Genomic DNA, 54574 nt, shown 5'->3' with positions numbered 1-54574 from the left:
CTCGGGCTGCTTCTTGTCTGCCAACTCATCGGAGAGGTGATCGTCCGCGGCATCGGCCTGTCCATCCCGGGCCCGGTCATCGGGCTGACGCTGCTCATTCTCATCCTTCGCCTCAGGCCGGCACTTGCCGAACAGCTACGAGCGACCATCACGGTCATCCTGGCAAACCTGTCGCTGCTATTCGTTCCGGCAGGCGTCGGCGTGATCGGCAATCTGGAGGTCCTGTCGGAGGATTGGTTTGCGCTCCTCGTCGTGCTTGTGCTGTCCACGCTGTTGGCCATGCTGGCGGCTGTCGGCACCTTTATTGGTGTGCGCCGCCTGACCGAAGGGCGCTCGCCATGACGGACGTGGCAAACCTCTGGAGCTATCTGTCCACAAGTCCCCTTCTGTGGCTGACCGCGACCGTTCTGGCGTATCTTGCCGCTGACGGGGTGGCGCGACGGCTGGACAATAATCCATTGGCCAATCCGGTGATCCTCGCGGTCCTGATGATCACGCCGGTGCTCTGGTTCACGCAGACAGAGTATGCGACCTATTTCGAGGGGGCACAGTTCATCCATTTCCTGCTGGGCCCGGCGACGATCGCCCTGGCGCTGCCGCTATGGGACAACCGCGAGACCATCGGCCAGTCCGTCGCGCCGATCCTGCTGGCGCTTCTGGCTGGCTCGGTGACGGCGGCAGGCTCGGCCATTCTGCTGGCGCAGGCGTTCGGTCTTTCGACCGAGGTGATCCTGTCGCTCGCCCCCAAATCCACGACCGCGCCCGTGGCGCTCGGGATATCCGAAGCGGTCGGCGGCCTTCCCGCTCTGACGGCCGTGCTGGTGATCCTGACCGGGATCATCGGAGCAGTGATCGTCACGCCCCTGATGACAGTGCTGCGTATCAAGGACTGGCGCGCGCGTGGGTTCTCCGTCGGGCTGGCATCACACGGCATCGGAACGGCGCGCGCATTCCAGGTGAACCCGACTGCCGGGGCCTATGCCGGCATCGCGATGGCGCTCAATGCCTTGCTCACCAGCATCATCGTGCCCGTGCTCGTGCGGTGGCTGATCTAGCGATTGAATGCTCTGGCGATCAGTGAACTGGCACCTGCATCGTGGTGAGCCTGTGAAACTCAGACCAATGCTCAGCACAACGCCGTGGCTTGTTTGCCGCTTGACAGCAAGAACGGGGGTGATGAGCCGATGACCGCAGAGGCAGTCAAGTCGGCGCAAATCGAACCCGCCTGACCGAACTCGCGGACAAGGACGAAAGGAACAGCAATCACCTAATCTCTCGCCAGGGAGTTGGAGATCGTGACGCTCTCCGACCGCCCTGGAGACGCCACCGGCATCCGGCTGATCGCCGAACATCTGCGAAATCCTCGCCGCCAGCATCAGCGGTCGGATGGCTACCGGGATCGGAGCATGACCGCGCCCCATCGCGACATGGAGATCGACGAGGCCAAAGACGAGGCCGTCGTGCAGGATATCCTGCACGACGTTGGCCTCTTGGAACTACGACTCGGAGACCTGCATCAAGGTCGGGGCGATGCTTTACACTCTGAACTCCGAAATCGTCTATGTATGAACGGTCCGGCCCTTCGAGTCCGGCCCACAGAAAGGCAGAAAAGACATGACAGCTACCATCGAAATTCGCCGCTTCGAGACCCCCGATGACCGGCTCGACATGAAGGAGCGCGGCGGCATCGACATCATCAAGACCGGGCAAGGCTCCACCGGCATGCGCGCCGTGTTCGAGCCCGGCTGGACCTGGGAGGCGGATGAGAAGCCGCTTCTCGGCTCCCCCGACACCTGCCCGATGCATCACACCGGCTACTGCCTCTCGGGTCGGCTTGTAGTGCGGATGCTCGAAAGCGGAGAGGAGACGCTGATCACCAGCGGCGACTTTTTCGAGATCCCGCCAGGTCACGATGCCTATGTCTCGGGTGATGAGCGGGTCGAACTGATCCTGTTCGAAGCGTCGGGCGCCCACGCCTGAGACGGTTGTTCCCCTGGACCCCGCCGGGGTCCAGGGGAACGTGAGCACAAGCCTCTTCCAAGCCGAAATGATCTCCGCCCGCTGCGATAGGCCGACGGCGACAGGCCACTGTGGTGCTCTAATATCCGTCGGAAGAAGGCAGTATCCTCGTGGCCGACAGCCAGCCCGACCCGCTCAATGGACGTCGCGCCGTCCTCGAGCATCTTCCGAGCGGCGGCTGTGGCAGTATATCTGGCTGTATGCAGGCGTGGTCGTCGTGCCGGGCCAGGTGGCCTGGAACATGGCGCTGAAATACGTGCGCGCCTCCGAACTGTCGCTCGCCACCTCCTTCCCGCCGCTGGCCCCACCAATGCCGCCCTTGGCCGCAGCCATTTCCGGCGACATTCCCGAAATGGCCTGGTGCGCGATGGGCAAGTCGCCCGATGCGCCCACCTGATCCGTTCTTCTGCGCCGCAGACGGTGTCCGGGCGCAGCAAGATTGCCGAAGGCGAATTCCTTGAAATTTTCGCCCCGCCGCGACGCTGATTGTCGGTGTTGGAGGACGTTAGCATGAGACTGAAACTGACCTGCCAAGTTGTTGCAGGCAGCGCCTGTTTTGGTCTTCAGGAACGCGCGAGCGCCACCACCCCGGGTCCTATTCCGGTTTGTCGGTCGGTTCGGTGTCTTCAGCGGGCTTCGGCGGGACTGAACCTTCAGATTTCGCACCGGGTTGGAACTGCATTTTGCGGCGCCGTGCGTTACGGGATCTGGCCACACCCACGGGGGCGGGCACCGCGAGGAATTCGGCAAGGTTGAACTGTGGCTTCATGGAAAACATGGTCATCGAGTGATGCCTTTCTTGGGCGGAGACTATCACGCCTGTTCAGTCAATATGGGGACGCGGACCCGATTTTGCGACTTGCGTCTGATCGAGCATGATTGGCCCGGCGCTGCGAGCGTGCGTGAGCCGGGTCGTCAGGTCCGGAAGGTTTACATCGCGCCGAGGATAACACGTTTTCCCGGCAGAATCTGTCAAGTAGCGTGAACTTAAGGTAAATCTTTTCGGCGGGGTCCGGCGAGGGACGGCAGCCCAACCCTTCCTCGCCGCGGTTCGCGCATTCGTCCTCGCTACGCCTTCCGTGCCTCACAGACGCGTCGCAGCAGCTGCACGCACCGCAGGGTCGGCGCGCTCTGAGGCCCGTTCCAGCGCCTCTAGCTCTGCACTGCAAAGTGCACGGGCGATCAAGCCCCCTGCTGTCGGTCGCGCCAATCGGGCGCGGTTTGGGTGGGGATTAGTGCGACGGCGGGGCCGGTGTCAGGCTGCGGCGGTCACACTTGCCAACCCGCCGCTCGGGCTGCCGATAGCTCGTCTGGCGTCGTTGGGCGGTATGAAATGAAGTCACCCTCCGGCAATTCGAGCTGCCGGATAAGCGGCCCGTCATAGGTGCTGGACAAGAGCAGTATGCCCTCAGCCGCCAGCCGGTCCCGTGTTCCACGGCCATCGTCAGATCGGATGCGCCGCATGAAGTCTTTCTGCCGGGCAACACCCTGCACGGTTTCGCGTGATATCGGGACCCCTTGGACTTCTCTAAACAAGGCCATGATGCGGGAATTTCCACTGTTCCCGGCGAATATGCGGTCCACCGCGTCCGGCGCGACCGTTCGCCAGAAGTTCGGCGGGTATGGGTGGTCTGCGAAGATCCACCGGATATGCTGAAAGCCCGCCGCCGAGACACTTCGCTTCGCATCACGGTTAGCACCAGCGGTCAGGTATTCGGGGCGCGCAACTATGAGCCCAAGATAGCAGCGCGACCTGTTCTCGTCAGCCGCCACTAGGATACAGGGGTGCCCTATGGCTTCGCCTGGAATCATCCAGTTGTTGCCCATCGTGTGCTTAATGTCGGTGTCGTGCCCGGCGACGACCGCATCCAGCCGCCCGCGTGGCAGGGAGAGCAGCGCCCGGAGCATGATCTCAACGCGGGTGCCGATGTAGGTCTTTTCGGTCTTTTCCAGCTCGTCATACGACCGCCGCCCCGTCCTGGGCGTCTGGATCACATCGTCAACGACCTCGCGCAGGAGTGCCGGGACCTCTTGGGTCAATCGCCCGGCCCCGCCTGCCCGCTGTTCGAGGTCAGCATAGATCGCTGACGTTACATCGAAGTCAGGGTGTCCCGGGACAACAAGGCTGGCTGGAAGGTTGGTGCGCAAGGGGTCTGATTCTCCACTGAAATTGGTGGAGATTGTTGCACAGGGCTCGCGGCTGGTCGAGGTTACGCGCTGACCGCGTAGACGCGCTTAGCTGTCAGGGCAGCGCGGACGTTCTCCCCTACCGCTCGCGCAACTGGCGGCGGGAAGGCGTTGCCCACCTGTCGGTAGGCAGCGGTTTTGCGTCCCGTAAAGTGCCAATCGTCAGGGAAGCCCTGAACGCGCGCCACCATCGGAACCGTAAGGCGGGGCGTCCCAACAAAGTCTGCCTCGGGCGCATCCTCCGCAACGGTTTTGCCGTTGACCCCGAGCGCGGCCCATGCCGCGCGGGCACGGGTTGGCCCGAGGTCTGGGCCTCCATGTTTCTTTGATCCGCCCACGATGGTCGGGGCAATCTCATCCGCGCGTTTGGCCCACGCGGACGCGCCGCGCCAGCCGTTCGCGGCCATCATGCCCCGGAGGACGGCCCCGACCGTGGGTGGGTTGTGCGGCTGAGGTGTCGGCCAGTCGAAGTGTTCGGCAGAGGAGTGTTCGATGGCGACGATCACAACGCGGGGGCGGAGTTGCGGCACTCCATAGTCGGAGGCGTTGAGCAGCCGCCATTCTGTCTTGTAACCGAGTTTCTCAAGCTGGCGCTTCAAGCCCTCGCGGTAGTCCTGAAACACTGCGTCAAGGAAGCCCCGGACGTTCTCAATCATGACGGCCCGGGGACGGGTTGCCGCGATAATGTCGATTGCGTCAGGGAACAGGTTGCGCTCGTCAGCCGCGCCAAGCTGTTTGCCCGCTACAGAGAAGGGCGGGCAGGGCAGGCCCCCGGCAAGAAGGTCAATCCCCGCGAAGGCGGCGGCGCGCTCCTTGAAGATGCGCAGGTCTTCTTCGACCACGTTCCACTGCGGCCGATTTGCCCGGAGGGTTGCGCAACAATGGGCGTCAATCTCAACGAGGGCGTTGTGGTCGAAGCCCGCTTGCTCAAGGCCAACCGCCTGACCTCCTGCGCCTGCGCAAAGCTCCACCGATGACAACATGTTGGTGTCCTCCTGTCCCACGCCCCCACCGATGGGTGTAGGGCAACAGTGCTGCCTTGTCAGCAGCTTTCTGATGTTCTCATAATGTTCTAAACGATCCGTTGAATTCTGGCAACGGCTGAATCACCCTCTTCGCCGGACCCGCAAGTACTTGTTTTCTTGGGGAGGGTGGTGCTGCTGGAGAGAATCGAACTCTCGACCTCTCCCTTACCAAGGGAGTGCTCTACCTCTGAGCTACAGCAGCGCCGATTTGGCGCGGTGATTAGACGCTTCTCGCCGGGGGCGCAAGGGGTAACTGGACGCTATTTCGCACCTCCTGTAAGAGGGGGGACATGAGCGACAAACCCAAGCCAGAAACCCGCAAAGCCGCGCCGAAAGAGCGCGGGGACAGGCTCAAATCCGCCCTCAAGGCCAATCTCGCACGGCGCAAGGCGCAGATGCGTGCGCGGGCCGCCGGAGAGGCCGGGCACACCGAGGCAGGGCACGGCGAAGAGCAGAAGGACTAGAGCCAAATGGATTCCATCGTCGTCACCGGCAACGGGCCGCTTCACGGACAGATTCCCATTGCCGGGGCCAAGAACGCGTGCCTCACGCTGATGCCCGCCACGCTTCTGAGCGAGGAGCCGCTGACGCTGACCAACGCGCCGCGCCTGTCGGATATCCGCACCATGAGCACGCTGCTGGAATCGCTCGGCGCAGAGGTGGCGCAGATGCAGGGCGGGCAGGTGCTGACGCTGTCGTCGCATAGCATAACCAATCACCGCGCGGATTACGACATCGTGCGCAAGATGCGCGCCTCGATCCTCGTGCTTGGCCCGATGCTGGCGCGCGACGGGCACGCGGTGGTATCGCTGCCCGGCGGCTGTGCCATCGGTGCGCGCCCCGTCGATCTTCACCTCAAGGCGCTAGAGGCGATGGGCGCCGAGCTCGACCTGCGCGACGGCTACGTGCACGCCCGCGCCCCCGGCGGGCTGCGGGGCGGCCGGGTCGCGTTTCCCATGGTCTCGGTCGGGGCCACGGAAAACGCGCTCATGGCCGCGACGCTGGCGCGCGGCACCACGGTGATCGACAACGCCGCGCGCGAGCCCGAGATCGTCGACCTCGCGCAATGCCTGCGCAAGATGGGCGCGCAGATCGAGGGTGAGGGCACGCACACCATCACCATCGAGGGGGTGGACCGGCTCGGTGGCGCCACCCACGCGGTCGTGCCCGACCGCATCGAGCTTGGCACCTACATGCTCGCCCCCGCGATCTGCGGCGGCGAGGTGACCTGCCTTGGCGGGCGGATCGACCTGCTGGCCGCCTTCTGCGAGAAGCTCGACGAGGCGGGCATCGACGTGACCGAGACCGAGGCCGGCCTCACCGTCGCGCGCCGCAACGGCCGCGTGCGCGCCGTCGATGTGGTGACCGCGCCGTTCCCCGGCTTTCCCACCGATCTTCAGGCGCAGATGATGGCGCTCATGTGCACGGCCCAAGGCACCTCGGTGCTCGAGGAACGCATCTTCGAGAACCGCTTCATGCACGCGCCCGAACTCATGCGCATGGGCGCGCAGATCGACGTGCAGGGCGGCACCGCCACCGTCACCGGCGTCGAGACGCTCAAGGGCGCGCCGGTGATGGCCACCGACCTGCGCGCCTCCGTCTCGCTCATCCTCGCGGGGCTCGCGGCCGAGGGCGAGACCATCGTCAATCGCGTCTACCACCTTGACCGCGGCTACGAGAGCGTCGAGGAAAAGCTGCGCGGCGTAGGCGCCAGAATCGAAAGGATTACCGGCCAATGACCGACGATGCCACGTTCGAGGACGGGCGCGAGACGCCGCTCAATCTGGGCGCCTTCGACCCCGACGATCTCAAGGTGATCTCGGCACTGGCGCAGGACGCCGTGTTTCCCATCACCGAAATGCGCTGGCAGGCGCGCCGCCATCGCTTCGCGCTGCTGCTCAACCGCTTCCGTTGGGAGGACGAGGGCCGCGAGCGCCACGGGCCGGAACGCACGCAATCGCTTCTGGTGGTGGAAAACGTGCTCCGCGTGGCCAGCCAGGGTATCGACCGCGACGATCCCGACACCGTGCTGTCGCTGCTGTCGGTGACGTTCGAGCCGGGCGAGGAGGGCACGGGCCACCTGATCCTGACGCTCGCCGGCGACGGCGCGATCCGGCTCGAGATCGAGGCGCTGGAGGTCACGCTCCGCGACGTCACCCGCCCCTACCGTGCCCCCTCGGGCAAGGTGCCCCGCCACGACACCTGATTGCCGCCGGGCGCGACATGGGTATTTGCGCCAAGAAGAAACCCCGGGGCGCGCGCGCGCGACAGCGCCCCCCGCCCGCTACCTGCTCCGCCGGAAAGGACCGCCCATGCCCATCACGCTCGACGCCACCGCGCCCGATTTCGAGACCCGGTTCACCGCCCTGCTCGGCGCCAAGCGAGAGGACAGCGCGGACGTGGACGACACCGTCGCCGCGATCATCGCCGATATCCGCGCGCGCGGCGACGCGGCGCTGATAGAGCTGACCGCGAAATTCGACCGGGTGGCGCTCTCGCCCCAGACCCTCCGATTCTCCAGCGCCGAGATCGACGCGCTGGTGGCCGAGGTGCCCGATGCCGAGCGCGCCGCGCTGGATCTCGCCGCCGAGCGCATCCGCGCCTACCACGCCCGCCAGATGCCGCAGGACGAAAGCTGGACCGACCCCGACGGCGCCACCCTTGGCTGGCGCTGGACGCCGGTCGGCGCGGCGGGGCTCTATGTCCCCGGCGGCCTCGCCTCCTACCCGTCCTCGGTGCTGATGAACGCGATTCCCGCCAAGGTGGCCGGGGTGGCGCGCCTCGCCATCACCGTGCCGATACCCGATGGCCGCGCCAACCCGCTGGTCCTCTTGGCCGCGCACCTCGCCGGGGTGGACGAGATTTACCGCGTCGGCGGCGCGCAGGCCATCGCGGCGCTGGCCTACGGGACACAGAGCATCGCGCCGGTGGACAAGATCACCGGCCCCGGCAACGCCTACGTGGCGGCGGCCAAGCGGCGGGTCTTCGGCCGCGTCGGCATCGACATGATCGCCGGGCCTTCCGAAATCCTCGTCATCGCCGATGCGGGCCAGAACCCCGACTGGATCGCCCTCGACATGCTCAGCCAGGCCGAGCATGACGAGAGCGCACAGGCCATCCTCATCACCGATGACGCAGCCCTCGCCCGCGACGTCGCCGCCGCCGTCGAGGCCCGGCTCGAAACGCTGGAGCGCCGCGCCATCGCGGGGGCGAGCTGGCGCGACTTCGGCGCCATCATCACCGTGCCCGACCTCGCCACCGCCGCAGCCCTCAGCAACCGCATCGCGCCCGAGCACCTGGAGCTTTGCGTCGCCGACCCGGATGCGCTCGCTACGCAGATCACCCATGCCGGCGCGATCTTCCTCGGCGCCTGGACGCCCGAGGCCATCGGCGACTACGTCGGCGGGCCCAACCACGTCCTGCCCACGGCCCGCTCGGCGCGGTTCTCTTCGGGGCTGTCGGTGATGGATTTCCTCAAGCGCACGACGCTGGCCAAGATGACCCCCGAGGCGCTCGCCAGGATCGGCCCCGCCGCCGAGACGCTGGCCAACGCCGAGAGCCTCGAGGCCCACGGATTGTCGGTCCGCGCACGGCTGGATTATTTGAACCGGTAGGGGAGGGGGGCAGCCGACACGCCAGCCCGCCCCACGCCTGCTTCCCTCTCACTGACCGCCCAACCCTCCCCCGCGCGGAATCAAGGCGTGCTTGCACGCCGCCGCGCGAGCGGTCATGCCGAAGGCATGCCCCCGGCATGACCCGCCCGCACGGGCGGGCGCTTTTGCAACGCTGTAAGCAGCGGTAAACTAAGAAGTATCTTGCACCATAAAGCGCGCAGCCCCACCGTCGCAGCGCGCACCCAGCGCCTGCCTCCCTCTCACCGACTGCCCAACCCTCCCCCGCGCGGAATCAAGGCGTGCTTGCACGCCGCCGCGCGAGCGCCCAACCGCCCGCACGGGCGGGCGCTTTTGCAACGCTATAAGCAGCGGCAAACTAAGAAGTATCTTGCAACATAAAGCGCACAGCCTCACCGGCACAGCGCCCACCCACGGTCGGTCGCCCGCGCGGCTCAGCGCACCGTCCCTAAAGTTCGCGAAAGGCCGGAGGTAAACCGCAGGGTGGGGGGAAGTCCACCATTGCCTCGCATCCTACGCTTGCCGCGCGCGCGATGAAGGTCGGGTTTGCGCAGGGAGCGCCATTGGCAACGTCGAGCTGATGTTCCCTATACCGCCATACAGACTTTATCAGCAATACATCGACTAACTGATGTCATTGTCCTAGCATCCAAACTACAAATGGTGGTGAGGGATTGATGGAGAAATTTTCAGGCCAGTGGATCGGCACGCTTTCTGGCACTCAGGATGGTCTAGTGCTTCTTGATCTTGATCACCGCAAGCAATGGCTCGAGGGTAGCATTTACGGTTTCCTAAATGCTGATGATGGACCGAACGTTTATGCACCTCTCATAGCAAACCCAGTTGAAAACAAGCTGGAATTCAAAGTTAGACCAATCGCGCTACACCCAAATCAACCGCGTGTCGCTGCCGCCGGTGAATTCGCAACGGAGAATTTTCCTGCTGAAATATCCATATCGATTGAACTAGCAACAAGTGGAGCCGAAGGTACTTGGAAAGCCGATAATGGCCAAGAAGGCACTTTAAAACTCACCAAGAGTGCGGCAGATCAACCATCGCAACTGGTCGCCGAGCCCGGCATTCACGATTGGGCAAGTTTCCAGCAGGAAGTCGCAAAGAACATCGATCGTCCTTACGCGACGATTTTTAGGGGGCAGTCATCTGCTTGGCGGCTGCGAACAGCTTTTCACCGTACTCGTCGCAAAGACCTAGTAAGGTATTGGGAGGAAGACGTTCCAAGGTTACGAAAAGCGTCTGTAGGGCATTTGGGGAACACGTTTGGTCATATGGATCCCGGCCACAATGGCGCTTTTCTGCATCTTCTTCAACATCATGGCTACCCGACGCCAATGTTAGATTGGACCTATTCGCCATACATCGCAGCTTATTTTGCGTATTCTTCTTTCGCCGATAATTTTCACTCAAATTCAGATACTTCCGGAAAAGTTCGAATTTATATGTTTGATGCCCATAGCTGGAAATTAGACTTCAACCAAATTGTGAATCTCACCCATTGTCGGCCACACTTCTCTCTTATCGAACCCCTAGCGATTGCGAACCCAAGAGCGCTCCCTCAGCAATCAGTTGCATCTATTTCCAATGTTGATGACATCGAAGGTTACATAACCTATCAAGAGAGTTTGACCGCGAACAAGTATCTTAAGGTCTATGATCTTCCTCAGAGTGAGTATGAAGACGTTCTAAGGCAGCTCGGTTATATGGGGATTTCGCCAGGTTCGTTATTTCCGGGGATAGAAGGATTGTGCCGAGAGTACCGGCACCGGCAGTTTGGTTACGACCCATAGCTATGCAATAACTGCGGCATATCTCTTTTAGCCAAGCAGATACTGACCGGTATTGTCGGCGGTCTCTGAAAGCATGTCTGCTTCGGGGCTGCCTCCGGCCATCCACGACCCCCCCCTTCACCGCCCCAACACCCCCCTCTCGAACGCCGCCCGTCGCTCCGCCTCGGCCTGCCGGCTCACGGCATCGCGGCGGCGGGCGAGGGTGTCGAGGCGTTCGCGCATGCGCCATTCGGAATAGACCGCGCTCTCGTGGTCGAGGGTCCACAGCGCCCGCGCCTCCGTCACCGTCACGAGCCCCGCCACCGGGCGGCCGCGGCGCATCACGATCCGCTGTTGCCCGCTCAGCCGCACCTCGTCGAGGCAGGCGCCGAGCGAGCGGCGCAGCGTCTCGATGGTGATCTCGGGAACGGGGGGAAATATCTGCTCGGTCATGGCCGTCCTCGGGATTGGGACGGGCAGCCTCGCGCGGGGCGGTGAACAAATCGTTACCCCCGCGCACGCGAAAGGGCGCGAACCGTGCGGTTCACGCCCCGAACCTGTAGCTTCGTGGCGAGGGACGGGCCGCCGCGGGCCCGGTCTCAGCCCGGTTTCAGCCCTGCCGCGCCTTGAACTTGCGGTGGGTCTTGTTGATGACGTAAACGCGGCCCTTGCGGCGCACGACACGGCAATCGCGGTGCCGGTTCTTCAGAGAACGCAGCGAATTGCGCACCTTCATGGTCGTCTCCTGTCTGTCGCGGCACGCGCCGGCGCACCTGGGGTTGCGGGTGTTACGTGCTTGACACGCAACGATAATTCGATGGTGGGCGATACAAGGTTCGAACTTGTGACCCCTTCGATGTCAACGAAGTGCTCTACCGCTGAGCTAATCGCCCTGACCCGGCCCCCCGCCCCCCGTAACAAAGAGGGGCGCGGAATTCCGCGCCGGTCCGCTGGCGTATAAAAGGAGTCGGGGGAGGGATCAAGGGCTTTTAGCGCTGCGATTTCCGTCTATTATATCCCCCGAGGAGTCCCCGATGCCCAAGGCCGCGTATCATCTCACCCACCCCGAGCGCCGCACCACGTCGGTGGTGTTCGCCTCGCCGCATAGCGGGCGGGACTATTCGTGGTCCTTCCTGCGGCGCACGCGGCTCAACGAACATTCGGTGCGCTCGTCCGAAGATGCCTATGTAGATCAACTGTTTGACAGTGCTCCACGGGTCGGCGCGCCGCTCTTGCGGGCGGGGGCGCCGCGCGCATATGTCGATCTCAACCGAAGCCCGGACGAGCTTGACCCGGCGCTGATCGAGGGGGTCAGCCGGCAGGGCCACAACCCCCGCATCGCCTCGGGCCTCGGCGTCATCCCCCGTGTCGTCGCCAACGGTCGCGCGATCTATTCCGGCAAGATCACCCTCGCCGAGGCCCGCCACCGCATCGACGACTTCTGGCGCCCGTATCACGAGGCGCTGCAGGGCCAGTTGGACCAGGCGCACCTGATGTTCGGGCAGGCGATCCTGATAGATTGCCACTCGATGCCCCACGAGGCGATGGACACGGTCGCAAGCCGCGGCCTCCGCCGCCCCGAGGTCGTGCTGGGCGACCGGTTCGGCGCGGCGGCCGACGGCGAGATCGTGGACCGGATCGAAGCCGCCTTTACCCGCGCCGGGCTGATGGTCACGCGCAACACGCCCTTTGCCGGGGCCTATATCACGCAGGCCTACGGGCGCCCCTCGCGCGGGCGCCACGCCGTTCAGATCGAGATCGACCGCGCGCTCTACATGAACGAGCGACTGATCCGTCCAAACGGAAATTTCGAGGCATTCCGGCGGCTTATGTGCGGTGTTATCCAAGAGATCACCGAGATCGGGCGCGCGCAGGCGATGCCGCTCGCCGCCGAGTGATCGCCTGTCCAGCGACCGTGCCGTGGGCGTCGTGCTGGCGGGCGGCGGTGCGTTCGGAACCGCGCATGTGGGTGCCTTGCGTGCCATGTCAGAGGCCGGCATTCCCGTGGACTACATCGGCGGCACCAGCGTCGGGGCGGCGATGGCGGCGGCCATCGCGCAGGGCTCCCGGCCGAAGAGATCATGCGCCGCTGCAACGAGATATTCGTGACCAGCCGCGCGATGAACCGTCTTAATGTGCCGCTCTACTCGGTGCTCGATCACCGCATATTCGATGCGCAGTTGGCCAAGCACTTCGGCGATGGCCTGATCGAGGATCTGGCGATGCCGTTCTTCGCGGTCTCGTCCAACCTGTCGCGCAACGATATCCATGTCCACCGGTCCGGACCGTTATGGAAAGCCGTGCGAACCTCCGGCTCCATCCCCGCGCTTCTTCCGCCCATCCTGACCGGCGAGGGGGAGGTGCTGATTGATGGCGGGTTGCTGGAGAACGTGCCGTTGGAGACGATGCGACGGGTCAAGTCGGGGCCGAATATCGTCTTTGATTTCAACAATGGCAGCAACTGGCAGGTGCAGGCGGATTACGATGCTCTGCCCGGACGTCTGGGCGCGCTGCGCGGCTTCCTGTTCAAGCGTAGCCGCAAGAACAGGTTCCCGCGCATCCCCTCGATCCTGTCCCGGTCCATGATCATCAACTCCCGACGCGAGACAGGGCGGATGGACATGGGCCGCGACATCCTCGTCAAGTTGCCGACCGCACCGCGCGCCAATTTTCTTGACTGGACCAAGGGCCAGCAGAATTACGAGATTGGCCATCAGACCCTGACGACGGCTCTGGCCGAAACCGATCCCGGGGCCGCGCCCGATGTCAGAATGCGAGACGCCGCGCGTCGAATGGCCGACAGCGATCTCGCGGGCTGATCTACGCGGGTCATCTGCAGTATCGCGCCGCAGGGTTGCAATATAGCTTTACCTGGAGTTCGGAACCGGAGTCCGCTCACGATCGGCATGCCCTACCGCAGCGACCGCCCCTTCACGATCGCGTCCGGGCCGAAACGCGCGCGGATCGCATCGGTGGCGCGCTCCGCTTCGGCGCGGCGCGGGGCTGCGGGGTCGAGAAGATCGCCCGCGCGATCCGCCTCTGCCGCGGCCACGAGATCCGACAGCCCCACCCCGACAAGTCGCCACGCCGCCCCGGCGGTTACATGGTCCATCAACCCGCGCGCCGTGCGATATAGCGTGTCGGCCAGTTGCGTGGGCTCGCGCAGGGCGTGCCTGCGGGTGATGATCCGATGGTCGCTGTGCTTGAGCTTGAGCGTCACGACCCGGCCCGCGAGCGCGCGCGCCTTGGCCCGGTCCGCCACCTTTTCCGACAGCCGCCACAGGTGCCCGTCGAGCAGGTCGGGATCGGCGATATCCTCGCCGAAGGTGGTCTCGTTCGAGATCGACTTGACCGGCGCGTTCGCCGTGACGCGCCTGCGGTCCTGTCCCCGCGCGAGGTGCCACAGCCTGTCCCCCATCGCGCCAAAACGCGCCACGAGATCGGACCGCTCCCATCTCAGCAGGTCGGCAAAGCTGCGGATACCGGCGTCGTGCAGGGCCGCGCGCGTGGCCTGGCCCACCCCCCAAATCAGGCTCACCGGCTGCTCGCGCAGGAAATCGGCGGTCTCGGCGCGCCCGATCACCGAGAACCCCTGCGGCTTGTCGAGGTCCGAGGCGATTTTCGCGAGAAACTTGTTGTGGCTCAGCCCGATGGAGCCTGTGAGCCCAAGCTCGTCGCGCATCCTCCGGACGAGCCGCGCCAAAACCACGGCGGGCGGTGCGCCATGCAGTCGCGCGGTGCCGGTGAGGTCGAGAAACGCCTCGTCGAGCGAGAGCGGCTCCACCGCCGGGGTGAGATCGAGCATCATCGCGCGGATGGCGCGCGACACCTCGGCATAGGTCTCCATCCGTGGCCGGATCACCACCGCGTCGGGGCAAAGCCGCAGCGCCTGGAACATCGGCATGGCCGAGCGCACGCCGCGGATGCGCGCAACATAGCAGGCGGTCGAGACCACACCGCGCCGCCCGCCACCGATGATGACGGGCTTGTGCGCAAGCTCGGGATTGTCGCGCTTTTCCACGCTTGCATAGAAGGCATCGCAGTCCATGTGCGCGATGCTCAACTCCCACAATTCGGGATGCGCCACGATCCGGGGGCTGCCACAGGCGGGGCAGCGCGGGGCGCGCTCGAACGGGTGCAGGCAATCGCGGCAGAGGCTGGGCATGACGCGCACAGTCTAATGCATGTTGCTCAAGAGTGGGACCCGGTTTCGCGCGCCGCGAAGACCCGCCGGTTGGCAGTTTGTCGCGAACCCGGAGGATTGCTCTTACCCTCACCGGCCACGGGGCGGGATACCCAGACCACTCTACTGCGCGCGAAAGCGCCCGGGGTCCCAGGCGGCGAGCACGCCTGAATTGTCGTCGCTGTCGTATTCGTAGAGCGTTTCCTCGGTCACGCCGGGGACCTGCGCGAAATCGTCGGCGGCCTTCTTCGGGAACCACGAGCTGCGCACCCGACCGGGAAACAGCTCTCCGAGAATGCGCGAGGTCGCCAGCGAGCATTGCGCCGAGGGCACCGGGCCGTTGGCTTCGATCAGTCGGATGGCGCGCGCGGCCAGTTCCGGCGACACGTCGAGCTGCTGGATGCGCACGTGATAGGTCTTGCGGGCGTGGTAGCGGGTGTAGACGTCCGCCACCGCCGGGGTGATGCCGTAGAGCACGTCATCGCGTTCAGGCAGCGAGCGAAGGCTGTTGAACGAGCCGGCGGGATCGAAGATCACCCGCTGCGGGCCGTTGATCATCAGCGCGGAATGCGCGCCCGCGCCACTGCGGTTGTTGATCATCGTGTAGAGGGTTAGCCGCGGCGGCCCGTCATGGCGATAGGCGGCGCGGGCCACCTCTTCCATCGGCGACCTGACCGATTCGGCTGCGCAACCGGCCAAAAACAGTGCGGCGCCAAGCGCCAGAAGGATCGACCGCATATTGTCCCCCGGTTCGACTAAGGGTCAGGCGTTGACCATCGCGAGAAAGATCAGGAAGACGGCGATGCCGACGACCGACCAGACGGTCATCTTGATAAAACCCTCGAAGGTCTTTTCCTGAACGGTGGTATCCATTTCGCCATGCTTGTGGTCGGCCATGTCCTGCGGTCCTCTGATCGTTGAAATCCGGGTCGGGAGCGGATTACTGCATTTCCGGCGCGCTGTCACGCGCCAAGACGCGGGCGGCGCTCACTCGGCCTCGATATCCTGCGCGAGACGAAAGCCGATGCGCGTGGGCGGGGCCTCCTCGACCTGCTTGGGCAGCGCGCGCAGCATCACGCTGAGCTGGCTGACATGCTGGACAAGCTGCGTGCGCATCCCCAGCTGGTCCTGACCGTAGAAGGTGACGATATCGGGGTCGAAATAGCCCATCCCCTCGATGTGAATGGTGCCAGCGTCCGACCCGGCAAAGCCCATCGCCACCTCGTGCGCCTCGTCGAGCGTTTCCTCGAAATTGCGGATGTAGAGGATGAGCCGCTCATAGGCCCAGCGGGCGGGGCTCTTGTCCTCTGCCGGGCCGTTCTTGAGCGCTTTCGCCGCTGTCTCGATACAGGGCTGGCCGGGCTTGGAATGCACCTCGTGGGCGCGCGGCATGGCGGCTGCCTCGGCATGTTCGGCGGTGGTCTCGATACGGACGGTCATGGGCACCCCGGCTGTTACTGATCGCGGACCCTCCAGAGCCACGCACCGTCTGCGCGCCGCCAGCGGGTCACCTCTCCAGCGTGCATCAGGTGGTTGAGATGCGCAACGGATTCCACCAGTGCAAGCCCGTAGGTTCCCGCCTCCACCCGCCGCTTGAACAATAGCGGAAAGCAGTCGGCGGCGGTGCGCGGCTCGATCAGGAAATCGCGCAGCCGGTCGAGCGCGGCGTGGTGGTTTCCGGCCAGTTGCCGCATCCTCAGCGGCAGCCCGGTAAAGGGCAGCTTGTGCCCTGGCAACACGAGGTGATCCTCGCGCGCGTGCTCTGCCAGCCGGGCGCAGGCGGCGAGCCAGTCCGACAGCGGGTCGGCCTCGGGCTCGGTGGGGTAGACGCCGATATTGGGGCTGATGCCGGGCAGGATCTGGTCGCCGGCGATCACCAGCGCGTCGTCGCGGGACCAGAGTGTCAGATGGTCGGGCGCGTGCCCGCCGCCGAAATGCACGTCCCAGTCGCGCCCGCCCGCGCGGATCACCGCGCCGTCCCTCACCCGCGTGTAACCCACGGGCAGGGGCGCGCAGGTGTCGGAGAAATTGTAGGGGCGCTGCTGCGCGCGGGCCTCGAATATGTCGGGGTCCATGCCGCCCGCGCGCGAAAATTCCAGCGCCTGCGGCGTGGGCCGCTCCTCGACGTCGAGGATCAGCATCCGCGCCATCAGCCAGCTTGTCCGCGAGGCCCAGAGCGTCGCTCCGAAACGCTCCATCAGCCAGCCCGCCATGCCGACATGGTCGGGGTGATGGTGGGTCAGGATCACCCGGCCCACCGGCTTTCCCTGCAAGGGGCCTGCAAGGATCGTCTCCCACAGTGCCACGGCCCTGCGCGAGTGGATGCCGGTATCGACGATGGTCCAGCTATCGCCCTCGTCGAGCGCGTAGACATTGACATGGTCGAGCACCATCGGCAGCGGCAGGCGGAGCCACAGCACGCCGGGCGCGACCTCGGTGGCGCAGCCCTCCGGTGGGGGGCTGTCCCACGGGTGGCGGATGATCTCTCCCCCGTCCATCAGACCGTGAAATCCCCAGGCGTGAGAGCATAGAGGTCGCCCGCCCCGGCGCAGGCATGGGCGAAATGGCCCGCGTGCTCTGGCAGGAGCCGGGTGACGTAGAACCGTGCGAGCCGCGTGCGAGGGCCGTCCCCACCCTCGGCCTGCGCCGCGCGCAGGTGGAAATGCGCGCCCAGCACCCGGGCAAAGCCGCGCAGGTAGGGCATGGCTCCGGCAAAGCGCTCGGTCATGTCGGATTGTGCGAGCATCCAGTCGGTGGCCTCGCGCAGGCTCTCGGTCGCCTGCCAGACCGGCCCGGCAAGGTCGGGCAGGGCGGCGCGCGCTCCCTCGGCCTGTGCCTCGACCTCGTCGATCAGCGCCAGCACGGCCTCGCCCCCGTCGGCGAGCTTGCGGCCCACGAGATCCATCGCCTGGATGCCGTTGGTGCCCTCGTAGATCGCTGTCACCCGCACGTCGCGCAGGTACTGCGCCGCGCCCGTCTCCTCGATATAGCCCATGCCGCCGTGAAGCTGCACGCCGGTGTTGGCCACGTTGATGCCGGTCTCGGTGCCGCAGACCTTGGCGATAGGCGTGAGCAGCGCGGCGCGCGCGCGCCAGTGATCGGCGCCGGTCGCGGTCTCCATATCGGTGGCCTTGGCGCAGGCCAGCGCGATGGCGCGCGCGGCGAAGGTCTCGGCGCGCATCGAGGCCAGCATCCGGCGCACATTGGCGTGGTCAATGATCGTGCCGCTGCCATCTCCGACCGGGGTGCGACCCTGTCGGCGCTCCTGCGCATAGGCGAGGGCGTGTTGATAGGCCGCCTCGGCCACGCCCACGCCTTGTCCGCCCACGCCGAGGCGGGCGTTGTTCATCATGGTAAACATCGCGCGCATGCCCTGATGTGGCTCGCCCACGAGCCAGCCGGTTGCGCCGTCATACTGCATCACGCAGGTGGGGCTGCCGTTCAGGCCCATCTTGTGTTCGAGGCTGACCACGCTCAGCGCATTGCGGTCGCCGGGATTTCCTTGCGGATCGGGAATGAACTTGGGCACCAGAAACAGGCTGATCCCCTTGGTGCCCGGCACACCGTCGGGCAGCCGCGCGAGCACGAGATGGCAGACGTTTTCCGTGAAATCGTTGTCGCCCCAGGAGATGTAGATCTTCTGACCCGTTATGGCATAGGTGCCGTCACCATTGGGCTCGGCGCGGGTGCGCAGCGCGCCCACGTCCGAGCCTGCCTGCGATTCGGTCAGGTTCATGGTGCCCGACCATTCCCCGCTTACGAGTCTGGGCAGGTAGAGGGCCTTCAACTCGTCGCTCGCGTGATGCTCCAGCGCTTCGATCTGGCCTTGTGTCATCAAGGGGGCGAGTTGCAGCGACAGGCAGGCCGCCGCCATCATCTCGTTGACCGCCGTGGTCAGCACCATAGGCAGCCCCATGCCCCCGTGATCGGGATCGGCGCTGATCGCGATCCAGCCGCCTGTCGCGATCGCGCGGTAGCCGTCGGCGAAACCGGGCGAGGTGCGCACCACGCCATTCTCCATATGCGCGGGGTGCACGTCGCCGGCGCGGTTCAACGGGCTGAGCACTTCCTCGCACATGCGCCCCGCCTCCGTCAGGATCGCGTCGGTCATGTCCGGTGCTGCCTCGGCAAAACGGTCGGTAGCGGCCACCTCGGGCAGGCCGATCACATGCTCGAAGAGAAAGCGGTAATCCTCGACAGGGGCGCGATAGGGCATTGTCACTCATCCTTTCCATCCTGCCGGCGCGGCTTGGCAAGCGGGCCGCGGGGCTGTATTCAACCTCTTCCCGCCGAGGGTAGCCGGTGGCGCCGTGGCGGCAAGCGAAACGCCGCGTCAGGGGTTCTAGATGCCAAATGCAACCGAAACATTGCAAGCGGATGCGCAAGGCTTTGCCCGCGCCGCCGCCATCTGGCGCGCGGGCGGGCTCGTGGCCTTTCCCACCGAGACGGTCTATGGCCTCGGCGCCGATGCCGCCAATGACCGCGCGGTGGCCGCGATTTTCGAGGCCAAGGAGCGGCCGCGCTTCAACCCGCTGATCGTGCATGTCGATAGCGCCGAGCGCGCGCGCGACTTCGTGGACTGGTCGGACGCGGCGGAGATCGTGGCAAGCGCGTTCTGGCCGGGGCCGCTGACGCTGGTGTTGCCATTGCGGCAGGGCGCGCGGGTGTCGCCGCTGGTGACGGCGGATCTGCCTACGCTCGCCGTGCGGGTGCCCGCGCACCCGGTGGCGCGGGCGCTGTTGGCCGAGTTCGGCGGGCCGGTTGCTGCCCCTTCGGCCAACCCTTCAGGACGGATCAGCCCCACCGAGGCGACGCATGTGCTGGCCGGACTGGACGGGCGGATCGCGGCGGTGGTGGATGGCGGGGCCTGCCCGGTGGGGGTGGAATCGACCATCCTCGGGCTGGCGGGCGACCCAGAACTGCTGCGCCCCGGCGGCGTGCCGGTGGAGGTGCTGGAGGCGGCGCTAGGTACGCCCGTCGCGCAGCGTGGCGAGGCCGACGCGTTGACCGCACCGGGGCAGATGCGCTCGCATTACGCGCCAGGCGCAAGGGTGCGGCTCAATGCGACGGAGCGGCAGGCGGGCGAGGCGATGCTGGGCTTCGGCGCGGTGGCGGGCGATCTGAGCCTGTCGGAGACGGGTGATCTGGTGGAGGCGGCGGCAAACCTCTTTCACCACCTCCACGCGCTCGATGCGACCGGTGCGGCAGGGATTGCCGTGGCCCCCATTCCGGAGCGGGGCCTTGGACGGGCGATCAACGACCGGTTGCGTCGCGCGGCGGCCCCCCGGGACTAGGGGGCGCTGCCCCGTCGCGCATCCGCGCGACTCCCCCGGAGTATTTTCGGGATTATGTAGCAAACGCACCAGTCGGCGCGCATTCGCCGCCAGCCCGAGGGCTGAGCGATGATTAAGGTGTTGTTGCTATCTGCCATCACTTTTTCTCCCCATGCGCCGCTTCACCTCAAATTGCTCAGCGAGCACCGCGATAGCGGCGGAAGGGAAGTAGCCACCGGCATCTTCAAGGGCGTATCTTTCTCCCGATTTCAGGGGGTCACGAAAACCTCTAGTTCGGTGTGTTTGGGCGAATATTTCGTTGTTGAAAACATCGTAGCCAAACACTTTTCCGATAGCCGTAATTCGAACTGCATCACCGTCCCAGTCGGAAGTTTCGCTTACAGATTGAGCCCTAACTTTTCCCGTCTTCTCAGAATTTGCGGCAATATCGGGAATGGGTATATGGATCACGGCGCTGCCTTGCTTAGCCATAGTGAAGTGAATGACTGCCTCACAGTCGATACAGGGGGACTGACCTGCATTTGCGACGGTTATTTCCACCCCAAGCCCTCGCTCCAAACCTCTCGACACAAACACCGAAACGTCCTTAATGTGCAAATAAGCGCGGACCTGCTTCTCGCCGATATCCCTAGTCGCAGCAACGGCCTCCTCCGCAGCTTCAGCGGACCTTTTCGCCTCAACCAGCATCTTGCCGGTGTCGTCCGCGGCCTTCCTGGTGTATTGCAGAGTTCTGTAGATCAGGAACAATCCGACGACAGTTGCAATGACTCCGCCAATGGTCACCAGTGTCATCCACTTGGCCCATTTAGCCATTTGCTCTTGAGCGTTAAGGTCGCGTTGCTCGTTATCCTCTCTCCTCTTAGCCTCTATCTTGTCTTCCTCGGCTATAAGATCGCGGATCGCGGCCTCGATGCCTTCGAGCGCGGGCGTAAGGTCTATGGTGTCATAATATTCACCTTCGCTACCACCTTGACTGTTGGCAGTTCTTTTTTCCTGTCTTGGCTGATTTTCGGAAGCGGGCTGGCTTCCGATTTCTTGGGCGTACCCTAAACTGACGCTGAATATCAGTCCAAGCGCAGCGATGAACAACCAAGTGCGGTAAGGCATAGCAAAAAGAATCCAGCGGTAAATTTCCCTCTGGCTACTTTATTGCGCAGATTCCGCTCGTTGTCTTCAACCCCATGCTCGGAAAGGCGCTGCGCCAGTTGAGCGTAGGTTACACCATGGCGGGCCATCTCTGCCCGGAGTAGCCCCTTTGCTTTTTCTTCCCAGTCGGTTCGCGTCGGCATTTCATCACCTGTGGTGCTAGTATCATCATTTTTGATGCTATAGCACTTGACGTGATGATGCAATGTCACTATATCTGATGCAACAGCACCGGATATGATGACAATGGCCCAACACTTCCTTCTCTCCGCAGCATCCCGCACCCTCAGCCTGCGCTCGATCTACAAGGCAGGCGAGGAAGCGGCCTACCAGACGTTCTGCGAAATGCGCTGGCCTGAGACGGATGGCGAGGCGGTCTGCCCGCGCTGCGGCCATGAAGAGACCTACAGCATTACCACCCGCCGCAAGTTCAAGTGCAAGGCGTGTGCGCACCAGTTCAGCGTGACGAGCGGCACGATCTTCGCCAGCCGCAAGATGGACTTTGTGGACCTGCTGGCCGCGATCTGCATCATCGTGAACGGGGCCAAGGGTGTTTCCATGATCCAGCTTTCCCGCGATCTGGATTGCCAATACAAGACCGCGTTCGTGCTGGCGCACAAGCTGCGCGAGGCGATGGCGCAAGAGGTCCAGACCGGCGAAGTGCTGGAAGGCCATGTCGAGATTGATGGCGCGTATTTCGGTGTCCATATCCGCCCCGAGAACCGCAAGGAAGATCGCAAGGACCGCCGCTTGAAGGCCCACCAGACCGGCAAGCGCCGCGTCGTGATCGCCATGCGTGAGCGCGTGGGCCGCACCCTGCCTGTCGTCACCATGTCCGAGGGCGAGGGAGTCGCACTGGCAAACGAGAACATCTGCCGCATGGCCACCATGTCAGCCGATGAGGCGAGCCATTGGGATGAGTTGCACATGGGCTGGTCCGTTGACCGCGTGAACCATAGCGAGTGCTACAGCGACCACGGCAAGCACACCAACATGGCGGAAAGCTATTTCTCCCGCCTGCGTCGCATGGTTTCGGGCCAACACCATCACGTCAGCCCGCAGCACCTGCACCAGTATGCGAACCACGCCGCGTGGCTGGAAGACAACCGCCGCTTTGACAACGGCGAACTGGCGCACCGTCTGGTGGCGAACAGCATGGGCGCACCGGTCAGCCGGAACTGGAAGGGGTATTGGCAGCGAGCGGCTTGAAGTGTTGCTGCGGGGACTCTATCTTGTCTGGTGTGACAGTACAGTGCCGCCAGTTCACTTGATGGTAAGCCCGATTTTGTGACATGGTGACGTAAGGTTGCCAGAATCACCTAAATATACTGGGCTAATATGGCACATGTAGTACGAACGGAGCGTAGAAACCACAATGGCACAGCGACTGACAAAGCCGATTTCGGCACAAGAACACACGTTCGCCCCTGAGGCGGACGATGTTTTTGGCGTCGTTGATGAGCGCAAAATAGCCGAAATGCGCGAAAAGTTGAATGCAGAGTACGGCATTGGTCAAGGACGCCTCGTTTCCTTGGATGACTGTAGCAAGGCGGGCTGAGGCGCTTGAATGGCTGAGTGGGAGCGATATCCCCCTCAACTGTACAACATCGTTACCGGCTTCTTTCCAGAGGCCAGCCCAAAGGACAAGTGGGCGGTTAACCCCCGCCCACTTTTAGTGTGTGGGCGCGCACAAGACCCGGAAACGGGCACCTTTTTCTGTCGTATAGCCTATGGAACCTCTCAGCATCTGCACAAGGCCCATGAGGACGATCTGGTCGTTGGGAACTTGAGCATGTTGAATGCTCTGAACCTAAAATGCCCAACTCGTTTTGTGATAAATTCTGGCCAGCAAATGGTCATAATGCCTTGGGTGGAGGCCCATTTTCAGCCATGGACTGGCTTCCCCTCACCTGTTCTGAGCTTGCTGCCTGACTTGATGCAAAAGCACGTTGGTTTCACGTTGTCGCGGCTGGATGATCTGCCGCCTTACTAAGCCACACCCGCCCCTCACGCCTCACCAGCCCTCGCTTCTTGAGATTTGCTAAAGCCTGCCCTGTGCGCTTGTAGGACGCGGTGTATGGCAATTCCGGCCTATTCTGGCAAACATAACTGACGACTTCACGCAGGGTCTTACCGCCCTCTCCCAGCGCCCTCAGAACCAACGCCGTCATGTGACCCCGCCGGGCTACATCCTTACGCTTCGGCGGCATAACGCGCGGAGCATCCACGCCGCGCATCTGTAGCAACGCCTCAACGTGATCCATCCCGCCCAGGTCATCGCGAATGATCTGCTTTCGCAGCGCCAGCAGCGCGTTGTCTATGGTTCGGTCCTGCATGGGCAGGATTATGATTCACTTGTGGAATCAGCGCATGTAGAATGTTGGTGCGCTTGATACATAAGACCGAGTATTTTCACCAAAGAGAAGCCGGGGCCGTCAGCCCAGAAGGGCGAGACCTGCAAAAAGCGTGAGCGCGCCGGCCGAGATGGCGAGGATCACGTTGCGCATGAAATATCCGATGGAGAGGGTGACGAGCGCGGCGGCCATGCGCGGGGCGTCGAGCGTGCCGCCGGTGGCTGCGGGCCAGACAACCAGCGGCGCGACCAGCCCCGGCAGCACCGCCACCGCCGTGTAACGCAGGTGCCGCAGCAGCCAGGCGGGCAACGGGCGGTCGCCTATGAGCCCGAGAAAGACGAAGCGCAGCCCGAACGTTCCGAGGCCGAGCGCGGCGATGAAGAGCCACAGGGCGGGTCCTTCGATCATGTCCGGCCCTCCTTGCGGCGTTCGAGCATGACCTCGGCCTGCGCGCCCGCCATCATGCCCGCGATCCCCGCCAGCAGCAGCCCGAGGTTGTAGGGCAGCCACGCCAGCGCCAGCGCCAGCGTCACCGACACCAGCGCCGCCACCATGTGGGCGGGGGTGCGCAGCATCGGACCGATCATCGCGAGAAAGGTGATGGGCAGCGCGAAATCGAGCGGCAGCCCCGTGGGCACCGCGTTGCCAACCAGTGCGCCGACGAGGGTGAACACGTACCAAAGCGGGCAGATCGGCGTGACAACGCCAAAGAAATAGGCCAGGCGCGCGGGCACCGACCAGTGCGGCTCCTGCTCGAACTTCACCACCGCGCAGGCATAGCTCTGGTCGACGGTGAAATAGGCCGCGATCGCGCGCTGCCACAGCGGCGCCGCCCCGAGCCACGGGGTCAGCGAGGCCGAGTACATCGCCATGCGCAGGTTGACCGCCAGTGCCGAGACGAGCGCGATGAGCGTCGGCGCGTTGTCGGTAAGCAGTTGCAGCGCCGCGAACTGCGCCGCGCCCGCGATCACCAGCACGGAAAACGCCATCGTTTCCGCGATGTGCAGTCCCGCCTCGGTACCGACCACGCCGAACAGCATCGAGAACGGCACGATCACGAGGATGAAGGGCGCGCCATCGCGCACGCCTTGCCAATAGGGCGAATTGGTGCTTTGGCTGGACACTGTCGGGGGCGCTCCGGGATGGTTGCGCCCTTGGCCTATCGGATGCGGGGAGGAGATTCAATTGACCGCTCAAAGCGATATTCCGGACTATCTCATCGCGCCCGATCCCGGTGCGGCGCGGCTCACCCGCGCGGTCGAGGGGGTGGATCACGAGGGAAATCCCGCGCACATCTCGGTGGTCGAGGAACGGCCCCTGACGATCTTTCTCAACGGTCAGGAAATCGTGACGGCGATGACCATCGGGGATTACCCCGAGTATCTCGCGCTCGGCTTCCTGCGCAATCAGGGGATGCTGGCGCCGGATGAGGTGGTGCGCGGTGTAGACTACGATGACGATCTGGAAACGGTGGTGGTGCGAACCGACGGACAGACGTCCTACGAGGAAAAGCTGAAAAAGAAGACCCGCACCAGTGGCTGTGCCGTGGGCACGGTCTTCGGCGACATGATGGAGGGGCTGGAGGAGGTGCGTCTGCCGCAGGTGGAGGTGCGCACATCGGACCTTTACGCGCTGGCCGCCAAGATCAACCGCACCCCGTCGCTCTATCTTGAGGCAGGGGCGATCCACGGCACGGTGCTGTGCCAGGGTTCGCGCCCGCTCGTCTACATGGAGGATGTCGGCCGCCACAACGCGGTGGACAAGATCGCCGGCTGGATGTTCTCCGAAGGCGTGCGCCCGGACGACAAGACGCTCTACACCACCGGGCGACTGACCTCGGAGATGGTGATCAAGACCGCGCTGATGGGCATTCCGGTGCTGGCATCGCGCTCGGGCTTCACCGCCTGGGGGGTGGAAATCGCGCGCGAGGTGGGGCTCACGCTGATTGGCCGGATGCGCGGGCGGCGGTTTGTCTGCCTGAGCGGGGAAGACCGGGTCCTGCGCGACGCCGACCCCGCGAGCGTGGCCGAGGAAAGCCCGAAGCATCGCCGCAAGAGCGCCCAACGATGAGCGCTCCGCCCGGCGTGATCCTCGCGGGCGGGCAGGCCACGCGGATGGGCGGTGGCGACAAGGGACTGCTGCCGCTTGGCGAGGCGACGATTCTCGACCATGTCCTCGACCGGCTTGCACCGCAGGCGGGTGCGCTGGCACTCAACGCCAATGGCGATGCAACACGGTTCGCACGGTTCGGCCTTCCGGTTCTGCCTGACCCGGTCGAGGGTTTTCCCGGGCCGCTTGCGGGGGTGCTTGCCGGGCTCGACTGGGCAGCGGGCAATGGGGCTGAGGCCATCGTGACTGTGGCCGCCGACACGCCGTTCTTTCCCCGTGACCTCGTGGCGCGCTTCCAATCGGCGGCGGAGGGAATGAATCACCCGTTGGTGCTGGCAGCCACGCCGCGCGGCGCGGAAGAGACCAAATCCATGAGCCGCGGCGGGCAGGTGCGCCACCCCACCTTCGGCCTCTGGCCCGTGGCGCTGCGCGACGATCTGCGCGCCGCTCTGGAGGGTGGTCTGCGCAAGGTCGTGCTCTGGACCGACAAGCATGGCGGGCGCGAGGCGCTGTTCGAGGATCCGGACGCCTTTTTCAACGTCAACACGCCCGGGGACCTGGACCTCGCGCAGAGGAGGGCAGGGGCATGAGGCTCTACGGTGTCACCGGCTGGAAAAATGCAGGGAAAACCGGGCTGATGGAGCGGCTGGTGACCGAGATCACCGCGCGGGGCTACTCGGTCTCGACGATCAAGCACGCACATCACAGCTTTGACGTCGATCACCCGGGCAAGGACAGCCACCGCCACCGGGTCGCGGGGGCGACCGAGGTGCTGCTGGCCTCGCGCAACCGCTTTGCGCTGATGCACGAGATGCGCGGTGAGGGCGAGCCCGCGCTGGAGGCGCTGTTGCAAAAGCTGAGCCCCGTCGATCTGGTGCTGATCGAGGGCTACAAGCGCGACCGCCACCCCAAGGTCGAGGCGTTCCGCGCCGAAACGGGCAACGCGATGATCGCCACGGATGATCCGACGATCCGCGCGGTGGCGAGCGACGTGCCTCTCGATCTGGACCGGCCGGTGTTCGATCTGGACGATACGGGGGGTATCGCGGATTTCATTCTCGCAGAGGTGGGGCTTTGACGGGATTCGACACTGTCCTGGTGGTGGATTGGTCGGCGGCGAGCACGCGCGCTCCCGAAAAACCCTCCAAGGATGCCATATGGATGGGGCTCGTTAGGGAGGGTGAGCCGCAGGCGCCGATCTATTGCCGCAGCCGGATCGAGGCGGAGGCCCGCATCGCCGCGATGTTCAGGCAGGAGATGGAGGCCGGACGGCGAGTGCTGGCCGCCTTCGATTTTCCCTTCGGCTATCCGCGCGGCTTTGCGCGGCGGATCACCGGATCGGATGACCCCTTGCTGCTATGGGACTGGCTTGCCGCGCGGATCGAGGATTCCGAGCGAGGCGCGAATAATCGCTTCGAAGTGGCCGAGGAGATGAACGCAGCCTTTGACGGCCCCGGCCCGCTCTGGGGCAAGACGCATTGGGACCGCTGGCCGGGTATTCCCTATGACAAGAAGGGTATCCTTTACGGAGAGGTGCCGGAGAAGCGGACCTGCGACTGCATCGCGCGCACGTCTAGCAGTTGCTTTCAACTCTGCTACAATCCCACCGTTGGCAGTCAGGTGCTGATGGGGGTGCCGATGCTGTCGCGCCTACGGCGGATGGAGGGGGTCGCCGTCTGGCCGTTCGAGGACTGGCGGGATGCGCGCGTCGTGCTGGCTGAAATCTGGCCGGGCATCATCAACGGGGCCGTTAAGCGCGCCGAGGCGGCCGGGGGCATTCGCGACGCCCATCAGGTGCGCTTGCTGTCTCGCGCCCTTTCTCGGTTGCCCGCGTCCCGGCTTGACCGCATGATGACGGACCTGCCGCCCGAGGCTGCAGAGGAAGCGTGGGTGCTGGGAACCGGACATGAAGAGGACCTGATGGCCGCCTGCGACGACCCCCTGAAACCGCCCCCCTTGCGCGACGATTGTTTCGCACTGCCTGCGGGCGTGGACTGGACGCCGGTGGATGACGCCTTGGCGATGCTGCGCGACCGGCTGCGCGCCGTGGTGGGGCAGGAGCGGTTGCCGCTCGGCGACGCGGCGGGGCGGGTGCTGGCGGCCCCGGTGGTGGCGCGGCGCGCCAACCCGCCGGAGGCGAACACGGCGGTGGATGGCTATGGGTTCGCCCATGCGTCGCTCAGCGAGGGCGATCAGGTGTTGCCGCTGGTGGAGGGGCGCGCAGCGGCCGGGATGCCCTATCGGGGCGCCGTGCCGCCAGGTCATGCCGTGCGGGTGCTGACCGGCGCGGCGCTGCCAGAGGGCGTCGATACGGTGGTATTGCAGGAGGACGTGACACTCGGGCAGGGGCGCATCGCCTTTCGCGGGGGGCTAAAGCCGGGCGCGAACACGCGGCGCGCCGGTGAGGATGTCGAGGCGGACGCGACCGTGCTGGAGGCGGGGCGCGTTCTGACCCCTGCCGATCTGGCGCTTTGTGCCGCCGTGGGGCTGGCTGGCCTCCCTGTTTTCAAGCGGTTGCGCGTGGCGGTGATCTCCACCGGGGATGAGCTGGTCGAGCCGGGAGAGGCGGCGCGCGCGGGGCAGATTTACGACGCCAACCGGCCCATGCTGGCAGCACTTGTGCGGCAGGCGGGATACGATCTCGTCGATCTCGGGCGGGTGGCCGACGACCGTGCCGCCCTGCGCGCGGCGATGGACCGGGGCGCGGCGGAGGCGGATGTGATCCTGACCTCGGGCGGCGCGTCCTCGGGTGACGAGGATCACGTCTCGGCGCTGTTGAACGAGGCAGGGGCGATGGCGGAATGGCGGATCGCGCTCAAGCCGGGGCGGCCGCTGGCGCTCGGGATGTGGGCTGGCGTGCCGGTTTTCGGCCTGCCGGGCAACCCGGTTGCGGCGTTGGTGTGCACGCTGGTCTTCGCGCGGCCTGCCATGGCGGTGCTCTCGGGGGCCGGTTGGCGCGCGCCGCAGGGCTTCGACGTGCCCGCTGCGTTCGAGAAGCGCAAGAAACCGGGGCGTCGGGAATACCTGCGCGCCCGCATCCGCGACGGCCGCGCCGAGGTGTTCAAGTCCGAGGGTTCGGGACGCATAAGCGGGTTGAGCTGGGCCGAGGGGCTGGTCGAACTGCCCGACTGCGCGGCGGACATCCACCCCGGCGACCCGGTGCGCTACATCCCGTTCGGCAGTTTTTCAGGCGCATGAAACGCCCCCTCATCCTCGGCGCGCAGCGCCCGAACCTTGCGGTTCAGCGTGCGAATCGTGCGGTTGAGGCAGAGCTTGCCGCCGCGGGGCTGTGCCACTCCATCGGCCGCCCGACCGCCTGATTCAGGTCGCTCTCCGGTCAGCCTGGCCGTCGGCGCGGGCAGGCCGTTCCTCCTGTTCGGAGATGGACGACTCTCGCCGAGTATTTGGACCAAGAAGACGCAGTGGGTCAGTCGCGGGGCGGGCAGACATGGACATGGGTGTCCCATGTTGCGCAGGCCTCGGCGAGGGCAGAAGGCAGCCGCAGGTCGGTGAAGACGTGATCGACATCGCGGATCGAGCCGATGCGCACCGGCGCGCTGCGCTGGAATTTCGAGTGGTCGGCCACGAGCATTACCTCGCGCGAACGTTTCAGAAGGGTCTGGCCGACGAGCACCTCCTGGATGTCGAAATCGAGCATGTCGCCGTCCTCGTCGAGGGCCGAGCAGCCGAGGATCGCGTGGTCGAACTTGAAATTCTCGATGGCGCGCGCGGTGAGGTGGCCCACGAGCCCATTATCGGAGCGTCGCAGCGCGCCGCCGGCGAGCACGATCTCGCAATCGGGGTTGGCGAGCAGGGTTTGCGCCACGTTCATGTTGTTGGTCACCACCATCAGGTTGCGGTGGTCGAGCAGCGCCTGCGCCACCGCCTCTGTGGTGGTGCCGATGTCGAGAAAGAGCGATGTCGCCTCGGGGATGGCCGCCGCGCAAGCGCGCCCGATCGCCGTCTTGGCCGATTCGTTGAGGCGGCGGCGTTCCTCGTAGAGGATGTTGCTGACGCCCGAGGGCAGGATCGCGCCGCCATGCACGCGTTCGAGCTTGCCGGCGTTGGCAAGCTCGGTGAGGTCGCGGCGGATGGTCTGGACGGTGACGTTAAAGCGTTCGGCGAGGTTCTCGACCATCACCTTTCCCTCGGCGCGGGCGATCTCGAGGATATCGGGCTGGCGAAACGATTGCGACATGGCGGACCTCGCTGGCTGAGTGTTCGATTATGTTCGTTTTTTCGCCCACCGCAAGGGCGCGTGTTGCCTGCGTCGTGGTGTCGGTCAATGTAGTGCTCTGCCAAAAGAGAGCAAAAACGAACATTCGTTATTGACTGAAACGCGCGAATGCTGTTTCGTTTACTTTCATGTGATGGAGGGCATGCGCGTGGAGGAGGCTGACGGCGATATTGTTGATCTGTTCGTCATCGGGGGCGGGATCAACGGCTGTGGTATCGCGCGGGATGCTGCCGGGCGCGGGCTTTCGGTCGAGCTCGCGGAGATGCACGACCTGGCGTCGGCCACGTCCTCGGCATCGACCAAGCTGTTCCACGGCGGGCTGCGTTACCTCGAGTATTTCGAGATACGGCTGGTGCGCGAGGCGCTGATAGAGCGCGAGACGCTGCTCCGGGCGATGCCGCATATAAGCTGGCCGATGCGCTTTGTGCTGCCTTGGCATCGCGACATGCGGTTCGAGGGCGAGACGCCGGTCTCGCGCATTCTGAATGTCGTGATGCCGTGGAAGAGGGGCCGGCGTCCGGCATGGCTGATCCGGCTGGGCCTGTTTCTTTACGATCACCTTGGCGGACGCGAGATATTGCCCGGTACGAAAACGCTCGACCTGACGCAGGGGCCCGAGGGACGGCCGCTCAAGGACAAGTTCACCCGCGCGTTCGAGTATTCCGATTGCTGGATCGAGGACAGCCGCCTCGTCGTGCTCAACGCGCGCGATGCCGAGGCGCGGGGCGCGCGTATCCGGGTGCGCACGCGCGTCGCCGGGGCAGAGCGCCGGGGCGGGCTATGGCATGTCCGGCTGGAGGGCGGCAAGCCCTCAACGGTGCGCGCGCGCGCCATTGTCAATGCCGGGGGGCCGTGGGTGAGCGATGTCATCACCGGCACGCTGCGGCTCAATTCCAGCGAAGGCGTGCGGCTGGTGCGCGGCAGCCACATAGTGACGCGCAAGCTCTATGACCACGACAAGTGCTATTTCTTTCAGGGCGAGGACGGGCGGATCATATTCGCCATTCCCTACGAGGGCGATTTCACCCTCATCGGCACCACCGATGTCGAACACGACGACCCCGACACGGCCCCCGAATGCACCCCCGAGGAAGCGGCCTACCTGTGCCGGTTCGCGAGCGAATATTTTGCGCGACCCGTGACCGAGGCGGATATCGTCTGGAGCTATTCCGGCGTTCGCCCGCTCTACGATGACGGGGCGAAATCTGCCACGGCGGCAACGCGCGACTACGTGCTGTCGCTCGACGAAACCGGAGGCGCGCCGCTCCTGAACGTCTTTGGCGGCAAGATCACCACCTACCGGCGGCTGGCGGAATCGGCGATGGCGCGGCTGGCGCCTCATTTCCCGCGTGCGGGCGCTGCGTGGACTGCGGGGGTGCCGCTGCCGGGCGGGGACTTCGCCGTTGACGGGGTTGGGGCGCTGACCGAAAGTCTGGAGTCGCGGTATCCGTTCCTGGAGGCGGGCCATGCGCCGCGGCTGGTGCGTGCCTATGGAACGGAGGCCGCGCATGTGCTGGGTGACGCGCGCGAGGCCGCCGATCTGGGCCGCGATTTCGGCGCGACGCTGACCGAGGCGGAGGTGCGCTGGCAGATGACGCACGAATATGCACGAGAGGCGGCGGACGTGGTCTGGCGGCGCACGCGGCTCGGGCTGAAGATGACCGAGGATCAGATCGCCGCGCTCGATGACTGGATGCGCGCGGCGCGCGCGCCCGGCGCAGCGGCGAAGGGGAGGGCCAAGGCGTGACGCTGACACTTGAGGGCATATCGAAGGTGGTGGGCGGCGAGGTGCATATCCACCCCACCGATCTGAGCCTTGCGCCCGGCACGATGAACGTGCTGCTAGGGCCCACGCTGGCGGGCAAGACCTCGCTCATGCGCCTGATGGCCGGGCTCGATGCGCCCGCCACGGGGCGCATCCTGTGGCAGGGGCAGGACGTCACGGGGATGCGGGTTCAGGACCGCGCGGTGGCGATGGTCTATCAGCAATTCATCAACTACCCGTCGATGAGCGTCTATGACAACATCGCCTCGCCGCTGCGCCTGCAGGGCAAAGCGGCGGACGAGATCGACCGGGGCGTGCGCGAGACCGCCGAGATGCTCAAGCTCACCCCGATGCTCGACCGCAAGCCGCTGGAACTGTCTGGCGGGCAGCAGCAGCGCTGCGCGTTGGCGCGGGCGCTGGTGAAGGGGGCAGGGCTGGTGCTTCTCGACGAGCCGCTGGCCAATCTCGACTACAAGCTGCGCGAGGAATTGCGCCTCGAGATCCCGCGCATCTTCGAGGAATCCGGTGCGATCTTTGTCTATGCCACGACCGAGCCCGAGGAGGCGCTGCTTCTGGGTGGCAACACCGCGACGCTGTGGGAGGGGCGGATCACGCAGTTCGGGCCGACGGCGGAGGTCTATCGCCAACCCGCGGATGCCACCACGGCGCGGGTATTTTCCGACCCGCCGATGAATTTCCTGAACGTGACCAAGACGGGCGACCGGATCGGATTTGGCGATGCGCAGGAGGTGCCTGCGCTGGGCGCGCTGGCGCGGCTCGGGGACGGGGAGTACGTCGTGGGGTTCCGGCCCAACCATCTGGAAATCGAGCGGTACGGCGAGGAGGTGATGGGTTTTGACACGCGGCTCAGCGTGACCGAGATCACCGGGTCGGAGACTTTTGTGCATCTCGACCATCACGGAGAGCGCTGGGTGGGACTTATCCACGGGGTGCGCGATCTGGAGATCGGCGCTGAACTGCGGGTCTGGCTCGATCCCGCGCATGTTTACGTGTTCGGAACCGATGGCGCGCTGGTCGCGCCCGCGTCCTATGCGCAGGCGGCCTGAGGGGGGGAAGACATGGCAAAGATCACGCTCGACAATCTCGCGCACAGCTATCTGCCCGTGCCCAAGGGCGAAGCGGACTGGGCGCTCAAGGAGCTCAACCATGTCTGGGGCGATGGCGAGGCCTATGCGCTGCTGGGCGCGTCGGGCTGCGGCAAGTCCACGCTGCTCAACATCATCTCGGGGCTGCTGCGCCCGTCGCGGGGGCGCATCCTGTTCAACGATATCGATGTCACCGATCAGCCGACCGCCGCACGCAACATCGCGCAGGTGTTCCAGTTTCCGGTGGTGTACGACACCATGACCGTGCGGGAGAACCTTGCCTTTCCTCTCAGGAACCGGGGCGCGGAGGCGGGCTATATCGCCACGCGCGTGCAGGCCATCGCGGACATGATCGGCATGGAAGCCGAGCTTGACCGCAAGGCGCGGGGGCTGACGGCGGATGCCAAGCAGAAGATCAGCCTCGGGCGCGGGATGGTGCGCGAGGATGTCAACGCGCTGCTGTTCGACGAGCCGCTCACGGTGATCGACCCGCACATGAAATGGGAGCTGCGCACGCAACTGAAGGCGCTGCATCACGAGTTCGGGCACACGATGATCTATGTCACCCACGACCAGACCGAGGCGCTGACCTTTGCCGACAAGGTTGTGGTGATGCATGACGGGCGCGTGGTGCAGGTGGGCACGCCGCAGGCGCTATTCGAGCGGCCCGAGCATACTTTCGTGGGGTATTTCATCGGCAGCCCGGGGATGAACCTTCTTGACGCCGAGGTGGCTGGAAAGGTGGCGCGGGTGGGGGGATTCGAGGTGCCGCTTGGGGCCGAGTATGCCCCGCCGGGAGGCCGGGTGCAGATCGGCGTGCGGCCCGAATTCGTGAACCTCGGTGCAGAGGGGCTGCCGGTCACGGTGACCCGCGTCGAGGACGTGGGCCGCCACCGCATCGCGCGCCTCGATTTCGAGGGCACGGCGCTCAACGCGCTGTTGCCCGAGGGTGCGCCGTTGCCCGCCGGGGACGTGCGGGCACGTTTCGCCCCGGAGGCGATCAACGTCTATTCGGACGACTGGCGCGTGGCGCCGGGGTCTCGCAGCGAGGAGGCCGCGTGATGGAAAAGACCGTCAACCAGAAGGCATGGTTCCTGGTGCTGCCGGTGTTGTTGCTGGTGGCGTTCTCGGCGGTCATCCCGCTGATGACGGTGGTCAACTATTCGGTGCAGGACACGTTCGGCAACAACCAGTTCTTCTGGGCGGGGCTCGACTGGTTCCGGCAGATGCTCGAGGACGAGCGCATGTGGAACGCGCTACGCCGGCAGGTGATCTTTTCCGGCGTGATCCTCGCCATAGAGGTGCCGCTGGGCGTGCTCATTGCGCTCAACATGCCCAAGCGCGGCGTCATGGTCTCGGTCTGCCTGGTGCTGATGTCGCTGCCGCTGCTCATCCCGTGGAACGTGGTGGGGACCATCTGGCAGATATTCGGGCGCGTAGATATCGGGCTTCTGGGGCACACGCTGGCGGCGCTGGGGGTCGATTACAACTACACGCAGGACGCGCTTGACGCCTGGGTGACGCTGATCGTGATGGATGTCTGGCACTGGACATCGCTGGTGGCGTTGCTGGCCTATGCCGGGCTCAAGTCGATCCCGGACGCCTATTATCAGGCTGCGCGCATCGACCAGGCGAGCCGCTGGGCGGTGTTCCGCTATATCGAGCTGCCCAAGATGACGGGGGTGCTGACCATCGCGATCCTGTTGCGCTTCATGGACAGCTTCAAGATCTATACCGAGCCTTTCGTGGTCACCGGGGGCGGCCCCGGCAACGCCACCACCTTGCTGTCCATCGACCTCGTCAAGATGGCGCTGGGGCAGTTCGACCTTGGCCCGGCGGCGGCCTTCTCGATCATGTACTTCCTTGTAATCCTCTTGGTGAGCTGGGTGTTCTACACGGTGATGACCAATCTCGACCAGCAGGGGGGCAAGTGATGAATTTCCGTCCGCGCATCAACCTGGTCATGGTGCTCTACCTGCTATTTCTCATGCTGCCGATCTACTGGCTGCTGAACATGAGCCTCAAGACCAATACCGAGATACTCAACGCTTTCACGCTCTGGCCCGAGACCCTGACGCTCGACAATTACCGCACGATCCTGAGTGATCCGGCGTGGTACATGGGCTATGTCAACTCGATCATCTACGTGACCATGAACACGGTGCTGTCGGTGGCGGTGGCGCTGCCAGCGGCCTATGCCTTTTCGCGTTACAGTTTTCTCGGTGACAAGCACCTGTTCTTTTGGCTGCTGACCAACCGGATGGCGCCGCCCGCGGTATTCGCGCTGCCGTTCTTTCAGCTTTATTCCTCGGTGGGGCTTTTCGACACGCATATCGCGGTGGCGCTGGCGCACACGCTGTTCAACGTGCCGCTGGCGGTGTGGATCCTCGAAGGCTTCATGCGCGGGGTGCCCAAGGAGATCGACGAGACCGCGTATATCGACGGCTATTCCTTCGGGCATTTCTTCGTGAAGATATTCATGCCGCTCATAGCCTCCGGCATCGGCGTGGCGGCGTTCTTCTGCTTCATGTTCTCATGGGTGGAGCTGCTTCTGTCGCGCACGCTGACCACCGTGGACGCCAAGCCCATCGCCGCGATCATGACCCGCACGCAGGGCGCGGCGGGCATTGACTGGGGCGTGCTGGCGGCGGCGGGCGTGCTGACCATCGTGCCGGGGGCGCTCGTGATCTATTTCGTGCGCAACTACATCGCCAAGGGCTTTGCCCTGGGGAGGGTGTGATGGAACGCATCGTTAACCATTCTGATGTCATCCTCGGGCTTGACCCGAGGACCTCGTGGAACGAGCGCCTCGCGAGAACCGGGGCCGCCCATGCCGAAGGACATGTTCGTTTACATCGTCACCAACAAGCCGCGTGGAACGCTCTACATCGGGGTGACAAGCGACCTTGCGAAGAGGGCGTATCAACATCGAACCCACGCCATTCGTGGTTTCACGGACTGTTACAACCTCGAGCGCCTCGTATGGTTCGAGCGCCATGCCGAGCCACGCCATGCGATCCAGCGAGAGAAATCGCTGAAGCGCTGGTATCGCGACTGGAAAATCGCGCTGGTGGAGACGGCGAACCCTCAATGGCGGGATTTGTGGCAGAACATGCGCGGAGCATAGATGATGCTGATCGTCCGGTTGCGGGAGGTCCTCGGGTCAAGCCCGAGGATGACGTCCCTTCGCTCCGCGCGCTGCAGGGGAGGCGTTGAATATGGCATGGATGGCATGGACCTGGCCCACGGCGATCTTCTTCATGGTGATCGCGGGGCTTCTGATCACCTTCACAATCATCGGGGTGAAATACCCCGAAACCCCGCGCAGGGGCATCCTGCGCATCGAGACGACGCGGGGCGACCGGCTTTTCATCACGCTTCTGGGCTCGGCCTTCATCAACCTGGCCTGGCTCGGGCTCGTCGGCGCGAACCAACCCTACGCGCTGATCGTCTGCCTGATCTACGCAGCGGCGGTGTTTCGCTGGGTGTGAGACGGCATAATAACCTGACTGAGAGTTCATAAGGGAGGACAACATGAACTTGCGACTGACAACGACAACGGCGATCGTCTCGCTTGGCCTGATGGCCGGGCAGGCCGCCGCCGACATGGAGGCCGCGCAAGCGTTCCTCGATGACGAGATAGCGGGCCTTTCGGTGCTGAGCCGCGCCGATCAGGAGGCCGAGATGAAATGGTTCATCGACGCGGCCCAGCCCTTCGAGGGGATGGAGATCAAGGTCGTCTCGGAGACCATCGCCACGCATGAATACGAGTCCCAGGTGCTGGCACCCGCGTTTACGGCAATCACCGGCATTCAGGTCACCCACGATCTCATCGGTGAGGGCGACGTGGTGGAAAAGCTGCAGACGCAGATGCAGTCGGGCCAGAACATCTATGATGGCTATGTCAACGACTCCGACCTCATCGGCACCCATTGGCGCTATCAGCAGGCGCGTAACCTGACCGACTGGATGGCGGGCGAGGGTGCGGACGTGACCAATCCGGGGCTCGATATCGACGATTTCATCGGCACCTCCTTTACCACCGGGCCGGATGGCAAGCTCTACCAGCTTCCCGACCAGCAATTCGCCAACCTCTACTGGTTCCGCTACGACTGGTTCAACGACGAGAAGAACCAGGCCGATTTCAAGGCCGAATACGGCTATGACCTCGGTGTGCCGGTGAACTGGTCGGCCTATGAGGACATCGCCGAGTTCTTTACCGGGCGCGACCTGAGCCATCTCGGTGTCGAGGGCGAGGTCTTTGGCAACATGGACTATGGCAAGAAGGATCCCAGCCTTGGCTGGCGCTATACCGATGCGTGGATGTCGATGGCCGGCATGGGAGACGTGGGCGAGCCCAACGGCCTGCCGGTCGATGAATGGGGCATCCGCGTGAACGAGCAGAGCCAACCCACCGGCTCTTGCATGGCGCGCGGTGGCGCGACCAACAGCCCCGCCGCTGTCTACGCGGTGGACAAGGCGATCGAGTGGCTGGAGAAATACTCGCCGCCCTCCGCCGCCGGGATGACCTTCTCCGAGGCCGGGCCGATCCCTGCGCAGGGGAACATCGCGCAGCAGATGTTCTGGTACACCGCCTTCACCGCCGCCACGGTCAAGCCTGACCTGCCGGTGATGAACGAGGACGGCACGCCCAAGTGGCGCATGGCCCCCTCGCCCCACGGTGTCTATTGGAAGGAAGGCCAGAAGATCGGCTACCAGGACGCAGGCTCTTGGACGCTGATGAAATCCACGCCCGTGGACCGCGCCAAGGCCGCGTGGCTCTATGCGCAGTTCGTCACGTCGAAGACCGTCGATCTCAAGAAATCGGATGTGGGCCTGACCTTCATCCGCGAGTCGACGATCAATGCCGACCACTTCACCGAGCGCGCACCGCGGCTTGGCGGTCTGATCGAGTTCTACCGCTCGCCCGCGCGTGTGCAGTGGTCGCCCACGGGGACCAACGTGCCAGACTATCCCAAGCTGGCGCAGCTGTGGTGGCAGAATATCGGTGACGCCATGTCGGGCGCCAAGACCCCGAAAGAGGCGCTCGACGCGCTGTGCTCGGACCAGGAGCGCGTGCTCGAGCGGCTCGAACGGGCGGGGGTGCAGGGCGATATCGGCCCCAAGCTGAACGAGGAGCGCGACCCCGAATACTGGCTGAGCCAGCCGGGCGCGCCATACCCTGCGCTGGAGAACGAGGACGAGAAGCCGGTCACCATCGCCTATGACGAGCTGATCAAGTCCTGGCAGTAAGCGCCACGCTTGCTTAAATGCGCGATCGCCCGGCCCGTTCGGGCGATCGCATCACGACAGAAGGGGCGCGCCGCAATGACCCATATCCTCGCCATCGACCAGGGCACCACGTCGAGCCGCGCGATCCTTTTCGACGCAGGCATGAAGCCCATTACCTCCGCGCAGGAGGAATTTCCGCAACATTACCCCGATTCCGGCTGGGTCGAGCACGACGCGGGTGATCTGTGGTCCACCACAGCCGCCACCTGCCGCGCCGCCATCGAGAAGGCGGGGATCACCGGGGCCGAGGTCGCCGCCATCGGCATCACCAACCAGCGCGAAACCACCGTGGTCTGGGACCGGCACACGGGGCGCGCCATCCACCGCGCCATCGTATGGCAGGACCGCCGCACCGCCGATACCTGTGCGCGCCTGCGCGAAGCGGGGCACGAGGAGATGGTGAGCGCGCGAACCGGCCTGCTGCTCGATCCGTATTTCTCGGGGACCAAGCTGGCGTGGATCCTCGACAACGTTGAGGGCGCGCGGGAGCGCGCGCGGGCGGGCGATCTGCTTTTTGGGACGGTGGACAGCTTTCTCATCTGGAAGCTGACCGGGGGACGTGTCCACGCCACCGATGCCACCAACGCCGCGCGCACGCTGCTCTACGATATCCGCAAGGGGCGATGGAGCCGCACGATCTGTGATCTGCTCGACATCCCGATGGAAATGCTGCCGGAGGTGCGCGACAGCGCCGATGACTATGGCACCACCCGCGCCGATCTCTTCGGGCGCGAGATCCCGATCCTCGGGGTGGCGGGCGATCAGCAGGCGGCCACCGTGGGGCAGGCCTGCTTTCAGCCCGGAATGCTAAAATCCACTTATGGCACGGGATGCTTTGCGCTTTTGAACACGGGCGAGACACCCGTTGTGTCGCAGAACCGCCTGCTTACCACGATCGCCTATCAGCTGGATGGCCAGCCCACCTATGCGCTCGAAGGGTCGATCTTTGTCGCAGGGGCGGTGGTGCAGTGGCTGCGCGACGGGCTCGGCCTCATCCGCGAGGCGCGTGAGACGCAGCCGCTGGCAGAGAAAGCCGATCAGCACCAGGAGGTGGTGCTCGTCCCCGCCTTTACCGGCCTCGGCGCGCCCTATTGGCGGCCCGATTGCCGCGGCGCGATATTCGGCCTGACGCGTGGCACCGGGCCTGCCGAGATGGCGCGCGCCGCGCTGGAAAGCGTGGGCTTCCAGACCCGCGACCTGCTGGAGGCGATGCGCGCGGACTGGGCGGCACAGACCACAGGTGACGGCGCGGCGGAGGTGGCGACCCTCCGGGACATTGAAGTAGCGACCCTCCGGGTCGACGGCGGCATGAGCGCCTCCGACTGGACGATGCAGTTTCTCGCCGACATCCTCGATGCGCCGGTGGATAGGCCCGAGGTGCTCGAGACCACGGCGCTGGGCGCTGCGTGGCTGGCGGGGATGCGCGCGGGGCTCTATCCGGGGCAGGAGGAATTCGCCAAGGGCTGGGCATTGGAGCGCCGGTTCGAGCCGCGGATGGACGCCGAGGCGCGCGCGCGGAAACGTGATGCCTGGGCGCGGGCGATCAAGGCCACGATGAGCTTCTGACAGGTCGTTGGGCCGTTGTGGCCGCGCGCGCGGGGGGCTAGGCTGCGCGTCTCTGCCCGTGCCCGCGAAGGAGCCGCCATGCACGCCCCGATCAGCGTCATCATCCCCGCCCGAAACGAGGCGGAAACCATCGCGCAAGTGGTGGTGACCATGCAGGATCTGCCCTGCGTGGCCGAGGTGGTGGTGATCGACAACGGCTCGACGGATGCCACGGCGGCGCGGGCACAGGCGGCAGGCGCGCGCGTCATTGCAGAGGCGCGGCGCGGCATGGGCAATGCCGTGCGCAGCGGCGTGGCAGCGGCGGCGCATGACTGGGTGATGAAGGTCGATGCCGACCTGGGCCGGTTCGACACCGCGCTCTTTGCGCGCATGGCCGAGGCGCGCGCGCCGGGGGTGGGGCTGGTCAAGGGCGCGTGGAACGATCCGAACGATCCGATGCCGATGACGCGGCTGCTGGTGGCACCCGCGCTGCGGCTGATGTTTCCGGGGCTGGGGGATTTGCGCGCGCCCAACACCGGTATCTACCTGTTCGACCGATCGCGGATCGCGCATGAACGGCTGACCTCGGATTACGCCGTCGATATCGACGTTATGCTGCGCATCCATGCTGCCGGGGCGGAGGTGGCGGAGGTCGATATCGGGCGCATCGTGCACGATACGCGCAACCCGGACCATTACAGCGGTATGGCCCAGGAAATCCTCGCCTTTTTCCTCTCGCGGCAGCCGCTGGGGCTCTTGGACGAGGTGGTGGTGATGGCCGAGACCGAAGCCGGGGCCGTGCACCATGCCGGTGGCGTGATCGCCGAGAAGCTCATTTCCGGGGCGCGGGTGAGTGTGTACTTGCAGGAGGGCGGGGCGGCGCTCGACGCGGTGCTCGGCGGCTTTCCAACCTATCGCCGTGCGCCGCTTGCCGAGGCCGCGCGGCATGTGCCCCACGCCAACGCGGCACGGCTGCGGATCATCCGCGCGGCCGGGATTGGTGGCAGCGCGCCCGTGGGATCGGTGCCGGTGGAGGTCTGGGAGATGCAAGGCGCGGCGGATGTCTCCGTGCCGCTGGAGGCGGGTGCGGCGCTCAAGCGCGCGGCGCTGGAGTGGCTTGGCATGTCTACACAGGTGCCCCCGCACGAGACGTTCCGGATCGTGGATGGCGGGGGCTAGGGCACCCTCTCACGTGCCCTTGAAATTCACTTCGCCCTCGTGCTCCATCGCCCGCGAAAGCGCCGGGGCCGCTGCCGGGCAATCGTCGCGTGCGCGGCGCGACCGCAGCCGCCCGAATTGCCCCAACCCGATGGCCAGCAGGATGATCGCCCCGCCAGGCAGGAGACCCGGCCCCGGGTCCTCGCCAAGCAGCACCATCGCGATCATGATCGCGGCCAGCGGCGAGAAGGAGGTGGCCAGCGACACGTCGCCCGAGCGCGCGTATTTCAGCCCCAGCGCCCAGGCGAACTGCCCGCCGATCACCACGATCAGGGCATAGATCCAGACATATTCCCAAACGAGCGGGTGGAACACGTCCTGAAAATGCATGGGGCCGAAGAGGTAGATCGCGAGGAAGAAGTAGAAGATCGTGCCCACCACCGTGCGGTAAATCGCGTAAATCCCCAGAGGAATGCCGCGCAGCCCGGTGCGCGCCACCAGCGTCGAGGCGATGTACGAGAGCGTCGCCAGCAGCGCGCCGATCTCGCCCTTGCCGAAGCTGAACCCGCCGTCGCTGTTGAGCCACAGCATCAATACCGCGCCAACCAGCGCCACCAGCCCGGCGGCGAACGCCCAGGGCTCGAATTCCTCGCGCAGGATCAGCCACGCCGCCAGCACGAAGAGCGGCGGCTCGATCCGGCCCATGAGCACCACGTTGGTTACCGTGGTGTGCTCTAGCGCGTAGAAGAACAGCCCCGGCGTCAGCGCCGACGACAGGAACGCCGATAGTGTCAGGATCATCCAGTTGAAACGCGTCAGCTTGCGCAGGTTCTCCAGCGTCCATTCGCGCCAGAACATGAAACCCATCGGCACGATCGACATGAGCGAGCCGACGAACAGCAGGTTGCAATAGGTGATGACGTTGCGCCCCATCACCCTGTTCTCCATGCCGATCTCGGCGAGGAGCGAGACGATGGAGTTGCCGGCCGCGAAGATCACGACCGCGACCCACGCGAGCGCCGCGCCCATCATGATCCGCGAATTGTCGGGTATTGCCTGGGTGCTGGCCTGGGCCACTACTGATCCTTATCCTCGTCACTATTGCGCGTCTGCGCCTTGTTCCGACGATGGGGCAGGGCGGTGCCGAGTGCAAATGACTTCGGCGCACGGCGGTTCACGATGCCTCAATCGCCACGCAACATTGTTTCACGGATCGGCTCTTGCCGGCCGCGACGATCACGCCCGCGTGCATTCGCTTGCCTTTCGATGCCGGGGCGCGCAGCTTGGCAGGGAAAAACCGGAGCAGGGAGCGTTCCGATGACCGAAGAGCCGCAGGCAGAAGCCTTTGTCACCATCTTCGACGACACCTATGACCAGCCCGACTGCCGGGCCTATTTCCGGATGATGGATGCGCTGGGCTATCGCAACCAGCACCATGCGACGGCGGCATTCCGGGCCGGGCTCGATGCGGTTGCCCGCGTGCGTGGGCTCGACGCGCCGCGGATGCTGGATTTCGCGTCGAGCTACGGGATCGTGACTCTGCTGATGCGCCACGAGACCACCTTGGCAGAGGTGTTTGCCCGCTACCGCGATCCCGCTTTTGACGGGCTCTCGCCCGGTGACGTGATCGCGCGCGACCGCGAATGGCTCGCACGCCTGCCGCGCCGCACCCCACCGCTGCATGTCACCGGGCTCGACATCATGCCCAATGCCGTGGCTTACGGGCGCGCGGTGGGGTTGTTTGACGAAGGATATGCCGAGGATCTCGAGACCTCTGATCCCTCTGACGGGCTGGCCGCCGCGCTGGGGCAAGTGGACATGATCGTGGAATGCGGCTCGGTGGCGCAGCTCATGCCGCGCGCGCTGGATCGGGTACTCGCGGCCTGCGGGCCGCGCAAGCCGTGGATCATGACCTCGCCCATCCGGGGCAACGAGCGCGCGGCGGCAGCGGAGGTGCTGCGCGCGCATGACATGGTGCAGGAGCAACTGCCGGTGCCGCCCTTCGTGCATCGCCGGTTCGAGGGTCCCGAGGAGCAAGCCCGCGCCATTGCAAACGCGCGCGCCGCGGGCCACCAAACTGACGGTGTCGAGACCAGCGGGCATTTCCACGCACAGGTTCTGCTGGCGCGCCCCGTCGACGAGGCCACTCCGGTCGCCGACTGGTCGCATCCCCTGGCCGTGCCGCCGCTGGACTGAGCCCCTGCTGCGCTTGCCCGGCGGCGGTGCCGCGCGCTATAGTCAAGACGAATTCCTTTGGGACGATTTCCATGAAGTATCGCCGTCTTTCCCGACAGGCCCGCCCCGTACGGACGCTGCCCCGGCCCGGAGGCTGATGCGATGCGCGCGGCGCTTTTGCTCGTGCTGCTGGCGGCGGGGGGGTTCGCCTATGGCGGCTGGGCGCTGTGGGGGGCGGTGTTCGCCACGCGCGCCCCGCCGCCGCCCCCGGTCGAGATCGGCGACGCGCTGGCCGAGGTCGCTCGCAGCGCCGCCCCCGAACCTGATGCGCCCTGGCCCGCGATCTTTGACACCTACGTGCCCGACCCGCCCAAACCCACCTCCGCGCCGCGCCCAAAACAGACTTGGCGCCTCGTGGGGCTGGTCGCCGGCGGAGAGGACGCCTGGGCCATCCTGTCGGGCACGGGCGGAGAGCAGATCGTGCGCAAGGGCGACCGGTTGGGCGTTGCCACGGAAGTGGTGGCGATCGAGGAGGTGGGCGTGCGGCTGCGGCAGGACGGCGAGGAGACCCTCGTCGGGTTCGACAAGACGCCACGCTCGCTGCTGGCCGATCTCATCTCCAACGCGTCCGATGCGCCGCTCGAAGCGGACTTGCCGCTCAGCCTGCTGGCCGGGCGCGACATGCGGCTGGTTCTGGGTCGCGCGGGCAGCGTGCGAATGGTGGCGCCCAACGGCGGGCAGGGCGACCTCGTCCCCGAGATACTCTGGGTGCGTGAGGGGCATATCTATGACCTGATCGGCCTTCGGCGGGGCGACAAGGTGCTGCGCGTCAATGGGCACAACGTGTTCGATCCGGAGCTGTTGGCGAACGCGAAGGACATGCTCGGGCAGGCCGAGGAAGTGTCCGTGGAAATCCTGCGCGCGGGTCAGAGGCGCACGATTCGGGTGCGCGTCACCGGGCGCGGATAGCGCGCGGGTGCTGCCCGTTCGAGCGCGTGTTGAACGGAACGTCCCGCAGTGATCGACAAAAAAATCCCGGGCACAACCAAAGGGGTAGTGGCGGGGGCACGTGCAGATATCGTCAGACCAAGCGATCTTACGTGATATCACGAAAATGTTATCGTTGTTTATCGTAAAAAAATGTGGTCACGTCCGGTGTTAAGCGCGCATCTCGGCGTCGATTAGTTCGACGAGACATTTGTGTACAGCGCGCGAAACCTGAAGAGGAGCGACCGCTCTAAACCCTTTTAAACCAAATTCGCGTGATCACGGTCACGCACGGGCCACACATTACTCACCCTTCCGGCCTGTTTCCCAAGCTCCGGGCTCGCGCCCGATATAAATCTGACGAATGCAAGCGGCGCTGGAGCCGTGCGCATTGGCGTCACGGGGCTTCGGCCCTTCTCGCCCGTGGCATGTCGATGGCACGGGAGGGTGCGCATCTTGCTTGCCCATTTGTGTTTAACAAAGCTTTTTCTGCTGGAGGACAAAGCATGAAACGAAGAGATGCATTGAAGCTTGGCTTCGGTGCGGCTGGTGCGACGGTCGCGGCGACGCAGGCCGGCGCGGTCGAGATCGAACAATGGCCGGACAATGCCGCCGAGGGCCTGACGCAATCGGGCCTCGTGTTCCCTGACACGTTTCAGCCGAGCATCGTCACCGATCCGAGCCCCTTTGTGGAGCCGTTCACGGCCCCGCTCAACATCATGCCGATCGCCGAGCCGGTCGATCCGGATACGCTTGACCCGGCCCCTGAGCCGGCGCGCCATCAGCGCTATGACGATTTCCCGCCGCAGAAATTCTACCAGGAGGTGCTGAGCGAGTTCCGCTGGAAATACCACTGGCAGCCCCCCTATGGCGACGGTACGCCGGATGTCGTGGGCAAGGACGGCGATCCCGATATCGGGTCGTGGCACTGGGGCTTCAACGGCATCACGCCGGGCGAGACCTATCACGCCCGCTACGGCGAGCCGGTGTTCCTGCGCCGCATCAACATGTTGCCGGTGGTGGGGGCGGGCAAGGTGCAGTTCGCACTGCCGTCGCCTACGATCCACTTGCACAATGCGCATACCGCGTCGGAATCTGACGGCATCCCGCAGGACTTTTATAATCCCGGCGAATTCTGGGATCACCATTATGCCAACTTCCCGGCCGGGTCGCCGAACGGGTGGAGCGCCTACAACACCGAGATCATGAATACCCTATGGTATCACGATCACCGGCTCGATTTCACCGCGACCAATGTCTATGCCGGGTTCTCCGGATTCTACCTGCTGTTCGACGAGCGCGACTCCGGTGACGAGCGCGACCGCAACCGCAAGGCGTTCCGCCTGCCCTCGGGCAAGTATGACATTCCGCTGATCCTGCACGACGTGCAGTTCACCGCCGACGGACAGGCGCGGTGGGATTTCTTCCTGCCCGACAACGGCGACCAGCCAAACCCCGAACCGCGCCCTAGCCCGGTCGATGTGGGCAACTTTCAGGGGGCACCAGACACGTTTGACTCGAACCGCCTGCAATACACCACGCAGGGCATGATTGGCGACATGGTGACGGTCAACCGCATCATTACCCCCTATCTCGACGTGGATCGGCGCAAGTATCGCTTCCGTTTCCTCAATGGCGGTCCATCGCGGCTTTATCGTCTGCGCCTGCGCATCGTGCCGGGTGATGGCGGTGATCCCTATTACGACGACTGGATCGTCCTGTCGAACGACGGCAACCTGCTGGAGGCGCCGCTGGTGGAGTCCACGCTGAGCCTGTGGGTGGCCAACCGGTTCGATGTGATCGTGGATTTCTCGAGATACAGCGATGGCGACAAGATCCAGGTCTGGAACGATCTCGAGATCCGCGACGATGGTGCGGGTCCGACCGGCTACATGCTGGACGATGAGAACATGATGCCGGTGATGGAGTTCCGCGCCAAGGGTGAAAAGGTTGACGATCCCTCGCGTATCCCTGCGCGGATGCGCGAATTGCCCGAGATCGACATGTCCGAAGTGCGTCGCGAGCGCCTGTTTGTGTTCGACTACGACAACGGGCTTTGGACGGTGAACGGCCGCCTGATGGATCCCAACCGTGTGGATGCCAAGATCGAGCAGGGCTCTGCCGAGATATGGACGTTCCGCAACGAGGGCAACGCCTGGGCTCACCCCGTGCACACCCATTTCGAAGAGTTCCAGATCCTCGAGATTAACGGACGCCCGCCAAGCGCGGTCGAACGGTCCCGCAAGGACGTGGTCTCGCTTGGACCGGGTGACGAGGTGACTTTCTACAGCCGCTGGCGTGATTTCTTCGGCAAGCACGTGATGCACTGTCACAACGTCGTCCACGAGGACCACGCGATGATGATCCGCTGGGACATCGTCGAACCGGGTCAGGGCGACTGAGCGCGCCGCAACGGAATTCTCTGAACGAGAGAGGAAAAGATATGACCAACAGACGTCAATTCATGGCGAGCCTGCCGGTCGCGGCGGCTGCGGGGGTGACGGCGGGGTTCTACACCACGCCCGGCAACTCGCAGGAACGCGCGGCGGCGGCGGCGGCCGAAGCCCGTGGCCGGCTGCGCGACGCCGCGGCGCAGGCGCATCCCAACGACACGCCGATCCTGTGCAACCCCGTCGAGAGCGGTGGTGTCATCGACCCCAACCTGCGGGATTCGTTTCCCAATGTGATGATGGTCAATCAGGACGGTCTCGGCATGGCCTTCTACGAGGGCTTTGTCGAGAACAAGGTCGTGATGATGCATTTCATGAGCCTTCAGGACGAGGCGCACCTGCCGATCACGCGCCGGATGGCCGATGTCGTGCACGAGCTGGGCGAGAAGGTCGGGCGCGATGTGTTCGTCTACTCTATCACCCGCGACCCCGAGCACGACACGCCCTCGCGGATGGCGGCCTATGCGCGCGAGTTGAACGCGCCCGAGGGCTGGCACTTCCTGACCGGCACGCCGCAGCACTGCGCCGATCTCGCCTTTCGGATGTATCGCATGAGCCATGCGACGCTGCCCGGCAAGCGCAAGGTGGACGTGGTGTTCTACGGCAATGGCCGCGCCGGACTGTGGGGCACCTTCCCGTGGGATATCCGCGCCGATGACGCCGCCGAGCGCGTGGGCTGGGTCATGCCCGGGCGCGCGCCCGAGCCCGATGCCGCGCCGCACCGCGCGGGCCCGCGGGTGTTCGATCTCACGGACCTGCGCAACCACAACCGCGAAGCGTGATTCCGGGCCCCGCCGCGCGGGGCCTGACAAGTCATTTGTAACGGAGACAAACGAAATGTTTCGTAAATCCATGAAATTGGCCGCGGTGATGGCAGTGCCCGTCATCAGCTTGTGGGGGGGAACTGCCCTCGCGCAGGGGCCGGCCGGGCTCAACATGTTCTGCGAGAACGGCGGCCATGCCGCCGGCGGACAACAGCCCCGGGTTCCCTTTGAAATCCGCACAACCAACGAAGTGCGCGATCCGGTGAGCGACGAAGTCATCACCCCGGCTACGCGCACCTACCTTACCACGGCGGGCGGCACGGCGGTGTTTCCCGAGGGTGATTCCTTCGGCCCTAACCCGCCCAACATGCTGCCCACCATCTACGAGAATGCCAAGACGTGCCGGGGTAACGAAATTCCCAACACGCTGCCCTCGACACCGGGCAACCCCTACAACCTGCACGACGATCCGGTGATCCGCCAGATCGACAAGACCTCGCCGACCGATGATCTCGACTGGATCATGGACGAGATCGAGGCGATGGCGGAGCCGCGCAAGGTATGCCGCAGCGTCCGGGGATATCAGTTCTGCTACTCCTATCCCCGTCGGGTGAATATCGCGGACCTTCGCGAACTCGCGCAGAACGCGGTGGACATCATCGAGGGCAACGACCTGCGCGGGCGGTTCAGCGAGCGTGAATACGAAGGTTTCCCTCTGCTGCACTATCTTGGCGGGCTGAAGACCAAGGCAGTCGATCCCGAGACCAAGACGATCACGATAACGCAGCTCTGGTACGACACGCATATCGAGTCGGACGTCGCCTATATCGACCCGACCGTGGTGAATGACGAGGAATGGACGATCAACTATGTCGTCAAGATTCTCAACCGCGGCCATGAGGACTTCGCGCCCTACGCGATGTTCTTCGACGATCCCAACGAGCTCGACCTGACCGATGTGGGCGGGCCCGACCTCACGCAAGGGGGTGACGCTTTCCCACGCCTGCCGAATGTCGGCATGGACCAGACCTTCTTTCCGATGGAGGAGGGGCTGGAATACACGCTCAACATGAAGATGCCGCCGGCGCGGTTCTGGAACCTCAGCTATCACTGGGGTTGGCGGAACCACCCGCCGCGCGTGCAGGTCACGGAAAATGTACTCGTGCCACTGGCCAACGGCATGCCGCGCAATGCGGCCGAAATCGCCGTCTTCGGGGAAAATCCGCGCGAGAGCGAGGAGTCCAAGCTCAATGCCATCGGCATGATCGGGGATACCGCGCCGGCCAAGCGCATGTGGCGGATGTTCCGCGAGCTGGCCGCGATGGACACCGGGCGCGACTACCGGCGACAGTTCCGTGGGTTCAACGCCTCGGTCGTGCGGGCACAGATGGAGCTGATCCGCCAGGCCTTCTACGACTGGCAGAATCGCCGCACGCTGCCCACGGGCTACGAGATGGCCCCGGATACTGACGTGACGGCGCTGTTTCTCAACAACACCATGTATGGCAAGCTCAAGGGGCATGACGGCGAGGCCGAGGTGCGGATGGACCAGAGCCTGTGGGACAAGCGGGGCGACCAGGTCAATATCCAGCTTCTGAACGGCGATTACTTCCCCCATGCCTATGTGCTGGTGGATTTCGGCGGGCTGCGGGGGTGGGAGAACACCTTCCACAACACGCTGCCCGTGGGCGGGGCCGGTCCGCTCTTTACCTTCGGGCGCAACTACTTCTGGATCCACGTGGCAGGCCAGGGCCCGATCCCGGTGCCACCCGCGACCAGGCCCAACGAGCCGTCGCCGACCCCGGTGAGCGAGATGGGCTGGAATCCGGGCCACAATGCCGGGCCGGGATACCGTTTCGCCTGGGGCGGGATGCAGCAGGAGATATCGGACTACGTCAACACCGATGGCGTGGGCGAGCATAACCTCGAGGTGACCTTTACCTACGAGCCCTCGCGCCGGTTGCGGATGTACCAGTTTGACGCACTGCACCACGACGTGGCGGTGTGGTCCGTGCACTGACCCGCGACGTAACACGGGGGACCGGCGGCGATGCCGCCGGTCTCCACGAGACAGACATTACTCACTTTCAGTTCGTGGAGACCACGATGAACGTTCATCACATTTCCTTTCCGCGTCTGTGCGCCGCGGTGATCGCTACTGGTGCGCTCATTCTTTTCTCTGAACCCGGCGCGTTGGCACATGGAGATAAGCACCGGATGCCCGATCATCTGGGCATGGACGACGGTAATACCGAGCTGGCGATGCGCCCCGACGGATTTCATTACAAGCGCGGCCACCACGCCTATGCCGCCCCCGCCGTCCCCCTGCGTGACCGGCAGGGCCGCAAGGTGGATTTCGCGGAGTTGATGGAGTTCGACGGTCCGGTGCTGCTGAACTTCATCTTCACCAGCTGCGCCACCATCTGCCCGGTGCAGAGCGCGACCTTCGGCCAGGTACAGCCCGACCTCGCGGCGGTCGACGATCGCTACCTTATGGTGTCGGTCTCGATTGATCCAGAATACGACACGCCCCGCCGCCTGCGCGACTATGCCGAGTTACACGATGCACGTGACAACTGGGTTATGCTGACCGGGCAGTTCGACGATATCTTTGCCGTCGTGCGCGCCTTCGACGCCGTCTACAAGGGCGAAAACAAGATGTATCACCGCCCGCTCACATTCCTGCGCGCCAATGCCGGGGCCAAGTGGTTGCGGCTCGAAGGGTTGCTCGGCGCAGAGGAACTGGCCGAGGAATACGCCAAGCTGCTGCGTCCAGAGGTGAACTGATGCCACGATTGGCAGTAATCGGGCGGCTGCGGGCGGCGGCACTCGCCGTGCTGCTGGCAGCGGCCCCGGCCTTTGTGGGTGCGGGGCAGGCGGGCGATGCCGAGGCGGGCAAGCGGCTCTATTGGGAGGGGATCGGTGTCGATGGTCAGCCGATCCGCGGCGTAACGCAGGGCGATGTCGAAGTGACCGGCGCGCAGTTTTCCTGCGTGAGCTGTCACCGTCCGAGCGGGTTCGGCACCTCGGAGGGGGGCAACTACATGCCCCCCATCATCGGCGAGGTGCTGTTCAACGCCAAGACGCCCGACCGCAACCGCAATTTCAAGGAGCTTTACCAGGAGGTGCAGCCCCCCGGCTTCTGGGCACGGGTGCGCCAGCCGCGGATGCGGCCCGCCTATGACGAGGCGGCGCTGGCGCGCGCGCTGCGCGACGGGGTGGACCCCGGCGGCCACGAGTTTGACCCGATCATGCCGCGCTATGACCTGTCGGACGCAGACGTGGCCAATCTGGCAGCCTTCTTGCGCACGCTGTCGGACGAGATATCTCCGGGCGTCGATCGGCGCGACATCCATTTTGCCACGATCATCGGCCCTGATGCAGACCCGGACGAGGCGGAGGCCATGGTGCGCACGATGCGGCTGTTCTTTGACTGGATGAACAAGGACACCGAGGGCGACACCCAGAATCCCACCTTCTCGCCCAACTACCGGTCGAATTTCATTTCCGCCTATCGCTACTGGCAATTGCATGTCTGGCGTCTCGAGGGGCCGCCCGGGACCTGGCGCGCGCAGCTCGAGGCGCATTATGCCGCGCAGCCGGTGTTCGCCACGGTCAGCGGACTGGTTGCGGGGCCGTGGGACGAGATCGGCGCGTTCTGCGATGCGCGTCGCCTGCCCTGCATCTTTCCCAATACCGAACTGCCCACGCCCGGCGAGGGGCGGTATGGCTATTCGGTCTTCTTCAACCGCGGCCTCGCACTAGAGGCCGAGGCGCTGGCCCTGCACCTGATCGACGGGGACAGCGCTCCGGCGCATGTGGTGCAGCTTCACGGCCCCGGCCCCGCAGGCACCCGGCCTGCCCAAACCTTCGCCGCGGCGTTGGCGCGGGTGCTGCCGGATGTGACGGTAGAGACGGTGACCTACGAGGATGCGGCGGGGCTCAGGGCGGCGCTGGCCGCCGCGGGGGATGCGGATGTACTTGCGCTCTGGCCACAGGACATTGACGGCGTGCTCGCGGCGCTGGCCGGTGCCGCGCCCGGTGCCTCGCGCATCTACCTGCCTTCGGCGGCCAAGGACCGCGCGCTCGAGACGCTGCCACCCGAGTTGATGGCGCGCACGCGATTGGTCTGGCCCTATGACAAGCCCGGCAGCTATCACCCCCGCAAGTTCCGCGTGCGCGGCTGGATGCATTCCCGACGGCTCGAGGTGAGCCACCCGCGTATCCAGTTGCAGACCTATTACGCCCTGACGATGGCGCAGTTCTCGCTCCTGCACATGATTGATGATTTCTACCGTGACTACATGCTGGAGATCATCGAGCACCAGGCCGAGAACGAATTGAACCCTGGCACCCATCCCGAGCTCGCGCTGGGACCGGGGCAGCGCTTTGCCTCGAAAGGCGCGTTCATCGCCGCGCTCGCCCCCGATACCCGGCTGGGATATCGGGTTGTCAGCGACTGGATCGTACCCTGAGGTTTTGAGTAATGGGCCAACGGGTGCGTAGCGGGCGGCGGGGCGACCTGCCGTCCGCACATTCTTCAGGCGGCGACGCTGCCGCTCAGGATCCAGACCAGCGCTGCCGCGCCGCAGAGATAGGCGCCGAACGGGATTTCGGCATCGCGCGCCACCGATCCGCGGTGCAGCAGCAGCGTTATCGCGAGCGCGCCAAGTGCCGCGATCAGCGCGACCAGAGGCAGCGCCGCCCAGCCAAGCGCCGCGCCGATGCCAGCTATCAGCTTGACATCTCCCATGCCCAACCCCTCGCGCCCGCGCAAGCCTTCGTAGCCCAGCCGGATCGCGAGAAAGCAGCCCGCGCCCACGCCTGCGCCGATGAGCGCTGGCGCCGCGCCCGGCCCCTGTACCCCCAAGGCGAGACCCGTCACGAACAGCGCGCCGGTGAGCGCATCGGGCAGGCGCATGGCCACGAGGTCGCACAGTGCCAGCCCCATCAACAGCCACAGCCACAGCGCGCCCAGCGCCATGATGGCGGGCGTGGGCGCGACGAGGATCGCCGTTGCCGCCAGCGCCACGCCTCCAAGCTCGGCATGAAACAGCCAGCGCGGGATCGCCGCGCCGCAGCCCCGGCACCCTCCACCCAGCCGCAGCCACGAGATCACCGGTACGAGGTCGCGCCAGCGGATCCGTGCGCCGCAGGCCCGGCATCGCGAGCTGCGCAATACCACCCCCTCGCCATGCGGCAACCGCTCGGCACAGAGTGCCAGAAACGAACCCGCCGCCGCGCCGGTGAACAGAAGGAAAAGGGCGAGCGGCAGCAAGCTCTGCATCGGGCATCACCGCGGGCAGGGGATCGGTCAGGGGCGCAGGACGATTGTCAGACGCGTGGCCATCGGTTATCATCAATACTGAAAACTATAGCACTTTCCGGACAGAATTTACCATGAAAATCAATAAGTCACTCCTTTTCAGGCCAGAACTGGCACGACGCGGCGACGCCGGGTTCTCGCTGCTGGAGCTGATGGTTGTCGTGGTTATCATGTCGATCCTCGCGCTGGTGGTCATGCCGCGCATCATCGACCGCCCGGATCAGGCCCGCGTGGCCCGCGCGCAGGCCGATATCTCGGCACTCGCGGGCGCGCTCAAGCTCTACAAGCTCGACAATTTCCGCTATCCCACCACCGAGCAGGGGCTCGCCGCGCTGGTCAGTGCCCCGGCCGCCGAACCGGTGCCCGGCAACTACGCGCAGGGCGGCTATATCGACCGCCTGCCAACGGACCCGTGGGGCAACGCGTACCAATACCTTTCGCCCGGTGTGCACGATGAGTTTGACATCTTCACGCTCGGCGCGGACGGGGTGTCCGGGGGCACCGGGCTCGACGCGGATATCGGGTCATGGGACGGTTGAGCGCGCGCCCCGACCGCGGATTCTCGCTGCTGGAAATGGTGGTGGTGGTGGCGATCATCGCCACACTGTCGGTGGGCGCGAGCCTCTCCATCGGCCAGCGCGGCGGAACGGCGGATGCGCCGCGGCTCACCGCTACCTACGACGCACTGCGCGACGCGGCCATTTTGGGGCAGGAAGCGCGCGGCTTGCGACTCGTGCCGGGGGGCTGGCAGGCGCTGTTGCCGGGGGAGGGAGACGACCTGGGATGGCGGGTCTCCGGCGGGACGCAGGCTTTCCGTTCCGAGGCACGCTTCGAGGGCGCGCGCGGCCCAATCCTGGCCGCCGCACCCGATGGCGGACCGCCGCGCCCCGACATCGTGTTTCTTCCCGATGGCGAGGTGACGCCGTTCGAAGTGGTCTTTGTCACCGACGACGCCGTGACCGCCTGTCGGTCGCAGGGGCTCGCCGGTCTCGAATGCGCGACCCGATGAGCGTGCGGGCCGCAACCCGCGGATTCACGCTGCTGGAACTGGTGGTGGCGGTGCTGGTGCTGGCGATGGCGACAATGGCGGCGCTGCGCAGTGTCGATCACGCCACCCGCACGCTCGGCGGCGAGACGGCGCGCGTGCTGGCGCTGCAGGTGGCGCTCAACCGGGCCGAGGAATACCGCCTCTACGGCGCACGCGTGGCGGGCGGTCTGCCGCGCGAGGCGCGATACGGCACCACGCTCTGGCGGCTCGACGTGACCGAGGAGCCGACGCGCGCGGGCCATGTGCTGGCGACCATCGGCGCGCGAGGCGTGACCGGGCCGGGGGCGCGGATCGCGGTGATCGCGCCGCGCGTGGTGACGCCATGACCGGGGCGGGCAGCCGCGGGCTAACCCTCGTCGAGCTGGTCGCCGCGCTTGCGATCTTCTCGCTGGTGGCGATCATGGGGCTGCAAACGCTGAGCGGCATGATGCGCGCGCGCGATGGCACCACCGCCGCCGCGACGGAGGCGGCAGCGCTCGCCCGTGGCCTCGTGCTCCTGCGGGCAGACCTCAAGGCAGCGGCGGACCTGCCGTTCTGGCCGCCCGAGGCGGTGGAGCCAGAGCCACCGCTGCTTGACCTCAGCGCCGAAGAGGGGCGTTTTGCGCTCAGCACCGACGCACGCGCCGTGCTGCCAGGAACGCAGGTCGCCGGGACCGAGCGCGTGATCTGGCGCCACGACCGGCGCGGCGAGCGGCTCTTGCGCGCCGCCTGGCCGGTGCTGCGTCCGGCATCGGAGGCGGCACGCGCCCCCGAAACGGTGATCTTCGAAGGTGTGGCGGGCCTGCGCCTTCGCGCCTATGCGGGCCCAGAGGAGGGCTGGGTTGGCGGTTGGGGACAGGACCCGGAGGCGGCGCAATCAAGCCTGCCACGAGCTATCGAAATCATCGTGCAATCAGATCGTTATGGCACGCTGCGCGTGCTGGTGGCGATGCCATGAGGCGCGACCGGGGCATTGCACTGCTCAATGCGCTGGTCATGGTGGCGGCGA

61 protein-coding genes and 2 tRNA genes (2 of these 63 cut by a window edge) are annotated in these 54574 nt (G+C 65.2%); 42 read left to right on the top strand and 21 right to left on the bottom strand.

Annotation, left to right across the window (positions count from 1 at the left end):
• The 4 genes from CRJ03_RS14150 to CRJ03_RS20350 form a co-directional block, all read left to right on the top strand.
• Window positions 1-342 carry the 3' portion of a CidA/LrgA family protein gene (locus CRJ03_RS14150; protein WP_104019516.1) on the top strand. 12 nt of this gene lie to the left of the window's left edge, so 342 of the gene's 354 nt are visible here — the last part of the coding sequence; the start codon falls outside the window, past its left edge; its stop codon occupies window positions 340-342.
• The gene (locus CRJ03_RS14145) at window positions 339-1055 is read left to right on the top strand and encodes an LrgB family protein (RefSeq protein ID WP_104019515.1); all 717 of its coding nucleotides are present in this window, start codon (window positions 339-341) and stop codon (window positions 1053-1055) included. Before CRJ03_RS14150 ends, CRJ03_RS14145 begins: the two co-directional genes overlap by 4 nt.
• A gap of 559 nt (window positions 1056-1614) precedes the next feature.
• Window positions 1615-1980, top strand: a complete 366-nt coding sequence (locus tag CRJ03_RS14140; protein WP_104019514.1) for a cupin domain-containing protein — start codon at window positions 1615-1617, stop codon at window positions 1978-1980.
• A gap of 256 nt (window positions 1981-2236) precedes the next feature.
• Window positions 2237-2416, top strand: coding sequence for a hypothetical protein (locus tag CRJ03_RS20350; protein ID WP_240611681.1), 180 nt, complete (start codon window positions 2237-2239; stop codon window positions 2414-2416).
• A gap of 198 nt (window positions 2417-2614) precedes the next feature.
• Here the strand turns inward: CRJ03_RS20350 and CRJ03_RS20155 are convergent, their stop codons facing one another.
• The 4 genes from CRJ03_RS20155 to CRJ03_RS14115 all read right to left on the bottom strand — a co-directional run bounded on the left by CRJ03_RS20155 (window position 2615) and on the right by CRJ03_RS14115 (window position 5433).
• Window positions 2615-2803: a hypothetical protein gene (locus CRJ03_RS20155; RefSeq protein ID WP_129590288.1), complete on the bottom strand. Its 189-nt coding sequence runs from the start codon at window positions 2801-2803 to the stop codon at window positions 2615-2617.
• Window positions 2804-3288: 485 nt separating this feature from the next.
• On the bottom strand, window positions 3289-4059 hold the full coding sequence (locus CRJ03_RS14125; RefSeq protein WP_338066355.1) for a NaeI family type II restriction endonuclease: 771 nt from the start codon (window positions 4057-4059) through the stop codon (window positions 3289-3291).
• A 170-nt stretch (window positions 4060-4229) separates the two neighbouring features.
• The gene (locus CRJ03_RS14120) at window positions 4230-5189 is read right to left on the bottom strand and encodes a DNA cytosine methyltransferase (protein ID WP_104019512.1); all 960 of its coding nucleotides are present in this window, start codon (window positions 5187-5189) and stop codon (window positions 4230-4232) included.
• Between the two features lie 169 nt (window positions 5190-5358).
• Window positions 5359-5433 (bottom strand) — tRNA-Thr (locus tag CRJ03_RS14115).
• 88 nt (window positions 5434-5521) lie between these two features.
• Between CRJ03_RS14115 and CRJ03_RS19965 the strand changes: the two genes are divergently transcribed.
• The 5 genes from CRJ03_RS19965 to CRJ03_RS14095 all read left to right on the top strand — a co-directional run bounded on the left by CRJ03_RS19965 (window position 5522) and on the right by CRJ03_RS14095 (window position 10668).
• The gene (locus tag CRJ03_RS19965; protein ID WP_165375324.1) at window positions 5522-5695 is read left to right on the top strand and encodes a hypothetical protein; all 174 of its coding nucleotides are present in this window, start codon (window positions 5522-5524) and stop codon (window positions 5693-5695) included.
• A gap of 6 nt (window positions 5696-5701) precedes the next feature.
• Window positions 5702-6970 carry a UDP-N-acetylglucosamine 1-carboxyvinyltransferase gene (gene murA, locus CRJ03_RS14110; RefSeq protein WP_104019511.1) on the top strand — a complete coding sequence of 423 codons (1269 nt, stop codon included), beginning with the start codon at window positions 5702-5704 and terminating at the stop codon, window positions 6968-6970.
• Entirely contained in the window at window positions 6967-7437 is a 471-nt protein-coding gene (locus tag CRJ03_RS14105) for a DUF2948 family protein (protein ID WP_104019510.1), read from the top strand. Before murA ends, CRJ03_RS14105 begins: the two co-directional genes overlap by 4 nt.
• 106 nt (window positions 7438-7543) lie before the next feature.
• Window positions 7544-8845, top strand: coding sequence for a histidinol dehydrogenase (hisD, locus tag CRJ03_RS14100; protein ID WP_104019509.1), 1302 nt, complete (start codon window positions 7544-7546; stop codon window positions 8843-8845).
• Between the two features lie 695 nt (window positions 8846-9540).
• Window positions 9541-10668: an FRG domain-containing protein gene (locus CRJ03_RS14095; protein WP_104019508.1), complete on the top strand. Its 1128-nt coding sequence runs from the start codon at window positions 9541-9543 to the stop codon at window positions 10666-10668.
• A 117-nt stretch (window positions 10669-10785) separates the two neighbouring features.
• Here the strand turns inward: CRJ03_RS14095 and CRJ03_RS14090 are convergent, their stop codons facing one another.
• The 3 genes from CRJ03_RS14090 to CRJ03_RS14080 all read right to left on the bottom strand — a co-directional run bounded on the left by CRJ03_RS14090 (window position 10786) and on the right by CRJ03_RS14080 (window position 11540).
• Window positions 10786-11100 carry a hypothetical protein gene (locus CRJ03_RS14090; RefSeq protein WP_104019507.1) on the bottom strand — a complete coding sequence of 105 codons (315 nt, stop codon included), beginning with the start codon at window positions 11098-11100 and terminating at the stop codon, window positions 10786-10788.
• A 157-nt stretch (window positions 11101-11257) separates the two neighbouring features.
• Window positions 11258-11383 (bottom strand): type B 50S ribosomal protein L36, encoded by a 126-nt coding sequence (gene ykgO / locus CRJ03_RS14085; RefSeq protein WP_092695232.1) that lies wholly within the window; start codon window positions 11381-11383, stop codon window positions 11258-11260.
• An 82-nt stretch (window positions 11384-11465) separates the two neighbouring features.
• Window positions 11466-11540 (bottom strand) — tRNA-Val (locus CRJ03_RS14080).
• A gap of 141 nt (window positions 11541-11681) precedes the next feature.
• On the opposite strand from CRJ03_RS14080, the gene CRJ03_RS14075 reads away from it, so the two are divergent.
• From CRJ03_RS14075 to CRJ03_RS14065, 3 genes are all read left to right on the top strand, one after another.
• Entirely contained in the window at window positions 11682-12545 is an 864-nt protein-coding gene (locus CRJ03_RS14075; RefSeq protein ID WP_104019506.1) for an N-formylglutamate amidohydrolase, read from the top strand.
• A gap of 85 nt (window positions 12546-12630) precedes the next feature.
• Window positions 12631-12756: a patatin-like phospholipase family protein gene (locus CRJ03_RS20600; RefSeq protein ID WP_369126388.1), complete on the top strand. Its 126-nt coding sequence runs from the start codon at window positions 12631-12633 to the stop codon at window positions 12754-12756.
• Window positions 12729-13466 carry a patatin-like phospholipase family protein gene (locus tag CRJ03_RS14065; RefSeq protein WP_104019504.1) on the top strand — a complete coding sequence of 246 codons (738 nt, stop codon included), beginning with the start codon at window positions 12729-12731 and terminating at the stop codon, window positions 13464-13466. Before CRJ03_RS20600 ends, CRJ03_RS14065 begins: the two co-directional genes overlap by 28 nt.
• Before the next feature lie 92 nt (window positions 13467-13558).
• On the opposite strand, the gene CRJ03_RS14060 is transcribed toward CRJ03_RS14065, so the two are convergent.
• The 6 genes from CRJ03_RS14060 to CRJ03_RS14035 all read right to left on the bottom strand — a co-directional run bounded on the left by CRJ03_RS14060 (window position 13559) and on the right by CRJ03_RS14035 (window position 19046).
• Complete coding sequence (locus CRJ03_RS14060; protein ID WP_104019503.1) at window positions 13559-14812, bottom strand: DNA polymerase IV; 1254 nt, start codon at window positions 14810-14812, stop codon at window positions 13559-13561.
• Between the two features lie 141 nt (window positions 14813-14953).
• Window positions 14954-15568: a hypothetical protein gene (locus CRJ03_RS14055; protein WP_104019502.1), complete on the bottom strand. Its 615-nt coding sequence runs from the start codon at window positions 15566-15568 to the stop codon at window positions 14954-14956.
• Window positions 15569-15592: 24 nt separating this feature from the next.
• Window positions 15593-15727, bottom strand: coding sequence for an aa3-type cytochrome c oxidase subunit IV (locus CRJ03_RS14050; RefSeq protein WP_104019501.1), 135 nt, complete (start codon window positions 15725-15727; stop codon window positions 15593-15595).
• Between the two features lie 90 nt (window positions 15728-15817).
• Window positions 15818-16270 carry a DUF6173 family protein gene (locus CRJ03_RS14045; protein ID WP_104019500.1) on the bottom strand — a complete coding sequence of 151 codons (453 nt, stop codon included), beginning with the start codon at window positions 16268-16270 and terminating at the stop codon, window positions 15818-15820.
• Between the two features lie 14 nt (window positions 16271-16284).
• A complete protein-coding gene (locus CRJ03_RS14040) occupies window positions 16285-17328 on the bottom strand; it encodes an MBL fold metallo-hydrolase (protein ID WP_104019499.1) in 1044 nt (347 codons plus the stop codon).
• Window positions 17328-19046: an acyl-CoA dehydrogenase gene (locus tag CRJ03_RS14035; protein WP_104019498.1), complete on the bottom strand. Its 1719-nt coding sequence runs from the start codon at window positions 19044-19046 to the stop codon at window positions 17328-17330. The genes CRJ03_RS14040 and CRJ03_RS14035 overlap by 1 nt, the downstream gene beginning before the upstream one ends.
• A gap of 130 nt (window positions 19047-19176) precedes the next feature.
• On the opposite strand from CRJ03_RS14035, the gene CRJ03_RS14030 reads away from it, so the two are divergent.
• Window positions 19177-20124: an L-threonylcarbamoyladenylate synthase gene (locus CRJ03_RS14030; RefSeq protein WP_104019497.1), complete on the top strand. Its 948-nt coding sequence runs from the start codon at window positions 19177-19179 to the stop codon at window positions 20122-20124.
• Window positions 20125-20250: 126 nt separating this feature from the next.
• Here CRJ03_RS14030 and CRJ03_RS14025 read toward each other — a convergent pair whose 3' ends face one another.
• On the bottom strand, window positions 20251-21213 hold the full coding sequence (locus tag CRJ03_RS14025; protein WP_206018372.1) for a hypothetical protein: 963 nt from the start codon (window positions 21211-21213) through the stop codon (window positions 20251-20253).
• Window positions 21189-21482 (bottom strand): DUF6471 domain-containing protein, encoded by a 294-nt coding sequence (locus tag CRJ03_RS14015; RefSeq protein ID WP_240611680.1) that lies wholly within the window; start codon window positions 21480-21482, stop codon window positions 21189-21191. Before CRJ03_RS14015 ends, CRJ03_RS14025 begins: the two co-directional genes overlap by 25 nt.
• A 34-nt stretch (window positions 21483-21516) precedes the next feature.
• On the opposite strand from CRJ03_RS14015, the gene CRJ03_RS14010 reads away from it, so the two are divergent.
• Together CRJ03_RS14010 and CRJ03_RS14005 are read left to right on the top strand one after the other, a co-directional pair.
• Window positions 21517-22479, top strand: a complete 963-nt coding sequence (locus CRJ03_RS14010; protein ID WP_104019493.1) for an IS1595 family transposase — start codon at window positions 21517-21519, stop codon at window positions 22477-22479.
• A gap of 166 nt (window positions 22480-22645) precedes the next feature.
• Window positions 22646-22828, top strand: coding sequence for a hypothetical protein (locus tag CRJ03_RS14005; protein ID WP_104019492.1), 183 nt, complete (start codon window positions 22646-22648; stop codon window positions 22826-22828).
• A gap of 397 nt (window positions 22829-23225) precedes the next feature.
• Here the strand turns inward: CRJ03_RS14005 and CRJ03_RS14000 are convergent, their stop codons facing one another.
• From CRJ03_RS14000 to CRJ03_RS13990, 3 genes are all read right to left on the bottom strand, one after another.
• The gene (locus CRJ03_RS14000; protein WP_104019491.1) at window positions 23226-23606 is read right to left on the bottom strand and encodes a hypothetical protein; all 381 of its coding nucleotides are present in this window, start codon (window positions 23604-23606) and stop codon (window positions 23226-23228) included.
• Between the two features lie 99 nt (window positions 23607-23705).
• Window positions 23706-24032 carry an AzlD domain-containing protein gene (locus CRJ03_RS13995; RefSeq protein ID WP_104019490.1) on the bottom strand — a complete coding sequence of 109 codons (327 nt, stop codon included), beginning with the start codon at window positions 24030-24032 and terminating at the stop codon, window positions 23706-23708.
• On the bottom strand, window positions 24029-24748 hold the full coding sequence (locus CRJ03_RS13990) for an AzlC family ABC transporter permease (protein ID WP_104019489.1): 720 nt from the start codon (window positions 24746-24748) through the stop codon (window positions 24029-24031). Before CRJ03_RS13990 ends, CRJ03_RS13995 begins: the two co-directional genes overlap by 4 nt.
• A gap of 61 nt (window positions 24749-24809) precedes the next feature.
• Between CRJ03_RS13990 and CRJ03_RS13985 the strand changes: the two genes are divergently transcribed.
• The 5 genes from CRJ03_RS13985 to CRJ03_RS20480 are packed head-to-tail and all read left to right on the top strand — an operon-like array spanning window position 24810 to window position 29053.
• On the top strand, window positions 24810-25694 hold the full coding sequence (locus tag CRJ03_RS13985; RefSeq protein ID WP_240611679.1) for a formate dehydrogenase accessory sulfurtransferase FdhD: 885 nt from the start codon (window positions 24810-24812) through the stop codon (window positions 25692-25694).
• Entirely contained in the window at window positions 25691-26323 is a 633-nt protein-coding gene (mobA, locus tag CRJ03_RS13980) for a molybdenum cofactor guanylyltransferase MobA (RefSeq protein WP_104019488.1), read from the top strand. Before CRJ03_RS13985 ends, mobA begins: the two co-directional genes overlap by 4 nt.
• On the top strand, window positions 26320-26811 hold the full coding sequence (gene mobB, locus CRJ03_RS13975; RefSeq protein WP_104019487.1) for a molybdopterin-guanine dinucleotide biosynthesis protein B: 492 nt from the start codon (window positions 26320-26322) through the stop codon (window positions 26809-26811). The genes mobA and mobB overlap by 4 nt, the downstream gene beginning before the upstream one ends.
• Complete coding sequence (locus CRJ03_RS13970) at window positions 26808-28931, top strand: molybdopterin-binding protein (protein WP_104019486.1); 2124 nt, start codon at window positions 26808-26810, stop codon at window positions 28929-28931. The genes mobB and CRJ03_RS13970 overlap by 4 nt, the downstream gene beginning before the upstream one ends.
• A complete protein-coding gene (locus CRJ03_RS20480) occupies window positions 28928-29053 on the top strand; it encodes a hypothetical protein (RefSeq protein WP_276308236.1) in 126 nt (41 codons plus the stop codon). The genes CRJ03_RS13970 and CRJ03_RS20480 overlap by 4 nt, the downstream gene beginning before the upstream one ends.
• 107 nt (window positions 29054-29160) lie before the next feature.
• Here CRJ03_RS20480 and CRJ03_RS13965 read toward each other — a convergent pair whose 3' ends face one another.
• Complete coding sequence (locus CRJ03_RS13965) at window positions 29161-29931, bottom strand: DeoR/GlpR family DNA-binding transcription regulator (protein ID WP_104019485.1); 771 nt, start codon at window positions 29929-29931, stop codon at window positions 29161-29163.
• Window positions 29932-30103: 172 nt separating this feature from the next.
• Between CRJ03_RS13965 and glpD the strand changes: the two genes are divergently transcribed.
• The 10 genes from glpD to CRJ03_RS13915 all read left to right on the top strand — a co-directional run bounded on the left by glpD (window position 30104) and on the right by CRJ03_RS13915 (window position 40857).
• Window positions 30104-31717: a glycerol-3-phosphate dehydrogenase gene (glpD, locus tag CRJ03_RS13960; protein WP_104019636.1), complete on the top strand. Its 1614-nt coding sequence runs from the start codon at window positions 30104-30106 to the stop codon at window positions 31715-31717.
• The gene (locus CRJ03_RS13955; RefSeq protein ID WP_104019484.1) at window positions 31714-32802 is read left to right on the top strand and encodes an ABC transporter ATP-binding protein; all 1089 of its coding nucleotides are present in this window, start codon (window positions 31714-31716) and stop codon (window positions 32800-32802) included. The genes glpD and CRJ03_RS13955 overlap by 4 nt, the downstream gene beginning before the upstream one ends.
• A gap of 12 nt (window positions 32803-32814) precedes the next feature.
• On the top strand, window positions 32815-33903 hold the full coding sequence (locus CRJ03_RS13950) for an ABC transporter ATP-binding protein (protein WP_104019483.1): 1089 nt from the start codon (window positions 32815-32817) through the stop codon (window positions 33901-33903).
• Complete coding sequence (locus CRJ03_RS13945; RefSeq protein ID WP_104019482.1) at window positions 33903-34775, top strand: carbohydrate ABC transporter permease; 873 nt, start codon at window positions 33903-33905, stop codon at window positions 34773-34775. Before CRJ03_RS13950 ends, CRJ03_RS13945 begins: the two co-directional genes overlap by 1 nt.
• Window positions 34775-35581, top strand: a complete 807-nt coding sequence (locus CRJ03_RS13940; RefSeq protein ID WP_104019481.1) for a carbohydrate ABC transporter permease — start codon at window positions 34775-34777, stop codon at window positions 35579-35581. The genes CRJ03_RS13945 and CRJ03_RS13940 overlap by 1 nt, the downstream gene beginning before the upstream one ends.
• A 90-nt stretch (window positions 35582-35671) precedes the next feature.
• Window positions 35672-35968, top strand: coding sequence for a GIY-YIG nuclease family protein (locus CRJ03_RS13935; RefSeq protein WP_104019480.1), 297 nt, complete (start codon window positions 35672-35674; stop codon window positions 35966-35968).
• Window positions 35969-36059: 91 nt separating this feature from the next.
• Window positions 36060-36332 (top strand): DUF2160 domain-containing protein, encoded by a 273-nt coding sequence (locus CRJ03_RS13930; RefSeq protein WP_104019479.1) that lies wholly within the window; start codon window positions 36060-36062, stop codon window positions 36330-36332.
• Between the two features lie 43 nt (window positions 36333-36375).
• A complete protein-coding gene (locus CRJ03_RS13925) occupies window positions 36376-38094 on the top strand; it encodes an ABC transporter substrate-binding protein (protein WP_104019478.1) in 1719 nt (572 codons plus the stop codon).
• A 75-nt stretch (window positions 38095-38169) separates the two neighbouring features.
• The gene (gene glpK / locus CRJ03_RS13920; protein ID WP_104019477.1) at window positions 38170-39699 is read left to right on the top strand and encodes a glycerol kinase GlpK; all 1530 of its coding nucleotides are present in this window, start codon (window positions 38170-38172) and stop codon (window positions 39697-39699) included.
• A 78-nt stretch (window positions 39700-39777) separates the two neighbouring features.
• On the top strand, window positions 39778-40857 hold the full coding sequence (locus CRJ03_RS13915; RefSeq protein WP_104019476.1) for a glycosyltransferase: 1080 nt from the start codon (window positions 39778-39780) through the stop codon (window positions 40855-40857).
• 9 nt (window positions 40858-40866) lie between these two features.
• Here the strand turns inward: CRJ03_RS13915 and CRJ03_RS13910 are convergent, their stop codons facing one another.
• Window positions 40867-41913 (bottom strand): DMT family transporter, encoded by a 1047-nt coding sequence (locus tag CRJ03_RS13910; protein ID WP_104019475.1) that lies wholly within the window; start codon window positions 41911-41913, stop codon window positions 40867-40869.
• 240 nt (window positions 41914-42153) lie between these two features.
• Here CRJ03_RS13910 and CRJ03_RS13905 point away from each other — a divergent pair, with 240 nt between their 5' ends.
• The 7 genes from CRJ03_RS13905 to CRJ03_RS13875 all read left to right on the top strand — a co-directional run bounded on the left by CRJ03_RS13905 (window position 42154) and on the right by CRJ03_RS13875 (window position 51687).
• The gene (locus CRJ03_RS13905; RefSeq protein ID WP_104019474.1) at window positions 42154-43032 is read left to right on the top strand and encodes a class I SAM-dependent methyltransferase; all 879 of its coding nucleotides are present in this window, start codon (window positions 42154-42156) and stop codon (window positions 43030-43032) included.
• Window positions 43033-43173: 141 nt separating this feature from the next.
• Window positions 43174-43980: a hypothetical protein gene (locus CRJ03_RS13900; RefSeq protein ID WP_104019473.1), complete on the top strand. Its 807-nt coding sequence runs from the start codon at window positions 43174-43176 to the stop codon at window positions 43978-43980.
• Between the two features lie 524 nt (window positions 43981-44504).
• Window positions 44505-46400, top strand: coding sequence for a multicopper oxidase family protein (locus CRJ03_RS13895; protein ID WP_240611678.1), 1896 nt, complete (start codon window positions 44505-44507; stop codon window positions 46398-46400).
• 41 nt (window positions 46401-46441) lie between these two features.
• Entirely contained in the window at window positions 46442-47230 is a 789-nt protein-coding gene (locus tag CRJ03_RS13890) for an SCO family protein (protein ID WP_104019472.1), read from the top strand.
• A gap of 70 nt (window positions 47231-47300) precedes the next feature.
• Window positions 47301-49232, top strand: coding sequence for a hypothetical protein (locus tag CRJ03_RS13885; protein WP_104019471.1), 1932 nt, complete (start codon window positions 47301-47303; stop codon window positions 49230-49232).
• 197 nt (window positions 49233-49429) lie between these two features.
• Complete coding sequence (locus CRJ03_RS13880; RefSeq protein ID WP_165375321.1) at window positions 49430-49999, top strand: SCO family protein; 570 nt, start codon at window positions 49430-49432, stop codon at window positions 49997-49999.
• Window positions 49999-51687 carry a c-type cytochrome gene (locus CRJ03_RS13875; protein WP_129590286.1) on the top strand — a complete coding sequence of 563 codons (1689 nt, stop codon included), beginning with the start codon at window positions 49999-50001 and terminating at the stop codon, window positions 51685-51687. Before CRJ03_RS13880 ends, CRJ03_RS13875 begins: the two co-directional genes overlap by 1 nt.
• Before the next feature lie 65 nt (window positions 51688-51752).
• On the opposite strand, the gene CRJ03_RS13870 is transcribed toward CRJ03_RS13875, so the two are convergent.
• Window positions 51753-52499, bottom strand: coding sequence for a prepilin peptidase (locus CRJ03_RS13870; RefSeq protein WP_104019468.1), 747 nt, complete (start codon window positions 52497-52499; stop codon window positions 51753-51755).
• 113 nt (window positions 52500-52612) lie between these two features.
• On the opposite strand from CRJ03_RS13870, the gene gspG reads away from it, so the two are divergent.
• The 5 genes in view from gspG to gspK are tightly spaced (each overlapping or abutting the next) and all read left to right on the top strand, a layout consistent with a single transcriptional unit that may run on beyond the window.
• Window positions 52613-53077 (top strand): type II secretion system major pseudopilin GspG, encoded by a 465-nt coding sequence (gspG, locus tag CRJ03_RS13865; RefSeq protein WP_104019467.1) that lies wholly within the window; start codon window positions 52613-52615, stop codon window positions 53075-53077.
• Window positions 53065-53547: a type II secretion system protein gene (locus tag CRJ03_RS13860; protein WP_104019466.1), complete on the top strand. Its 483-nt coding sequence runs from the start codon at window positions 53065-53067 to the stop codon at window positions 53545-53547. Before gspG ends, CRJ03_RS13860 begins: the two co-directional genes overlap by 13 nt.
• Window positions 53544-53912: a prepilin-type N-terminal cleavage/methylation domain-containing protein gene (locus CRJ03_RS19720; protein WP_165375320.1), complete on the top strand. Its 369-nt coding sequence runs from the start codon at window positions 53544-53546 to the stop codon at window positions 53910-53912. Before CRJ03_RS13860 ends, CRJ03_RS19720 begins: the two co-directional genes overlap by 4 nt.
• Window positions 53909-54523, top strand: a complete 615-nt coding sequence (locus CRJ03_RS13850) for a type II secretion system protein GspJ (RefSeq protein ID WP_104019464.1) — start codon at window positions 53909-53911, stop codon at window positions 54521-54523. The genes CRJ03_RS19720 and CRJ03_RS13850 overlap by 4 nt, the downstream gene beginning before the upstream one ends.
• Window positions 54520-54574, top strand: the beginning of a protein-coding gene (gene gspK / locus CRJ03_RS13845) for a type II secretion system minor pseudopilin GspK (RefSeq protein WP_104019463.1). Its footprint extends 869 nt past the window's final position; the window shows 55 of its 924 coding nt (coding positions 1-55); the start codon lies at window positions 54520-54522; its stop codon lies off the right edge, out of view. Before CRJ03_RS13850 ends, gspK begins: the two co-directional genes overlap by 4 nt.

Origin of the sequence: Roseovarius nitratireducens (assembly GCF_002925845.1) — a bacterium.
GTDB classification, from domain to species: Bacteria; Pseudomonadota; Alphaproteobacteria; order Rhodobacterales; family Rhodobacteraceae; genus Roseovarius; species Roseovarius nitratireducens.
This window is presented reverse-complemented; position numbering and strand designations above follow the sequence as displayed.

Bases quoted from the DNA above. Each gene is read 5' to 3' on its own strand.
- CRJ03_RS14145 (WP_104019515.1), top strand. From the start codon at position 339: ATGACGGACGTGGCAAACCTCTGGAGCTATCTGTCCACAAGTCCCCTT.
- CRJ03_RS14140 (WP_104019514.1), top strand. From the start codon at position 1,615: ATGACAGCTACCATCGAAATTCGCCGCTTCGAGACCCCCGATGACCGG.
- CRJ03_RS20155 (WP_129590288.1), bottom strand. From the start codon at position 2,803: ATGACCATGTTTTCCATGAAGCCACAGTTCAACCTTGCCGAATTCCTC.
- CRJ03_RS14120 (WP_104019512.1), bottom strand. From the start codon at position 5,189: ATGTTGTCATCGGTGGAGCTTTGCGCAGGCGCAGGAGGTCAGGCGGTT.
- CRJ03_RS19965 (WP_165375324.1), top strand. From the start codon at position 5,522: ATGAGCGACAAACCCAAGCCAGAAACCCGCAAAGCCGCGCCGAAAGAG.
- murA (WP_104019511.1), top strand. From the start codon at position 5,702: ATGGATTCCATCGTCGTCACCGGCAACGGGCCGCTTCACGGACAGATT.
- CRJ03_RS14105 (WP_104019510.1), top strand. From the start codon at position 6,967: ATGACCGACGATGCCACGTTCGAGGACGGGCGCGAGACGCCGCTCAAT.
- hisD (WP_104019509.1), top strand. From the start codon at position 7,544: ATGCCCATCACGCTCGACGCCACCGCGCCCGATTTCGAGACCCGGTTC.
- CRJ03_RS14095 (WP_104019508.1), top strand. From the start codon at position 9,541: ATGGAGAAATTTTCAGGCCAGTGGATCGGCACGCTTTCTGGCACTCAG.
- CRJ03_RS14090 (WP_104019507.1), bottom strand. From the start codon at position 11,100: ATGACCGAGCAGATATTTCCCCCCGTTCCCGAGATCACCATCGAGACG.
- ykgO (WP_092695232.1), bottom strand. From the start codon at position 11,383: ATGAAGGTGCGCAATTCGCTGCGTTCTCTGAAGAACCGGCACCGCGAT.
- CRJ03_RS14075 (WP_104019506.1), top strand. From the start codon at position 11,682: ATGCCCAAGGCCGCGTATCATCTCACCCACCCCGAGCGCCGCACCACG.
- CRJ03_RS20600 (WP_369126388.1), top strand. From the start codon at position 12,631: ATGTCAGAGGCCGGCATTCCCGTGGACTACATCGGCGGCACCAGCGTC.
- CRJ03_RS14065 (WP_104019504.1), top strand. From the start codon at position 12,729: ATGCGCCGCTGCAACGAGATATTCGTGACCAGCCGCGCGATGAACCGT.
- CRJ03_RS14060 (WP_104019503.1), bottom strand. From the start codon at position 14,812: ATGCCCAGCCTCTGCCGCGATTGCCTGCACCCGTTCGAGCGCGCCCCG.
- CRJ03_RS14055 (WP_104019502.1), bottom strand. From the start codon at position 15,568: ATGCGGTCGATCCTTCTGGCGCTTGGCGCCGCACTGTTTTTGGCCGGT.
- CRJ03_RS14050 (WP_104019501.1), bottom strand. From the start codon at position 15,727: ATGGCCGACCACAAGCATGGCGAAATGGATACCACCGTTCAGGAAAAG.
- CRJ03_RS14045 (WP_104019500.1), bottom strand. From the start codon at position 16,270: ATGACCGTCCGTATCGAGACCACCGCCGAACATGCCGAGGCAGCCGCC.
- CRJ03_RS14040 (WP_104019499.1), bottom strand. From the start codon at position 17,328: ATGGACGGGGGAGAGATCATCCGCCACCCGTGGGACAGCCCCCCACCG.
- CRJ03_RS14035 (WP_104019498.1), bottom strand. From the start codon at position 19,046: ATGCCCTATCGCGCCCCTGTCGAGGATTACCGCTTTCTCTTCGAGCAT.
- CRJ03_RS14030 (WP_104019497.1), top strand. From the start codon at position 19,177: ATGCCAAATGCAACCGAAACATTGCAAGCGGATGCGCAAGGCTTTGCC.
- CRJ03_RS14010 (WP_104019493.1), top strand. From the start codon at position 21,517: ATGGCCCAACACTTCCTTCTCTCCGCAGCATCCCGCACCCTCAGCCTG.
- CRJ03_RS14005 (WP_104019492.1), top strand. From the start codon at position 22,646: ATGGCACAGCGACTGACAAAGCCGATTTCGGCACAAGAACACACGTTC.
- CRJ03_RS14000 (WP_104019491.1), bottom strand. From the start codon at position 23,606: ATGCAGGACCGAACCATAGACAACGCGCTGCTGGCGCTGCGAAAGCAG.
- CRJ03_RS13995 (WP_104019490.1), bottom strand. From the start codon at position 24,032: ATGATCGAAGGACCCGCCCTGTGGCTCTTCATCGCCGCGCTCGGCCTC.
- mobA (WP_104019488.1), top strand. From the start codon at position 25,691: ATGAGCGCTCCGCCCGGCGTGATCCTCGCGGGCGGGCAGGCCACGCGG.
- mobB (WP_104019487.1), top strand. From the start codon at position 26,320: ATGAGGCTCTACGGTGTCACCGGCTGGAAAAATGCAGGGAAAACCGGG.
- CRJ03_RS20480 (WP_276308236.1), top strand. From the start codon at position 28,928: ATGAAACGCCCCCTCATCCTCGGCGCGCAGCGCCCGAACCTTGCGGTT.
- CRJ03_RS13965 (WP_104019485.1), bottom strand. From the start codon at position 29,931: ATGTCGCAATCGTTTCGCCAGCCCGATATCCTCGAGATCGCCCGCGCC.
- glpD (WP_104019636.1), top strand. From the start codon at position 30,104: ATGGAGGGCATGCGCGTGGAGGAGGCTGACGGCGATATTGTTGATCTG.
- CRJ03_RS13950 (WP_104019483.1), top strand. From the start codon at position 32,815: ATGGCAAAGATCACGCTCGACAATCTCGCGCACAGCTATCTGCCCGTG.
- CRJ03_RS13945 (WP_104019482.1), top strand. From the start codon at position 33,903: ATGGAAAAGACCGTCAACCAGAAGGCATGGTTCCTGGTGCTGCCGGTG.
- CRJ03_RS13940 (WP_104019481.1), top strand. From the start codon at position 34,775: ATGAATTTCCGTCCGCGCATCAACCTGGTCATGGTGCTCTACCTGCTA.
- CRJ03_RS13935 (WP_104019480.1), top strand. From the start codon at position 35,672: ATGCCGAAGGACATGTTCGTTTACATCGTCACCAACAAGCCGCGTGGA.
- CRJ03_RS13930 (WP_104019479.1), top strand. From the start codon at position 36,060: ATGGCATGGATGGCATGGACCTGGCCCACGGCGATCTTCTTCATGGTG.
- CRJ03_RS13925 (WP_104019478.1), top strand. From the start codon at position 36,376: ATGAACTTGCGACTGACAACGACAACGGCGATCGTCTCGCTTGGCCTG.
- glpK (WP_104019477.1), top strand. From the start codon at position 38,170: ATGACCCATATCCTCGCCATCGACCAGGGCACCACGTCGAGCCGCGCG.
- CRJ03_RS13915 (WP_104019476.1), top strand. From the start codon at position 39,778: ATGCACGCCCCGATCAGCGTCATCATCCCCGCCCGAAACGAGGCGGAA.
- CRJ03_RS13905 (WP_104019474.1), top strand. From the start codon at position 42,154: ATGACCGAAGAGCCGCAGGCAGAAGCCTTTGTCACCATCTTCGACGAC.
- CRJ03_RS13900 (WP_104019473.1), top strand. From the start codon at position 43,174: ATGCGCGCGGCGCTTTTGCTCGTGCTGCTGGCGGCGGGGGGGTTCGCC.
- CRJ03_RS13895 (WP_240611678.1), top strand. From the start codon at position 44,505: ATGAAACGAAGAGATGCATTGAAGCTTGGCTTCGGTGCGGCTGGTGCG.
- CRJ03_RS13890 (WP_104019472.1), top strand. From the start codon at position 46,442: ATGACCAACAGACGTCAATTCATGGCGAGCCTGCCGGTCGCGGCGGCT.
- CRJ03_RS13885 (WP_104019471.1), top strand. From the start codon at position 47,301: ATGAAATTGGCCGCGGTGATGGCAGTGCCCGTCATCAGCTTGTGGGGG.
- CRJ03_RS13880 (WP_165375321.1), top strand. From the start codon at position 49,430: ATGCCCGATCATCTGGGCATGGACGACGGTAATACCGAGCTGGCGATG.
- CRJ03_RS13875 (WP_129590286.1), top strand. From the start codon at position 49,999: ATGCCACGATTGGCAGTAATCGGGCGGCTGCGGGCGGCGGCACTCGCC.
- CRJ03_RS13870 (WP_104019468.1), bottom strand. From the start codon at position 52,499: ATGCAGAGCTTGCTGCCGCTCGCCCTTTTCCTTCTGTTCACCGGCGCG.
- gspG (WP_104019467.1), top strand. From the start codon at position 52,613: ATGAAAATCAATAAGTCACTCCTTTTCAGGCCAGAACTGGCACGACGC.
- CRJ03_RS13860 (WP_104019466.1), top strand. From the start codon at position 53,065: ATGGGACGGTTGAGCGCGCGCCCCGACCGCGGATTCTCGCTGCTGGAA.
- CRJ03_RS19720 (WP_165375320.1), top strand. From the start codon at position 53,544: ATGAGCGTGCGGGCCGCAACCCGCGGATTCACGCTGCTGGAACTGGTG.
- CRJ03_RS13850 (WP_104019464.1), top strand. From the start codon at position 53,909: ATGACCGGGGCGGGCAGCCGCGGGCTAACCCTCGTCGAGCTGGTCGCC.